This is a genomic window from Ruegeria sp. SCP10, from assembly GCF_040329495.1.
GTDB lineage: Bacteria > Pseudomonadota > Alphaproteobacteria > Rhodobacterales > Rhodobacteraceae > Ruegeria.
Genome location: NZ_JBDZYF010000001.1, coordinates 789,455 through 845,677 on the forward strand (window position 1 = coordinate 789,455; position 56,223 = coordinate 845,677).

The following is a 56,223-nucleotide window of genomic DNA, read 5'->3' on the forward strand; positions in this document are numbered from 1 at the left end:
ACCAGAACGGCGCTGTCCTCATTTTCTGACGGCACGGCCAGCTGCACCAGACACAGTTTCGAGTAATAGGTCCGTTCGCGCAGAAACTCAGTGTCTACTGTGACATAGGGAAAGCCTGCAGCAGCTGAGCAAAACTCGGCCAGCTCTTGCGTCGTCGTCAGGGTTTTCATGCGCCGTACTATTCTTGCTCTTGTTCTTTATGTGACTGCCCGTTTTTCCGCGTCCCGAGCGATAGATGCGACCATAGGACGAATTTTAGGGATCTGTAAATCACTCAGGGGCGATCAGGGCAGCATAAGGGGTGAACTGTTGCCATCCGCGAAACGACGCAGCACTGCGGGGTATAATTTATGCTCCCATACCAGTACCCGTGCAGCCAGATCATCGGGCGTATCGCCCGGCGAAACCTCAACCCGTGCCTGACCAAGGATCGGGCCGTCATCCAAAGCGGCGGTCACCTCATGCACGGTGCAACCATGCTCGGCATCCCCCGCATCAATAGCGCGCGCATGGGTATTCAGGCCCTTGTATTTGGGCAGTAGTGACGGATGGATGTTCAGCATCCGGCCCTGAAAGCGTGATACAAAATCAGCCGTCAGAACCCGCATGAACCCTGCCAGGCACACGATATCTGGCTGCGCCTGTTCCAGTGGTTTCAAAAGCTCGGCCTCAAAGGCGGCACGATCGCCCTTGAAGGGGCGATGATCCACCACAGCGGTTGCGATGCCACGATCCCGGGCCTTCGTTAACCCGCCCGCCTGCGCCTCATTAGACAAGACCAGGCAGGGCCGCGCCGGATGATCGCCGGTCATGCTGTCGACCAGCGACACCATGTTGGACCCGCCCCCGGAGATCAGGATCGCAACGCGCTTGTGGCTCACAGCAGTTTGCCTGAATAGGCCACGCCTTCTGCGTCGGTGACAGTGCCGATGCGCGAGACGTCCTCACCCGCATCTGTCAGCAAAGTTGACAGCGCGTCTGCTTGGTCGACCGCGCAAACCACGATCATGCCAATGCCGCAGTTAAAGGTCTTCAGCATCTCAGCTTCAGAAATCCCGCCGGTTTTGGCCATCCAGTTAAAGACCTGCGGCATATCCCACGCATCCAGATCGATTTGGGCCCCCAAACCTTCGGGCAAAACGCGCGGCAGGTTCTCGGTCAAGCCACCGCCGGTGATATGGGCCAGCGCATGCACGCCCCCTGCCCTGATCGCAGCCAGTGCTGGTTTTACATAAAGGCGTGTCGGCGTCAGCAGTGCCTCACCCAACGCACCTCCACCAAAGGGTGAGTCTGCATCCCAACCCAAACCCGAGATATCAACCAGTTTGCGGACCAGCGAATAGCCGTTGGAATGCACCCCATTCGAGGCCAGCCCCAGCAGAACATCTCCGGCCTGGACACCGTCGGGCAGATCAGCGCCTCGCTCCATCGCGCCGACTGAGAAGCCTGCCAGATCGAAATCACCATCAGGATACATGCCCGGCATCTCGGCAGTTTCGCCACCGATCAGCGCGCAGCCCGACTGCGCGCAACCTTCGGCAATCCCTTCGATGATCCGCGCGGCCGTATCTGTGTCCAGCTTACCGGTTGCGAAATAGTCGAGGAAGAACAAAGGCTCAGCGCCCTGACAGATCAGGTCGTTGACGCACATGGCGACCAGATCGATGCCAACGCCATCGACAACACCGGTATCAATCGCGATCCGCAGCTTGGTACCGACACCGTCAGTCGCGCCTACCAAGATGGGGTCGTCATAGCCCGCTGCCTTCAGATCAAACAGCGCACCAAAGCCGCCCAGACCGCTCATCACACCGAGGCGGTTCGTCCGCTTGGCGGCGGGCTTAATCCGATCGACCAGAGCGTTGCCTGCGTCAATATCCACACCCGCATCGGCATAGGTGATTCCGTTCTTGCCCGCTGTCATGGTAGGTCCCTCAAGAATGCTTTGCGGGCGGGTTAGTCGATTGTGCGTCTTGTTGCAACGGTCAGGCTTGACGCGGGCGTTCACCGTGATACTCAAAGCGCTCAGGCGGGCCTGTAGCTCAATTGGTTAGAGCAGAGCGCTCATAACGCTTTGGTTGCGGGTTCAAGTCCTGCCGGGCCTACCAAAATCTCTGATTGACGCCGACAGTGTTTGTCGCGAGTCGGTGCCCTCAAGACTTTTTTGTTCGCGATGGTCATGCCGGATTTGGAGACGCGCATCGTCTTTACGTTGACCACTCCGGGCGACTCACCTCAACAATCTTGCCTCAGCACTTCGAACAAATGGTCGGGCGGGATGCGCTGGTCCAACACCCTGGGCCAGCTCTGGAAATATCTCAACGAGCTCCTGATATACGGCGCGATCTGCGTTCAAGATATGCTCACCAGCAAAGAAGCTCTCCAGAGGAGCATTCTCGCAATAAATGATCTCATGTTGGTCGAACATGATATGGATGTATGTCACCTCATCACATGGGCGGACATAAATTCGATCGCCGTCGCATAAGTGCTTGGCAGCGCAAAGCGCCTCGGGCATGTGCAGAAACAACTCGCAGCGCCAACCCGAGATCAGAATCCGATGTTGTGGCGAAACCCTAAGGGTTTGCTCGTTTCCAATCGTGTGAGGTGCAAAACAGATCGGAGCATGTTTTCCACGGCCAGGCACGGTTCGTGTACTTATCCAACAGATTGGTCGCGGACCGTGGTCCAACGTCTCTACAAGATCACCAATCGCTAACTCCTCAATCAGACGATCCCCGTCTGGGGTTCGGATCCGTGTTCCTTTGGTGAAACAGGCAATTTCAACATTCTCGATATTAACATAGGTAAAGGAACCACCGCCTGACAGAGTTACGGTGCCACCGGTCGAACCGGGCGAAAACGGAGTAAAGGTCGACCCTGCTGGCAAAATCAGTGTGTCGTTTCCGTTGCCACCGTTTACGAAACTCGTGTTCTGGCCCGCGTAAATGACATCTGCCCCACCGCCGCCGTCCAGATTCCCACTGCCGTCTTCGGCAAAAAGGGTATCACGCCCCCCGCCTCCACTGAGATTGTTGTTACCAGAACCGCCACGCAGGATGTCCTGACCCTGGCCTCCAAAAATGTTGTTGTTGCCGGAACCACCTTGCAGTACGTCGTTGCCGCGCCCGCCACTAATGCTGCCGCCAAGTGTGCCAGTGTCGGTGAACGTATCGTTCCCACGCCCACCACTATAGCCGCCCGCATTCAGGCCAACAGATCCGCTGACATTGTCGTCGTTGTTGTTTCCTGTGTATTCGACAAATTGGCTAAATGATCCGGCGGTGAGGTCAGAATCTGTGTAACTGGTGACGGCACCCGTATTGGTGTTCGTGAAGGTGATCGAATTCCCGGTCATTGTGACCTGGAACTGATTACTCAATCCAGAGACATCGATTGTGCTATCAGGGCCGATATCAAGCGACCCCCAGAACGCAGCGTCATTTATGTCTGCATCAGTTAGAGTTAAAAACACCGGCATCTCGAAACCCGCCTTCCGGCTCGGTGAGTTAAAGACTTGTTATAATAGATTAAACTGTATCGCGCAAAATCAACTCAGAACAGCACTTAACGCAAGTCTGAGCGTCATGCTGCCGTCTCACTTGACAACCGTCTCAATTCCAATCGGCCTCAATGGTCGCGAAATCATCTGAAATCAAGATGGCCTATCCGTTGATCAGCGTCATATACAACATTGTCAAACGCCGACGAAGAACATGTAAGCAGCAGTTTTTATGGGTTTTTCACGTCCTAAAGTGTAATTTGGTTGGAGCAAAAACGATAAGTGTTTCGAGCACACCCACATCCGAGTATCAAGACGCTTCAACCTGATGAGCTGAGGTAAGTATCGTCTGTTGGCCAGGTAAAACTGGGAAACTTGATGACTTGGCATTGATCAAAGCTTTTGATGGACAAACCCTTTGCCGCATGGCACCTGAGGCGCGGCGAAGACAAGAGCGTGCGATGACCGAGAAAACCTTTATCCCCGGCCCCGATCAAAGCAGCGATTTTCGCGCGGCATTGGGCTGTTTCGGGACCGGTGTTACGGTTGTGACCACACATACGGAAAACGGCCCCCGTGCGATCACCGTGAACTCTTTTGCATCCGTATCGCTCGATCCACCTTTGGTGCTGTGGTGTCTGGCCAAAGACTCGTTTCGCTTCAACGCGTTCAATTCCTGCCAGCACTACGCGATCCACGTCATGGCGCAGGAACAACAGGACGCCGCGCTGAAATTCGCCCGCGACGGCACCGATTTCTCACATGCCAAGTGGGAGTTGGACGCATCCGGTCGCCCGCAGCTGGCCGAATGTCTGGCTAGGTTCGACTGCGAGTTGCACACCAAACATGAAGCCGGGGATCACCTGATCCTTGTGGGTCAGGTCGAACAGGTGATGTACCGCACCGGCAAAGGCCTGATCTTTAAACGCGGTCAGTTCGGTGGTTTTGTCGATAACGTCTAGTCGTCAAGCGACCCATGCACGGCCAGCGCCTCTAACTGCGTCTCTTGCGGTGTGATCACCCGAAACGCTTCATGCACGCCGCTTTCCGTCAGCTCGCGTGCGACGGTCAACAGCGTGTTTGGCGCGTGGTCCTCGCAAAGCTCCGACATATGATCGATTTCCGATTGCGCCACGCCGTGTGCCGCTTCGACCGAAGGCGCACCGTAGAACTGCACGAAATGCTCAGCCAGATTCCGAATGATCTGATCTTTTTCTGCCACTTCAATCTGGGTCACCGCAACAAAGGTCACGCGCCCAAAAGTTTCCAGCCCCAACCAGCCATTGGCAAAGGCCTGTCGGGATTTCCCCTCCAGATCGCCTTGCCCCCAATTCGAAAACTCGAACCCGCCCGAGATGCACCATTCCCCGGTCCGCGCAGGGGAATGAAACACGTTCATATCGCTTTCATCGAAGTGTATCGCGCGGGCGAGTTTCATTGGCTTGCCTCCAATAGCTCTGTCAGCGGGCGCAGGTGGGTCTCTTCACCATTCCGGATCAACATGCCAAATCGTTCATCCGTACCTAGGAAGACACCCCCGTCGGTGAGAGGTTCCCCCACTCCGCGCAAAAGGCCCAGCCATTCGCCATGCAACGGCGCGTTGCCGTCCTCTTGCCAGCGGTTGAGCCAGGTCAGCATGTGCCGTGACCAGCTTTCCACCAGTTGAGTTGCAGACACGTCGGCGCAACCTTCGTCGTAAAGCGCGGTGATGTCCGGGGTGTTCCCCGGTGCATCGCTGGTTTGCAGCAGCGCCAGTTCCCATCCGATCACCAGCCAGTCGGGCATCTGATCCGGGTCTGTGGTCGAGGCTGCGACATGAAACTGTCCACATTTCGCACCATTCACGCAGATCAGCCCGTCCCAACCAAGATGCACGGCCACTTCGGGCGGGGCCAACGCGCCCAGCGCATTCTGGAACCCAACGGCGCACAATGGCAGCATCGCCATGGCATCCTGCAATGGCACCTCGGGTGCGAACACGATGGCCACGCGCAGGCGGTCGGCCTGAATGTTGCAAATCACCGTGCCCGCATCACAGCCCAAAGCCGCCATGGCCTGAGCCTTTTCGAACGGGTCCTCGCCCCCCTTCGCGGCGAGACCTGTTAGCAACGGAGGGAAGACCGGATCACTCATGCGTTGCCTTTGGCAATCAGGTCACGGGCAATCTTGCGGAAAGAATCTGCCTGAGCGCTGTCAGGTTTGCTGACGACAATCGGTGCGCCGCCATCTGCAGCCAGACGGATGTCCAGATGCAGCGGGATTTCCCCTAACAGAGGAACGCCCAGACCCTCAGCCTCAGAGGCGACACCGCCATGGCCAAAGATATGTTCCTCGTGCCCGCAGTTCGAACAGATATGCGTCGACATGTTTTCGATCATCCCAAGGATCGGCGTCTTAAGCTGGTTGAACATGTCGATCCCTTTGCGGGCATCGATCAGGGCCACGTCCTGAGGGGTTGAGACAACGATGGCACCATCCACCTGGAATTTCTGACTCAGCGTCAGTTGCACGTCGCCAGTGCCGGGTGGCAGATCGACGATCAGCACATCCAGCGCACCCCATTGCACCTGACTCATCATCTGTTGCAATGCGCCCATCAGCATGGGGCCACGCCAGACAACCGCTTGTCCTTCGTTGGTCATCAGACCCATCGACATCATAGTGACACCGTGATTGCGTAGCGGCAGGATCGTCTTGCCATCTGGGCTGGCCGGGCGACCCGATACGCCCAGCATGCGAGGCTGCGATGGGCCATAGACATCCGCATCCAGCAGACCCACCCGCCGGCCTTCGGCAGCCAGAGCACAGGCGAGGTTGGCGGATACGGTGGATTTACCCACCCCACCCTTGCCCGAGGCCACGGCGATGATCCGATCCACACCGGGTACGGCCTGCGGACCGGTCTGCGATGGTTTGGGCTTGGGCTTCAGATCCGGCGGGGCCTTATCGGAATGTGCGGTCATCATGGCCGAGACCTTGGCGACCCCATCCACCATCTGTGCGGCCTGTTCGGCTGCCGCGCGCACGGGTTCCATACGCTCGGCATGTTTGGGATCGATCTCTATGACAAACCGGACGGTATCGCCTTCGACATTCAGTGCACGGACAACGCCTGCGCTGACAATATCCTGACCAGAGACCGGGTCAGTGATCTTTTTCAGGTTCGCCAGAACCGCGTCACGGACACTCATGCCTTCGTCCCCAAAACCTGCTCCATCGCATGGCTGCATTTCATCGCACCTGTCTCCGTCATTCCTGGTTCATTTGACGCATTTGCCTGTTGGCCGTTAGGTTTGGCCATGCGCTTTGTCCTGTTGTGCCTCAGCCTGACGCTCACCGCCACCCCTTCCGGGTCGCAAGAGGCCATCGGCCTGACCGCCCCGTCCGAGGTAACAGACACCGGCCTGTTGCAACATATTCTTCCACGCTTTTCGCTCAAGACCGGGATACGCGTTATCGCAGACGAAAGCGGTATTATGTCGCTGACGGCGGGCCCAACCGGTGATCCGGTCTTTGCCCGCGACGGTGTGATCTACCATCTGAGCATTCAGGACGACCCCCGGCAGACCCGATTCCGGGATTGGCTGACATCCGATATCGGAAAACGCACGGTCGAAAGCTTTACACCCGATCAGGGCGCCCCCTTTAGTGCCAGTTTTGAGGTCGCCGTTGCCGATACCGCAACCACAACCGATGGTGACGTGACCCTGGGCGAAGAGCTTTCGATGACCCATTGTGGCCGCTGTCACGTGATCGGTCCCAAAAATCGGATGAACGGGTTGGGCTCGACCCCCTCTTTCGCGGTTTTGCGCAGCCTTCCGGATTGGGATGAACGGTTTCAGGCCTTCTTTGCGCTGAACCCTCACCCTGCGTTCACCCAGATAGATGGGCTGACGCCGCCCTTCGATCCGGTGCGCCCATCGCCCATTCATCCGGTTGAGATGACATTGGACGACCTCGACGCCATCTTGGCCTTTGTTTCGATCATCGAAGCGGCGGATCTTGGCAAGCCGCTGCAACATCAATGATCCTTCCGCTTTGAGAAATAATCATCCGTCGTAACCACCCGAGGTTTGGGATTGGACTGGAACGGATTGTCCTCCATCTTGAATTGCGCGCCGACCCGGCAATTGTCACACATCTGGATCATCCGTGCCTGTTCGGACGAGGCAAACATTGGATGCGTGCCCGAAAGCTTCTCCATGATGCGTTCCACCGTCGATTTCACACCGAACAGGGCACCACATTCGACACAGGCAAAAGGTTCTTCTTCGTTCAACACCTGCTGAGACAGGGCCGTGTCGCTCAGATCCAGCTGCGGCACCAGTGTGATCGCATCCTCGGGGCAAATGTTCCGGCATAGGCCGCATTGCAAGCAAGCATCCTGTTGAAAGTTCAGTTGCGGTTTGTCCGGATTGTCGATCAATGCCCCCGAGGGGCACAGCGACACACAGCTAAGACACAAGGTGCAGGCATCCGTATCCACTGCAACCGCACCATACGGGGCGCCCTCTGGCAAGGATAGCGGCTCTTCCATCATTGGGTTCAAAGCTTGTGCTGCCAGCCGCGTGATCTGTCGGCGATTGCCCAAGGGCAATACAGCGTCTTTCAGCGGCGGCGGAACAGCCTGCTCATAAAGCAGATCGCACAACGCGTCCGGGTCGGCCTCATCAATAAGACTCAGACCGGCATCTGTGGCGATGGCCGAAGCCAGCGCGAGTTCCCTATCCAGTGCATCCCGCTCAGTCGTTGACGCAAGCAGGATGTCCACCCGTGCAAACCCGTGGGCCAGACCCGCCAACATCTCGGCATGGCCGAACCCCGAGATGACACTCAGCTCCATCGGGATCACATCGGCGGGCAGGCCACGGCCAAAACGTGCGGCCAACCGGATCATCTCAGCCCCGTGGGCATCATGCACCAGCAAGCGCGGTGCACTGCCACCGGCCCGCCGATAGGTGCGCGCCAGAACATGCATGCGAGACAGGATCGCGGATACCGGCGGATCCTCGTAGGTGATCGCGGTCGAAGGGCACAAGGCGGCGCAGGCCCCGCAACCTGCACAGATCATCGGGTCAATTGCGACATGCTCTCCGGCTGATGTGATCGCACCGGTTGGGCAGATGTCAAGGCAATTGGTGCAGGCGACCTGTTCGGCGCGCGAATGGGCGCAGAGCGTTTCCTCAAGCCGTACATAGAGCGGTTTTTCAAACGTCCCCACCAGTTGCGCCGCGTCAAACGCCAGGCGCGCTACAGCCAACGGATCGCGCGGATCGGCACGCAGATACCCTTCGCGTTTGGCGGGGGCCTGAACCAACGGCGTGCCACCTGCTAAATCAATCAGAATGTCACAGGCGGATCTGGCCCCATCACGCGGATCGGACAAGGCGAAAGCGCCGCGACCCCCAGGCTCCATTTGCTGCAACTGGTCAATCCGCAGCGTAAATCCTCCCAACGCGCCAGTGACCGACCGTACCTGCCCCTGTACCACGTCAAAAGACCGCGTCATGGGATGCCCGCCATCAATTGTCAGAACTGTCACGGCCAGCACGTCGGCCAGACGATCCGCGAGTTCAAACGCAACTTCGGAGGGTCCAATGATGCAGCAGGTCCCTTCGCTAATCACATCCATGCTGGGTGTGATTGGCATCGGGATAATGGCCTCAGCCGCCAGTGCAGCCATTTTAGGGGCCGCATCCTGCGCCTGCTCTGACCAGCCCGCGCGATCCCGGATGTCCACAAATGCGGGCGATTCAACACCCAGATCCTCGGCAAGGTCCCGAAACACTTCCTGCTCTTGCGCACAGGCAATCAGCACCGGGTCTTCGCCTTTCAGAACATCGGCCATCAAACCAAGTTCGCGGGTACACAATCCGGTGTGAATCTTCGAACACTCCAGATCGCAGGCGGATCCGATCCGCTCGGCATCGACGGATTGCGACCCTTCGCAGTCGCATAGAATAAGTTTGGTGGCCATGTCCCTCCCCCGGACAGCTTCCTTATCTTCCCACTTTAGATGGTATCCTGCAGCTTACAATCCACACTTCAAACGTAACCCAATTTGCTACCGGCATTCTGCAAGGCTTGTATTTTCTTATAGAAATACTCGGAATTTCACATGTTAAATTTTTGTCGATCACGCGGATTTGCACATAATACAGGCTTGGCAGATCGGTATTTTGTGTACCATAGTAGACGCAGGGTAAGGCACGGGAGAGCCTTACGGGGAGGAGCCAGTGGCCAAGGCCGCAAGCTGTATCGAAATGCCAGTTGGCGTCATTGTGCGCAAAACGCCCGGGGTCACCCGCTGGGCCAAGTGGAACTGGCGCGCGGTCGCTGCCCTGCCGGGTGCAGGCCCTGCGGATTGGGTTGAACTGCGCCGTGAGGGTGATGCTGTCGAATATCACGCTGCCACCCTGCCATTGACCCTTTGGGTGGATGAGACTGAGGCCTACATGGTCAACCTGTCTGATGGGCAACCGTCAATTTATCTGGTTCTGCGCGATGCATTGGACGGGAAACGCCCGATGGATGCGGTGCTGATCACAGCCTCTCCGTTCGAAGGCCAGGACTATGCGGATACGGGTGAGGAGCTGGTCGAGAAAATCCCGATGTCCGAAGGTTTGATTGCCTGGGTTCGTGATTTTACCTTGGAACATCACCGCGATGAGGTTTTCATCAAACGCCGCCGCGACAAGAAACGGACCGATCTGGTTGAGGATGGCAAAGGCGATGCGCGGATCCGGCAAGATTCAGACGTATACCGCGCGCCGCGGAGGGTCGTGCAATGACCCAGAACCGCGATTTCTGGTCCCGCCGCAAGGCTGCCGTTCAGGCCGAAGCTGAGGCCGAGGCCATCGCCGCCGAAGAACAGGTGATTGCCCTTCAGCAGGCCGAACTGGAAGAAAAAAGCGATGCCGAGATATTGGCCGAGTTTGACCTGCCCGACCCGGATAACTTGCAGGCGGGCGATGATGTATCAGGTTTCATGGCCAAAGCTGTGCCAGACCGTCTGCGCCGCCGCGCTCTGCGACGTCTTTGGCGGTTGAACCCGGTGCTGGCCAATGTGGATGGTCTTGTCGACTACGGCGAGGATTACACCGACGCCGCCTGCGTGATTGAGAACCTGCAAACCGCGTATCAGGTCGGAAAGGGGATGCTGGCTCATGTCGAGGCGTTGGCGGCTGAGACCGAGGAAGATGAAATCGAGGCTGAGATTCAAGAGCCGGAGGATGAGCCTGAGGTCCAGCCAATCATGGCTGCGGAGTCAGCCCCGAAACCTGTCCCAATGGCCGAGCTCGATGCGGAGGACGAGATCACAGAGCTTCCCCCTGCCCCGCGTCGCATGAGATTTGAATTCGAAGGATAACGCATGACCGCAGATAACGCGCAAACACTGGATATCTCAGCCGAGGATCGGCTGCGCGCGGATTTCTACAATTTCCTCGGTCTGCTTCTGGCCGGTCCACCGGATCAATTGCTGCTGGACCAGATGGCTGGGCTAAGCGGAGATGAAACCGATCTGGGACACGCCATTCAGGCGATGTCCCGCGTGGCCAAGGTCACCAAACCCGCCGCCGCCGAGCGCGAGTTCAACGCGCTGTTCATTGGCTTGGGGCGTGGTGAGTTGTTGCCCTATGCCAGCTTCTACCTGACTGGTTTCCTGAACGAAAAACCTTTGGCGCAATTGCGCAATGATATGGCCGTGCGCGGCATCACTCGGGCGCAAAACGTGTTCGAACCTGAAGACAACATCGCCTCATTGATGGAGATGATGGCAGGCATGATCGTTGGACGCTTCGGCACACCTGCCACGCTGGAAGACCAAAAAGCGTTCTGGAACAAACATATCGGCCCCTGGGCCGCGCATTTCTATTCGGATTTGGAAGCCGCTGAAAACTCGGTTCTCTATGCTTCGGTCGGTACTGCCGGTCGGGTTTTCATGGAGATCGAGCGCGAGGCGTTCCGAATGACGGCGGCATAACCCGCTACTCGCCAGCGCCCGAATTGGCGCTAGATCGCAAATGGGAAAGGAGACACCCATGAGCAAGACCAAGGAAGAAGGCGCGACGCGCCGCGACTTCCTGAAACTGGCCGGAACCGCAGCGCCTGCTGCTGTTGCCGCTGCCAGCCTGAGCGGTCAAGCCGAAGCAGCCGAGCTGCCGACGGACGAGACCCGCATGCAGGACACCGCGCATACCCGCGCGTATCTGGAAAGCGCGCGCTTCTAAGCCAATTGAAAGCGCGCTTTCAGCACGACGACTGCGCCCGGCGCACCAGCCGGACGATGTCACCACCCGACTGACGGTTGCGATTGGCCCTGACGTCGGCATCAACAGTACCAAGCCAGCCATGGCTTACATGGCCAGCAAGGGAGGAAAACAATGCTTAGGAAAAAGACCAACGGGGTTGCGAGACGCCCCCAGCGGACAAGTATCCTGTCCCAGGTCGGCGAGAAAACCGTCGATCGCCGCGCATTCTTGCGTGGCTCGGGCCTGACGATCGGCGGCCTTGCCGCGATCAGCGCCACGGGTGGAACCGTGACGCCTGCCAGTGCCCAGACAGCGGCCAATCAGGCCGTTGAAAACATCAAATCCGTATGCACCCACTGCTCGGTCGGCTGTACAATCGTAGCCGAAGTTCAGAACGGTGTCTGGGTCGGGCAGGAACCCGGTTGGGACAGCCCGTTCAACCTGGGTGCGCACTGCGCAAAGGGGGCCTCGGTCCGCGAGCACGCCCACGGCGAACGCCGCCTGAAATATCCGATGAAAAAGGAAGGGGGCGAGTGGAAGCGCATCAGCTGGGAACAGGCGATCGACGAGATCGGCGATGGCATGATGAACATCCGTCAGGAATCCGGGCCGGACAGCGTGTACTGGCTGGGCTCCGCCAAACACAACAACGAACAGGCCTATCTGTTCCGTAAGTTCGCCGCCTACTGGGGCACGAACAACGTAGACCATCAGGCCCGTATCTGCCACTCGACCACAGTTGCGGGTGTTGCGAATACATGGGGCTACGGCGCCATGACCAATTCGTATAACGACATCCACAACTCTCGGGCCATCTTCATCATCGGCGGCAACCCGGCCGAGGCGCACCCCGTCTCGCTGCTGCACGTTTTGCGCGCGAAAGAGCAGAACAACGCCCCGCTGATCGTCTGCGACCCGCGATTCACGCGCACCGCAGCACATGCGGATGAGTATGTGCGGTTCCGTCCCGGCACCGACGTTGCTCTGATCTGGGGTATCCTTTGGCATATCTTCGACAACGGTTGGGAGGACAAAGAGTTCATCCGCACCCGTGTCTGGGGAATGGATCAAATCCGCACCGAGGTTGCCAACTGGAACCCGGAGGAAACCGAGCGTGTGACCGGTGTGCCTGGCTCGCAGCTCAAGCGCGTTGCCCGGACGATGGTCAACAACCGCCCCGGCACCGTGATCTGGTGCATGGGTGGCACCCAGCACACCAACGGCAACAACAACACCCGTGCCTATTGCGTGCTGCAGCTTGCGCTTGGCAACATGGGCACCTCGGGTGGTGGCACCAACATCTTCCGCGGCCATGACAACGTGCAGGGCGCGACGGACCTTGGTGTTCTGTCCCACACCCTGCCCGGCTACTACGGCCTGTCAAAAGGTGCATGGGGTCACTGGGCCCGTGTCTGGGGTGAAAAACCCGAATGGCTCGCTGGCCAGTTCGCCACGATCAAAGACAAGGAAGGCAAGGACAAGCCGCTGCAGAATGAACGCGGCATCCCGGTCTCTCGTTGGATCGACGGTGTTCTGGAAGACCCGGCCAACATGGATCAGGACAATAATGTCCGTGCCATGGTTCTGTGGGGCCACGCGCCCAACTCGCAGACCCGGATGACGGAAATGAAGACGGCGATGGAAAAGCTGGACATGCTGGTCGTGATCGACCCGTATCCCACCGTTTCCGCCGTTCTGCATGACCGCACCGATGGTGTCTATCTGTTGCCCGCCTGTACGCAGTTCGAAACCCGTGGCTCGGTCACGGCGTCGAACCGGTCGTTGCAGTGGCGCGACAAGGTGGTTGATCCGCTGTTCGAAAGCCTGCCGGATGAGGTCATCATGGCCAAGTTCGCCAACAAGTTCGGCTGGGCAGATCGGTTCTTCCGCAACATCGAAATGGAAGACCCGGAAACCCCGAATGTTGAAAGCATCACGCGTGAGTTCAACTCGGGCCTCTGGACCATCGGCTATACCGGTCAGTCGCCAGAGCGCCTGAAAAGCCATATGGCCAACCAGCACACGTTCGACAGAACCACGCTGCAAGCCATTGGTGGGCCAAACGACGGCGAATATTACGGTCTGCCCTGGCCTTGCTGGGGAACGGCCGAGATGGGTCATACGGGGACACCAAACCTCTATGACATGTCCAAGCCAGTGGCCGAAGGTGGCCTGACCTTCCGCGCGCGCTTTGGCGTGGAACGTGATGGTGACAACCTGCTGGCCGAAGGGGTCTATAGCGTTGGATCGGAAATTCAGGATGGCTATCCCGAATTCACGATGCAAATGCTGATGGACCTTGGCTGGGACGGTGATCTGACGGCTGAGGAACGCGCAGCCATCGACGCCGTTGCAGGACCAGAGACCAACTGGAAGACCGACCTGTCTGGCGGTATCCAGCGGGTTGCGATCGAGCATGGCTGTGCGCCCTTCGGGAACGCCAAAGCCCGCGCGGTTGTCTGGACCTTCCCGGATCCGATCCCACTGCATCGCGAGCCGCTTTATACCAACCGGCGTGATCTGGTGGCGGACTACCCAACCTACGAGGACCGTCAGGCCTATCGCCTGCCCACCCTGTATGCTTCGATCCAAAAGAACGATTTTTCAAAGGATTACCCGATAATCCTTACGTCAGGTCGTCTGGTCGAATATGAAGGCGGCGGCGATGAGACACGGTCGAACCCGTGGCTGGCCGAGCTGCAGCAGGACATGTTCGTCGAGATCAATCCACGCGATGCCAACAATCTTGGTATTCGTGATGGATCACAGGTCTGGGTCGAAGGTCCTGAGGGCGGCAAGGTCAAGGTGATGGCGATGCTGACCAACAGGGTCGGTGCCGGTGTGGCCTTCATGCCATTCCACTTTGGTGGCCATTTCCAAGGCGAGGACCAGCGGCACAAATACCCCGCCGGTGCTGACCCCTATGTGCTGGGTGAAAGTACTAACACCGCCCAGACCTATGGCTACGATTCAGTGACCCAGATGCAGGAGACCAAAGCGACTCTCTGCAAGATCTGGGCAGCGTAAGGAGGAGAAGAGAAAATGGCAGCAAGAGCAAAATTTCTCTGCGACGCCGAACGCTGCATCGAGTGCAATGCCTGCGTCACCGCGTGTAAGAACGAGCACGAGGTACCGTGGGGCGTGAACCGCCGCAGGGTGGTGACGATCAATGACGGCGACCCGGGCGAACGCTCGATCTCGGTGGCCTGTATGCATTGCTCAGACGCGCCCTGCATGGCGGTGTGCCCGGTCGACTGCTTCTATCAGAACGAAGAAGGGGTCGTCCTGCATTCCAAGGACCTGTGCATTGGCTGTGGTTATTGCTTCTACGCGTGCCCGTTCGGCGCGCCGCAATACCCACAGGCGGGCAACTTCGGATCGCGCGGCAAGATGGACAAATGTACCTTCTGCGCTGGCGGCCCCGAAGAAACGCACTCGACCGCAGAGTTCGCCAAATATGGTCGCAACCGGATCGCCGAGGGTAAACTGCCCATCTGCGCCGAGATGTGTTCCACCAAAGCCCTGCTCGCCGGTGACGGCGATGTGGTCTCGGCCATCTATCGCGAGCGCGTCGTCGCGCGCGGGTTTGGCTCGGGCGCGTGGGGATGGGGCACCGCCTACGACCAGAAAGACGGTTAAGTCCGCTTTCATGAACCAAACAGGCGACCCGCACCCGTGGGTCGCCTGATCTGGAATTTTGACCGAGGTTCAGATGTTCCGCATACTCATCGCATTGCTTTTGACAATTGGGATGGCTCAAGCCGTCGTCGCACAAACCGACGAGACCGAGGCGCCGGCCACCACAAATGAACGCACCTCGACCGGGGGTGCGTCAACGCTCGAAGATATCCTGGCCCGCCAGCGCGGCGAAAAAGTGGATAACAGTTTTCGATCGGAGAACACCGGCCAGGGCAATGTCGAAGGGCTCTTGGGGCAGTTTGGACCTAGCGGCGTATCCTCGGACAGCGATGTATACCGCGCGCTGCGCTTCGGATCGGCAGATGTTACCGTGTCATCGCGCGGCCCGGCAGACAGTGTTCTAATTCAAGACGGCGGGATGTGGTGGTGGCAATTCCGCACCGGACCATTGCGCGAATACGGGAGCTATATCATCGCCGGAATGCTGGGTCTGATCCTCCTCTTCTTCCTGATCCGCGGCCGCATTCGCATAGATGGTGAAAAAACGGGCCGAACGGTTACGCGTTTCAAAAGCTTCGAACGCTTTGGTCATTGGCTTTTTGCCGGATCCTTTATCATCCTCGGAATTACCGGATTGCTCACCCTCTATGGTCGCGACGTCCTGATCCCGATTTTTGGCAGGGAAGGGTTTGCGGTGATCGCCCAAGGGTGCAAATGGCTGCACAATAACCTGGCCTGGGCCTTTATGCTGGGCCTGATCATCGTCACGGTGAACTGGATTTCACATAACATTCCAAACCGGACCGACCTGAAATGGCTCGCCGCCGGAGGGGGGCTGTTCACCAAGGGCAGCCATCCGCCCGCTAGGAAGTTCAATGCGGGTCAAAAGATCATCTTTTGGGCCTGCATAGTGCTGGGCACCTCAATCAGCCTGTCAGGTCTATCTTTGCTGTTCCCCTTCGAACTGCCCATGTTCGCCAAGACATTCGCCGTTGCCAATTCAACCGGCATTCCGCAGGCTTTGGGCCTGAGCCTGCCCGTCCAGATGTCACCACAGGAAGAGATGCAATACGCGCAGGTCTGGCATGTGATGGTTGCCTATGTGTTCATCGCGATCATCGTGGCGCATATCTACCTTGGCTCCATCGGCATGGAGGGCGCGTTTGACGCCATGGGCACTGGTGAAGTCGAGGAGCAATGGGCCCGCGAACACCATTCACTGTGGTTGGAAGAGGTGCAGGAAAAAGAGGCCAGCAAGGCAGCGGCCTCACCCGCAGAATAAATGCGTTCGCTGGTTCTGGCGTTTGCTCTGATCCCCCTTCCCGCTTGGGCTGATTTCTTCACGCTCAAGGGGCATGGTGGCCCAATCATGGGAATTGCCACCGCATCGGATGGCCGGATCGCAACGGCCAGTTTCGACAACTCGGTCGGGGTGTGGTCAGACCAGACACCCAAATGGCTGGAAGGCCACGAAGCGGCGGTCAACGCGGTCGTCTTCAATGGCACTGCGATCTATTCAGCCGGGGACGATTTCACCCTGCGCCGCTGGCCGGGCGGAGAAGTCGTTGGCCAGCACAAAGGCAAGATCGTCGGCATCGCAGCCTCAAAAACGCATGTGGCCACCGCCAGTTGGGATGGCACCATAGGCGTTTGGCCCGTTGACGGGTCAGACCCAACACTGCTTGGGCCAACCGGCAGCGGGGTAAATGCGGTGGCATTTTCACGCGATGGTACCCAGCTTTATTCTGCCGGGGTCGATGGCAGCCTGCGGAAATGGGATGTCTCGAACGGGCAAGAGGTGCTGCGACTGGTCGAACATGGGTTTGGCTTGAACGAGTTGATCCTGAACGAAGATGACGGCTGGATCGCCTATGGCGCGGTCGATGGCGTGACCCGCATCCGCGATCTTTCAACAGGCGAGGAACGGGATTTCACACTGGATCGTCGCCCGATTCTGGCCCTTGCCCTCAGCCCGGATCGCTCGCTTTTGGCCGTCGGTGACGGCGAAGGCTATATCATGGTGATCGACACGGAAAACTGGCGCATCGCCAGCGATTTCCGCGCTACCCTGCGCGGCCCGGTCTGGGCCTTGGCGTTTTCAACAGATGGGCAGAATATCCATGCCGGTGGCATCGATGAGGCCATGTATAGCTGGCCGGTGTCTGCCCTTGGTGATCAGGAACAAATGGCGACAGCCGAGCCCAGCTTTCTGAAAGATCCCGCTGAAATGAGCAATGGAGAGCGCCAATTTGCCCGCAAATGCTCGATCTGTCACAGCCTTACATCTGATGGGCAACGCCGCGCTGGCCCTACGCTTCACGGTATCTTTGGGCGGCAGGCTGGCACCCTACCGGGTTATTTCTACTCGGAAACGCTGCAAGACTCTGATATCATTTGGAATGACGAGACGATAAACGCTCTTTTCGACGTGGGGCCGGATCACTACATTCCTGGATCAAAGATGCCGATGCAGCGGATCACACAAGCGCAAGACCGGGACGACCTGATTGCTTTCCTGCGCCGTGCAACGGTTGATCGAAACTGAACCGGAGGAGACCATGAAAGCCTTTCTTGCCGCCTTGGCCGCGATGGTCGTTATCACCGTTGCCGCCCCCTACACGCTGGACCAGATGGGTTTCAGCGCGGAAGAAGCCACCTCTGGCGCAGCTGTACGTCTGGATTAAATGCCCGAATATCTGACCACCAAAGAACTGGCCGACCTGCTTCGGATCGGCGAGCGCAAGGCCTACGATCTGGCCTCATCGGGTGAGCTGCCTTGCGTCCGCGCAATGGGCAAGCTGCTGTTTCCCCGGGCCGAGGTCATCGCCTGGCTCAACGCCTCACGGTCGGGCCCGCATGTGGCCGAACCACCCCTGCCCCCGATCGTCGCCGGTAGCCACGATCCCTTGCTGGACTGGGCGCTGCGCGAAAGCGGATCGGGGCTGGCGACCTACTACGACGGTTCATTCGACGGTCTGACCCGGCTTGCCGAGCGCAGTGCGCAGGCCGCCGTATTGCACATCCACGAAGAACACGGGTTCAACACCCAATCCTTACGCGACACGCTGGGCGAGGCGCCTGTTGTGCTGGTTGAGGTCGCGCAGCGCCAACGAGGCCTACTTCTTGCACCCGGGACCTCAGGTATCGCGGGTTTTGCTGATCTCAAGGGCCGACGCGTTATCTTGCGTCAGGACAGTGCAGCCAGTCAGCGCTTGTTCGATGCGCAGCTTGAAGCTCATGGCATGATCCGGGATGATCTGGATGCCCTGCCAAACTGCGCCCGCACCGAAGAAGAGCTGGCGATCACCCTGCATGATGGCAAAGCCGAGGCAGGTTTTGGCCTCGGGGCTTTGGCCGGCCTCTACAACCTTGGATTTTCACCGACCCATTCCGAAAGACTGGATCTGGCGATCTGGCGACGCGCCTATTTTGATGCGCCCATGCAGAAACTGCTGGGCTTTCTGCGATCAGACCCGTTCAAAGCCCGCGCATCTGAGTTTGGCGGCTACGACCTGACCGGTCTTGGACAGGTCCACCACAATGGTGCCAGCGGCTAGGGACTGATCCTATAAAGGACAGTCTAGCCACAAGTCCATTCAGCGCGCGTTGGGAAAGAACACCTGCTGCCCTTGCAAGCGGTATGACTCGATGGCCACCTGCCCGTCTGGCCCTGTCAGCCAATCGACAAACCGCTGCCCTGCCTTGGCGCGCACTTTGGGATGTTTGTCCGGGTTTACGAGAATCACCCCGTATTGGTTGAACAGGCGCGGGTCTGCCTCGACCAGAATTTCAAGATCGCCCCGATTGCCAAATGACAACCATGTTGCCCGATCTGTCAGTGTATAAGCCCCCATGCCACTGGCCACATTCAAAGTCGCTCCCATACCCGAGCCGGTTTCGCGGTACCAGGTTCCGGACGCCCGGCTCGGATCAATGCCGGTATCCGCCCAATGCCCCATCTCGGCCTTATGTGTGCCGCTGTCATCCCCGCGCGAGACAAACACGGCACTCGCCGCTTCGATCGCCTTGAGCGCGGACAGAATGTCTGACCCACCTTTGACGCCAGCAGGGTCCGATTTTGGCCCGACCAGCACAAAGTCATTATACATCAAATCAAACCGCTCAACACCCCAGCCATCGGCCACGAACTTCTCTTCCGCTGGTTTGGAATGCACCAACAATACGTCGCCATCCCCGTTGATCGCGTTGCGAATGGCCTGTCCGGTGCCGACCGCAACAACACGCACATCGATCCCGGATTCAGCCTCGAACCCCGGCAGGATATAGTCCAACAGGCCCGAGTTTTGTGTTGAAGTTGTCGACTGGACAATGATGAACGGCTCCTCTGCAAAACTCGCACCTGCCATCAGGCCAAGCCCCACCACCGCTGCGCGCAATACTGCCCGAACCATCATGATCTCCGATTTGTTGTTAAGTCACCAAGCCGCCCGCCAGATAACAGCGAGAGGCTTCACTTTCTGGGGAATCCAGAACCTGTTTGGCAGGTCCGTGTTCAACCACACGACCGCCTTGCATCATGACAATATCTGCTGCCAACCGCCGCGCCTGCCCAATGTCATGTGTCACCATGACAATTCGCACGCCGCGTGACGACGCCCGCAGGATCATGCGTTCGATTATCTGCGTCGCGTTTGGGTCCAATGCGCTTGTTGGCTCATCCAGAAACAAGGTTTCGGGCGTCGCCGCCAGCGCGCGCAGGATCGCAAGACGCTGCGCCTCACCACCTGACAGAGAACGCGCGGACTGCCGCGCTTTGCCCTCAAGCCCGCCTTCGGCCAACAATTCGACAATCCGCGCCTTGCGCGCTGCGCGTTTCAGGCCCTGACGCTTGAGCACAAAATCCAGATTGGCTGACACCGAACGCCGCAGAAGAACCGGCTGCTGAAACACCATGGCCTGCCTGGCCATGTGATCGGCGTTCAACGCCTCATTATCCTGCAACACTCGCCCCTGATCTGGTGAGATCAGCCCGTGCAAACAACGTAGCAGCAGACTTTTGCCCGCCCCGTTTGGGCCCAACAGCAAAGTTGGTCCGGGCCCATCCAGAACCAGATTGGAAACATCCAGCAAGGCGGAACCATTGCGGCGGATTTGTACATCACGGACCTGCAGGCAATTGGTCATTTCCGATACCAGATCACGCATGGCGCAACCCCTCCTGCTCGGCCCGCAGGCTGGCCGCGCTGACCATGGCATTCACGGCCACCGCAATCCCGATCAGGATCGCCCCCAACGCCAGTGCCAGCGCCAAGTTGCCTTTTGACGTTTCCAGCGCAATCGTCGTCGTCATCACCCGCGTCACGTGGTTGATATTGCCCCCCACGATGATCACGGCCCCAACTTCAGCAATCGCACGGCCAAATCCGGCCAGCAGCGCGGTGACCAAAGCAAGGCGCGCATCCCAGAGCAGAACCGGAACAGACGCCAATCGCGACACACCCAACGAACGGAGCTGTTCCGAGTACTCCTCAGCCAGCATCTCAACCACTTGGCGGGTCAGCGCGGCCACAATTGGCGTGACCAATACGACCTGAGCGATGATCATTGCGGTTGGTGTGTAAAGCAGTTCCAACACGCCCAAGGGCCCTGATCTTGAGAGCATAAGATAGACCAGCAGCCCAACCACCACAGGCGGGAAACCCATCAGCGCGTTCATCAGCACGATCAAAACCCGCCGCCCAGGGAACCGTGCCACCGCCAGAGCCGCCCCAATGGGCATTCCGATCAGCGCGGAAATCAGCACGGCAAACAGGGAAACTTGCAGAGACAAAAGCACAATGGCCCAAAGCTCTGCATCCCCGTTGAGGATAAGACCCATCGCCATCCTGAATTCTGATGCAAATCCTTGCATTTTACCCCATCATCCAATTTATTTCGGATGAAATGCGAAATTCTACAGATGAATACTAACCTGATTTGACACCGAGTACACGCACAATTCCAACAGTCGGCACAAAAAAACGCGGCCCCATTTGGGACCGCGCTAAAACAGCTTCGAGGATGAATTACTTAGTTCAAGGCTGCATCCGTGATCTGGTGTGTCCAGGCTCCTTCGGGCTGTTTGGTGATGACCGGATCAGATCCGCCTGCCAGCAATGTGCCCACAGTCCTCTCAAAATCCGCCGGGTCCAGCGCACCATTCGAACCAGCGGTCAGCTTGGCAATCTCACCCATCATACGCTTCTGATGTTCCTCGGTTTGCGCACCGGTCGCGTCATTGTCCAGAACGATCAGAGCGGCCTCTTCTGGGTTCTCTTCTGCATATTTCCAGCCTTTCATCGAGGCGCGCACGAAACGCTGCATCTTGTCGACAAAAGCTGCGTCGCTCAGGTTCTCTTCCAGCACGTACAGACCGTCTTCCAACGTTGCGACGCCCTGATCTTCGTACTTGAAGGTCACCAGTTCGTTCGGGCTGACGCCCGCATCGATGACCTGCCAGTATTCGTTGTACGTCATGGTGCTGATGCAATCGGCCTGACGCTGCAACAGAGGATCAACGTTGAAGCCCTGTTTCAGGACCTCGACACCGTTCTCGCTTTTGCCGCCGGTATCGATACCCAAGCTGCTCATCCAGCTCATGAACGGGAATTCATTGCCAAAGAACCAAACGCCCAGGGTGCGGTTCTTCAGATCTTCGGGCGAGGCAATCCCGGCATCCTTCCAGCAGGTCAGCATCATGCCCGAGCTTTTGAAAGGCTGGGCAATATTGACCAAAGGCAGACCCTTTTCGCGTGCGGCAAGGGCTGCGGGCATCCATTCGACGGTGACATCAGCCCCACCGCCCGCAATCACCTGCGTTGGCGCAATGTCAGGACCACCCGGCAAGATTGTCACGTCCAGATCTTCTTCCTCGTAGAACCCCTTGTCCTTCGCCACATAGTAGCCCGCGAACTGGGCCTGCGTGACCCATTTCAACTGCAGGTTCACTTCATCTGCAGCCAGTGATGCACTGGCGGCCAGGCTAAAGGCGGCAACCGCCCCGCTGAGTAGCTTTTTCATCTTCATCTTCTCCTAGTTGCTTTGTGTGCCCCGTTTTCGAGGTCTGTTCAGTCTTCTTTTTGTTATCCGCGTTGTGAGGGGTGCCAGAAGGTTACCACCTTTTCGATCCCTGCCACCAATGTATAGAACACCGTACCCGCCATGGCCGCCACTGCAATCTCGGCCCAGACCAGATCGATCGACAGGCTGCCCACCCCAGTCGATATCCGAAAGCCCATGCCGCGCGTGGGCGATCCGAAGTATTCAGCCACAATCGCCCCGATCAGCGCCAGCGTGGTGGCAATCTTGAGCCCGTTGAAAATGAACGGCATCGCCGCAGGCAGGCGCAACTTGATCAGTGTCTGCATATAACTGGCCGCATAGGTGCGCATCAGATCACACTGCATCGCATCTGCCTCGCGCAGGCCCTGTACCGTGTTCACAAGGATCGGAAAGAATACCATCACGACGACCACGGCCGCTTTGGATTGCCAGTCGAACCCGAACCAGCTGACCAGAATGGGCGCAATCCCCACGATGGGCAGAGCCGCGACAAAATTCCCGATGGGCAGCAAACCGCGTGTCAGAAACACCGACCGGTCGATAAGGATTGCTGTGAGGAAAGCTGCGGTACTGCCGATAGCAAATCCGGTAAGTGCCCCCTTGAACACCGTCTGTGTGAAGTCCTGCCACAGAATATCGGTCGAGTTCGCAAAGGTCTGCGCCACCATAGACGGCGGCGGCAGGATCACGGGTGAGACGTTCAGCCCGCGCACCAGACCTTCCCACAAGATCAGCAGTGTGACACCGAACAGCACAGGCACAAAGACCCGCACACCTCTGGAATCGCGATAGATCGACCGCGCCAGCCATGCATTCAGCCACCAGGCACCAGCCCAGAAGATCAGCGCAAAGATCAACCAGCTCATGTGCTCATCCCCATGCGTTTCAGGGTCACGCGCTGCAATACATCCAGCAAGGTCACCAGAATCCCCGCCAGAATGGCCGCTGCGAACAGAGCCGCCCAGATGGCAAGCGGCGTGCCAAACTGATCCCCGATCAATATCCGCGCGCCAAGGCCTGAAATTGCACCTGTTGGAAGTTCTCCGACAATTGTACCGACCAGAGCGGCCGCGATACCCACCTTCAAAGAGGTGAACAGATAGGGCACCGACGACGGCAGACGCAGCTTCAGAAACGCCTGCAGACCGTTCGCATTGTAGGTTCTTAGCAAATCCAATTGCGAAGCGGCTGGCGATCGCAACCCTTTGACCATCCCCACCAGAACCGGGAAGTAACACAGATAGGCCGAGATGATGGCCTTCGGCACCCCGCGCCCTTCGATCCCAAGTTGCGAGCTTAGGACAATGATCATCGGCGCCAAAGCCACAATCGGGACTGTCTGGCTGATAATGGCCCAAGGCATCAGACTCATATCTACGACGCGGGAATAGACGATGGCGACAGCCCCAAGAATGCCGACCGCGGTGCCCAGAACAAAACCCCAAAGCGTTGATTGAAGGGTGATCCATCCGTGGTAAATCAGCGACCGTTTGGACATCGCACGCCCGCGCATCGCCATTTCACCGGTGGTCTTCCAAAGCTCTTGGCCAACTTGGACCGGGGTTGGCAAGCGCGGTCGATCCAACTCATAACCCCGTGCGATATGCGAAGGGTTCTGCGCCATCAAAACCCAGGCCGACACCTGCTGGCGATCCCGTGATAGCTCGGGCGTCACTGTTTCCCCGGCGCGCTCCGCCTGATCCAGCGATACACGGATATTCATCGGCGCCACGGCCAAATACCAAAGCACGACAATCGCCAACAGGACCGTTATCACGGCAAGAGCCTGCTTCATGCGCGCCACTCCATCCGGAACACGGGAACCGTATCCGGGGGCACCGGCGGCTCCTCGGCTGTTACTTCGAACCCCTCACGCCGGTAGAACCTTTGTGCCGCTGTGTTGAGCGTATGCGTGGTCAACCAGAGAAAATCCCGCCCTTCCTTCGCCTTATCAACAAAGTGTTTGCCAATTCCCTGCCCGGTTCGGCTGCAATACAGAGCGCTGATCTTCTGTTCTTTTGGGTCGATCGACATATAGCAATCAACGGGTTCACCAGCGACCCAGATCTCACGCGCGTCAAACGCCTCACCAATCATTCCTGCCAACTGATCCACCGATAATTCTTCGGGCATCCACTCGGTCTGGCTGACCCAGTCGTGAACCACACGGGCGCATGCTTCCACATCTGCGGGCCTTGCGCGCCTGATCTGGACAGTGTCAATCATCATAGGAATGCCCTGCCCGCAGCCCGTCACGTACCCGGTGCGCGACCTCGATGAATTCCGGCGTATCGCGGATGTCCAACGGCCGTTCCTTGGGCAACGGGCTGTCAATCACATCCGTGATCCGCCCGGGTCGAGGGCTCATGACGACGATCTTGGTGCTTAGGTACACGGCCTCGGGGATCGAGTGCGTCACGAACCCGATTGTCTTCTCAGTCCGCGCCCACAGCGCCAGAAGCTGTTCGTTCAGGTGATCCCGCACGATCTCATCCAACGCCCCGAACGGTTCGTCCATCAGCAGGATATCGGCGTCAAAAGCCAAGGCGCGCGCGATACTGGCACGTTGTTGCATCCCACCGGATAGCTGCCACGGAAATTTCCCACCAAACCCTTCCAGATCAACCAGTTCCAGGACCTTCTTAACACGCTCATCCTGTTCTGCGGCCGAGTATCCCATGATCTCAAGCGGCAGTTTGATGTTCTTGGCAATCGTGCGCCACGGGTACAATCCGGCAGCCTGAAACACATATCCATAAGCGCGCTTGCGTCGCGCCTCATCCGGGGTCATGTCGTTCACGGTCAGCGTTCCCCCGGTCGGGGTTTCCAGCGCCGCGATACAGCGCAGGAACGTGGTTTTGCCACAGCCAGACGGGCCAATAAAGCTCACGAAATCACCCTTGTTGATCGTCAGGTTCACATTCTTCAGCGCATGGACAGGCCCGTCGTTGGTCTGGAAGGTGAGGTCGAGGTTTTTGGCTTCAATAACCGTTTCGCCAATTGTCATCTCGTAGTAATCCCCAAATTTTCGATCCAAAACCAGACCAACCCAGCAATAGCACCAGCGATGCTAAACAACAGCAAACCGGGCAAATCGACCGCCAATGGTCGATCAGTCATGTTTTCCGTATTGAGTAACAAATACACTGCTGCTCCCGTAACCGTACCACCAGCCCCAGCTGCTGCCGGGTGAAAAATGCGAAATATCGCCGCGATCATTCGAAGGGCAAATGCCGGAACAGCTGAGAAAATGACAGCCAACGGCAACATTATTCCCGTCTGAATGACAAACCCTAACTGTGCTGGCCATGGCTGTTCAAAGATGCTCATTTGCCAACCCCAAATTATTAGAGACGCGCAGAACACTGCTGCCAAATACCCCAAAACGCCCCGAATGACTGCCACTTAGACCCCCGTTGCCGGGATACCCGTGCGCTCCACCGGGCGTGGTGCTGTAAGCTCTTTCCAAGTGCTCAGCGCTTTGTTCACATGTGTATTGGCCTCACGCGAGACGAACTTTCCGTGCCCTTCTTGCGTCTGGATATCACCATCATGCACAGCAACCGCACCACGGGTCAGCGTGAACCGCGGCAGTCCGCGCACTTCCTTGCCTTCAAACACGTTGTAATCGATCGACGATTGTTGCGTCTCGGCCGAGATCACCTTGGCCTTGTCGGGATCCCAAACCACCAGATCAGCATCAGCACCGACAAGAATCGCGCCTTTTTTAGGATAGCAATTCAATATTTTGGCGATGTTAGTTGAGGTCACGGCCACGAACTCATTCATAGTCAAACGCCCGGTATTCACCCCATGGGTCCAGAGCATCGGCATCCGATCCTCCAACCCGCCAGTGCCATTGGGGATCTTTGTGAAATCCCCCACGCCATAGCGTTTCTGCTCGGTCGTAAAGGCGCAATGGTCCGTTGCGACCACACTCAACGTGCCCGATTGCAGACCGTTCCATAGGCTATCTTGATGCTGCTTGTTCCGGAACGGAGGGCTCATGACCCGCCGCGCCGCATGCTCCCAGTCATGGTGGAAATACTCACTCTCATCCAAGGTTAGGTGCTGGATCAAAGGTTCTCCCCAAACCCGCTTGCCCTGCATCTTGGCGCGCCGAATGGCCTCATGCGCCTCCTCACAGGAGGTATGCACCACGTACAGAGGCACACCGGCCATGTCGGCAATCATGATGGCCCGGTTGGTCGCCTCACCTTCGACCTGCGGCGGACGGGAATAGGCGTGTGCCTCGGGGCCGGTATTGCCCTCAGCCAGTAGCTTCGCACTCAACTCAGCGACCACATCGCCGTTTTCGGCGTGCACCATGGCGGTGCCACCCAACTCGGCCAGGCGTTTGAACGAGGCAAACAACTCGTCATCGTTCACCATCAACGCGCCCTTATAGGCCATGAAATGCTTGAACGTGTTGATGCCACGCGTCTCGATGACAGTCTTGATGTCGTCGAACACCTGCTCCCCCCACCAGGTCACCGCCATGTGGAACGAGTAGTCACAATTCGCCCGCGTCGATTTGTTGTCCCAACGCTTGAGCGCATCCAGCAGGCTCTCGCCCGGATTAGGAAGTGCGAAATCCACCACCATCGTGGTGCCACCAGCCAAAGCCGCGCGCGTGCCACTTTCGAAATCGTCGCTGGAATACGTCCCCATGAACGGCATCTCAAGATGCGTGTGCGGGTCGATCCCACCGGGCATCACGTAGCACCCAGAGGCGTCCAACTCCTTGTCCCCGCGCAGGTCCGGCCCAATCTCGGTGATCACGCCACCCTCAACTTTAACATCCGCCTTATAGGTCAGATCGGCCGTTACGATGGTCCCGTTCTTGATGACAGTACTCATTTCAAACTCCCTGTTGCGGTCTGCGCCGCTTGCTTCATCTGGCTAAAAATATCCCGGGGGAGTCGCGGCCTGCCGCGACCGGGGGCAGCGCCCCCTATTCCACGATCTCCGCCGTCTCAACGACGGCATGCAGCAAAACATCCGCACCGGCAGCCGCCCAATCCTTGCTGATCTCTTCAGCCTCGTTGTGGCTCAGGCCATCCACGCAAGGGCACATCACCATCGCGGTCGGCGCGACCCGATTGATCCAGCAGGCATCGTGACCGGCCCCCGAAATGATATCGGTATGGGAATACCCCAGCCGCTCTGCCGCGTCGCGCACGGCGGCCACACAACCCTCATCGAATTTGACGGGATCGAAACCACCAACCTTTTCGAATTCAATCTGCAGGCCCATTTCGTTCACGATATCCTCAGCCGCCACACGCAGGCGGTTTACCATATCAGTGATTACATTCAGCTCGGGCGAGCGGAAATCGACCGTAAACACCACTTTACCCGGGATCACGTTGCGTGAGTTCGGGTACACATCAATATGCCCCGCTGCCCCAACAGCATGCGGTGCATGCGACCAAGCGATCTCATCCACTTTCTCAAGAATACGCGCCATGGCCAGCCCTGCGTTCTTGCGCATTGGCATCGGGGTCGAACCGGTATGAGCATCTTTGCCGGTCACTGTGATTTGCGTCCAGCTCAAGCCCTGACCGTGGGTGACGACGCCTATATCCTTACCTTCGGCCTCCAGGATCGGGCCCTGTTCGATATGCAGTTCAAAGAAGGCATGCATCTTGCGGGCGCCGACCTCTTCCTCACCGCGCCAGCCGATCCGCTGCAATTCATCGCCGAACTTTTTGCCTTCCGCGTCTTCACGGTCATAGGCCCAATCCTGCGTGTGCATCCCCGCAAACACGCCCGAGGACAGCATGGCCGGCGCGTAACGCGTTCCTTCTTCATTGGTCCAGTTGGTCGCAATGATCGGATGCTTGGTCTTGATGCCCAGATCATTCAACGTGCGAATGATCTCTAGCCCACCCAGCACACCTAGCACTCCGTCATACTTGCCACCTGTCGGCTGGGTATCGAGATGCGAACCTACATAGACTGGCAGAGCCTCTGGGTCGGCTCCCTCGCGCATGGCAAACATGTTGCCCATCTGGTCCAGCCCCATGGAACAGCCCGCTTCCTCGCACCAGCTTTGGAACAGCGCGCGCCCTTCGGCATCTTCATCCGTCAGCGTCTGCCGGTTATTGCCGCCCGCAACACCGGGTCCGATCTTGGCCATCTCCATCAGGCTGTCCCACAACCTGTCGCCATTGATCCTGAGATTCTGCGCCGGAGCTGCCATAGTCACTTTCCCTGTTGCTTGCGATTTGCTCGCTATTGCTGTCTTGATTTGACCATCTGGTCAAACTCACGCTATCACGGGTTTGACATCAGTCAAGAAATTGCGGTGCACCACCAAACTTTTTGGCCTAGTCCATGCGTGCCTGACAAAAAAAGAGACAGCCCGAACAGATGCCCAGCGACCGTGCCCCAACCCGTATTCAGAAAAAGAACCGCGCTGCGATTCTAGAGGCCGCGTTGAACGTGTTTTCGTCACATGGGTTTCGCGGCTCGACTGTTGATCAGATCGCGGCAGAATCCGGACTGAGTAAGCCGAATTTATTGTACTACTTCCCGTCAAAAGAAGCGATCCATACAGAGCTTCTGTCTGGCCTGCTGGAAACCTGGCTGGCGCCGCTGCACGATCTGGACGAAAACGGCGATCCGCTTGAGGAACTGCTGTCCTATATTCGCCGAAAGCTGCAGATGAGTCAGGAGTTACCACGAGAAAGCCGCCTGTTTGCCAACGAGCTGGTTCAGGGCGCACCGCGCATTCACGAGGCTTTGTCGCAAAACCTCAAAGCATTGGTCGATGAGAAAACCACGCTTCTGACCAAATGGATGAATCAAGGCAAAATCGCGCGGGTGCACCCCTATCACCTGATGTTTTCGATCTGGGCCCTGACCCAGCATTACGCGGATTTCGAAGTTCAGGTTCGCGCGATCCTGGGCGACGAAGACCCGTTCGAAGGCGCAGAAACGTTTGTCGACACCCTGTATCGAAAGCTTCTGACACCTTGAACGAAGGGGCCGTATCAACGGCCCCTCAAAGATCTGCGCAAACCTGCTCATTCAGCGGCCTTGGCCATCGGATTATTGGGATGCGTTGTCCAGTTTGCGTAGTCCGGCTGAACCTCGCGCCCTGTACGCGGGTCAACCTCTCCTGCTGCCATCGGCTCCATCGAAATACAGCCCTCGACCGGGCAGACATCGACACAGAGGTTACAAGCCACGCATTCTTCGTCGATCACCTCGAACACCCGGTCCGGTGACATGGCAATTGCCTGATGGCTGGTGTCTTCGCAGGCGGCATAGCAGCGACCGCATTTGATGCACTGGTCCTGATCGATCTTGGCCTTGGCGATGTAGTTCAGGTTCAGATACTGCCAATCGGTTACGTTGGGGACTGCACGACCAACAACTTCCGAGACGTTGGAATAACCCTTCTCGTCCATCCATTTGGACAGACCCGCCGTCAGTTCATCGATGATCTTGAACCCATATGTCATGGCCGCCGTGCAGACCTGCACGTTGCCGCAGCCCAACGATATGAATTCTGCCGCGTCGCGCCATGTGGTAACGCCACCGATACCGGAAATGGGCAAACCATGCGTTTCCGCATCTCGCGCAATTTCCGAGACCATTGACAGCGCAATCGGCTTCACCGCCGGACCGCAATAGCCGCCATGGCTGCCCTTGCCATCAATCGAGGGCTCGGGGCTGAACGTGTCCAGATTGACGCTGGTGATCGAGTTGATCGTATTGATCAGCGACACCGCATCTGCACCGCCATTCTTGGCCGCCGCCGCAGGTTTGCGAATATCGGTAATGTTCGGCGTCAGCTTCACGATAACCGGGCGGTCGTAGTACATCTTGCACCAGCGGGTGACCATTTCGATGTATTCCGGCACTTGCCCAACCGCCGCACCCATGCCCCGCTCGCTCATTCCGTGTGGACAGCCGAAGTTCAGTTCGATCCCATCCGCGCCGGTCTCAGCCACGCGGGGCAGGATGGCTTTCCACGCGCCCTCCTCACACGGCACCATGATCGAGGCGATCAGAGCGCGATCCGGGAAATCGGCTTTCACGCGGGCCATTTCCTCGAGGTTTACCTCGAGTGGTCGGTCGGTGATCAGTTCGATGTTGTTCAGGCCCAGCAACCGCCGGTCTGCACCATAGATCGCCCCATAGCGTGGCCCGTTGACGTTTACGACCGGAGGCCCTTCAGACCCCAGTGTCTTCCAGACCACGCCGCCCCATCCGGCCTCGAAGGCGCGGCGGACGTTGTATTCTTTGTCGGTCGGCGGGGCCGAGGCCAGCCAGAAGGGGTTGGGGCTGGAAATGCCCAGAAAGTCTGTCGTCAGGTCAGCCATGGGTACTCCTTTCCGGCTCCTCAGCCGGTTTTCTTGAAAATCATCTCGGTCGGGCGAATCCGCCCGGCATGCAGGTTTGCGACGTAGTTTTGGAATTTCTCGGGCGCCGTCTCGCCCATCATCAGGTGGATACCTAACGGCGCAGGGCCGCTTTCGGCAATCTTTGCAAAGACTTCCTCGAAGAACTTAATCGCAAACTCGGTGCGATCCGTCTCTGCCTCCAACTCAAGCCCCGCCGCTGCGGCCGCGTCCTTGTAGAGCTCGGGCGCGTCTACAAAGGATGTCTCAGCGACGCTTGACCAGGGCAAAGGGAACGCCAGAGGTTCGTCTGTTTCACCGGCCATCACGTCAAAAAGCGCAAAGCTGCCACCTGTTGCCAAAGCACGCGCAACCTCGGCGAACAGCCCAGCCTTGTCTTCGATGTTCATGCCCACATGCAACATAACTGCCAGATCGAACCCGGCATCCGGCACCGGCATGTCCAAAGCACTGCCGACGTGGAATTCGACCTTGTCGGAATGCCCCACGATCTCGCTGAGTGCCGCTGCCGTTTCGACAAATTCGGGTGTCAGGTCGACCCCTGTCACTGTCGAGTCATATCGATCCACAACGTAACGCGACGTCCCGCCGATCCCGCAGCCCACATCCAGCACCCGCGTCGCATGGGTCAAGGACAATTGGTCAAACAGGTGATCGGTGGCCAGAACGCCGCCCGTGTGGAACTCGTCTCCGGCTTTCAGATCGGCGACCGTGGCCGCATCCGGGTCCACGCCGCTGGCTTTCAGCGCATCGCGCACGCGGTCCGTCAAGGCACCGGTGGTGTAATGTTTGGCAACTGCGTCTTCGATCTGGGACATAACGATACCTCAGCGAATAGGTTGGCTTGAAAGCCTCACCCTATCACAAAACCAGGCTCGCGTGGATGTCCATCGCCGCATCCCGGCCTTCGGCCACGGCGGTCACGGTCAGGTCTTCGCCCCCGGCCGCACAATCTCCACCAGCCCAGACACCGGAGATGGAAGTACGCCCAACACCACTGACAGCGATCTTGTTGCCGTCCAGTTCCAGCCCTTCGGGCGCGCCATCCAGCGTCTGACCAATGGCTTTCAGAACCTGATCCGCGGGCAGCCGAACCGTCTCACCAGTTCCGGTCAACTGACCGTTTTGGCTGGAGGTGTATTCCAGCTCGATCTCAACCGCCGCACCGTTGCCATGCACAGCGACAGGCTGAACATTGGTCATGATCCGCACGCCGTGCGAGGCCGCAAGGTCCTGCTCGTATCGGCTGGCCCCCATCGCGTCGCGCCCACGGCGATAGGCGATCGTGACCTGCTCGGCCCCTAGCAGCTTCGACTTCACCGCCGCATCAATAGCCGTCATTCCGCCGCCGATCACAACGACATTCCGCCCGACCGGCAGATCAGCAAGATCCGACGCTTGCCGCACGTCCGAGATGAAATCGACCGCAGCACGCACACCGCCCTTTTCCACACCCTGTGCCCGCAGCGCATTCACACCGGCCAGGCCAATGGACAGGAAAACGGCATCATAATTTTTAATCAGCCCCTCCAGAGAGAGGCCTTCGCCCAGCAAAGAACCGGTTTCGATAGCGATACCGCCGATTTTCAGCAGCCAGTCGACCTCGGCCTGTGCAAAATCGTTGGTCGATTTATAGGCCGCGATCCCGTATTCGTTCAGACCGCCTGGCTTGGGCTTACCTTCGTGGATCACCACATCATGGCCCAGCATGGCCAGCCGATGGGCGCAAGCGAGACCCGCTGGTCCTGCGCCAACAACGGCCACGGTTTTGCCGGTCGCCGCAGCGCGTTCAAAAGGATGTTCACCAGAGGCCATCACATCATCGGTTGCGAAACGCTGAAGCCGCCCGATCTCAACCGGTTTGCCTTCGGCGGCTTCGCGCACGCAGGCCTCTTCGCACAAGGTTTCGGTCGGACAGACCCGAGCGCACATGCCACCCAGGATATTCTGGTCGAGAATGGTCTTTCCCGCCGATTGCGGCTGACCCGCCTGTATCTGGCGGATGAACAACGGAATATCGATATCCGTCGGACAGGCCGTCACGCATGGCGCGTCGTAACAGAAATAGCAGCGATCTGCGGCCACAGCGGCCTCATGCGGGGCCAAAGGCGGATGCAGATCCGAAAAATTCGATGTCAGTTCATCGCTGGAAAGCCGCCCGGAAACGATTCCGGGTGCCATCTGGCCCTGTGCCATCGCTCTACTCCCTGTAGATATGTTTGTTGTGACCTCAGCTTGCCACAAATCGAAATTTTATCAATTGGTAAAATTTATCAATTGGTCAAAATTTTGAAATTGCACGAGATTTCGTTCGAAGTATCGGCGTTTTCGCGGGGTTTTGACCACAAACCAAGCAGGACTGACACGCTGAAGTGCTGCAACTCGGGTTCGCCTTGGACAACCCGCGCACCACAAACGACTTTTGACGCCCTACACCAGTTGCTGTAAGCCAATCTCAGATGCGTGAGATCAACGCATGTTTAGGACGGGCACAGATGCGGGCAGCTTCGCAAGACTTCAATATTGTCATCATTGGTCAGAACAACCGCCTGCAATATGAGGCGGTCCTGTTCGCTGCCTCGCTGCGCCATTCCGCGCCCGACTTCAAAGGGCGTCTGTTCGTCGCCACACCCAAACCCGGCCCGCGCTGGACCCAGAACCCGGCCATTCAAGACCAGGACGTACTAAAGGCCCTGAAACAGCTTGATGCGGAAATCCTGCCTTTTGACAATCATGTCTTCGGCGAAAGCTATCCCAACGGGAACAAGATTGAGGCGCTTTTGGCCCTGCCCGAAGGCGAACCCTTTGTTTTCTTTGATACGGATACCCTGATCACCGGCGATCTGAGCAGAGTTCCTTTTGATTTTGACCGCCCTGGTGCCTCGCAAAAAGTCGAAGGCACATGGCCCAAGCCCACGCTTTACGGGCCAGGGTTTGAGGGCATCTGGTCTGCGCTTTATCGCCGTTTTGATCTGGATTTCGACGGCTCGATTGATACCGACCAACCGCAGGGACACTGGCGTCGGTATCTGTATGTCAACGCAGGCTATTTCTTTTACAAATGCCCACGTCAATTTGGCGAGCGATTTCTGGAGTATGCGCGCACCATCCGGGATGATCAGATCCCGGAATTGATCGGGCAGAACCTTGACCCTTGGCTGGATCAGGCCGCTCTGCCCCTTGTGATCCACTCTTTCGGCGGAGGGCGCGATGCACTGCCCGACGGATTGCTGGATGGCTCGGTCAGTTGCCATTATCGCCTGTTCCCGCTGCTCTACGCCCGCGAGAGTGATCATGTGATCGACGTTCTGGAAACCGTCGTGGCCCCGAACAAGGTCAAGAAGGTTCTCAAGCAATATGATCCGATCAAAAAGCTTGTGATACAGGGCAAGGGTCAGAAGATCCGGGACCTGTTTGATCGCGACGCCCTGCCCAGCCGCGAACAGGTGATCCGCAACAGGATCAAAGCAAAGGGCCTCTGGATGCGCTGACAGTAGCGTTGTGTGACGGCGGGCAATGTCCTACAGATTTCGCAAGTTCTATTTCGACAGGAGAGTTTACGATGTCCGATGGCCCTACTTATGGTTTCGACACCCTACAGATTCACGCGGGCGCACGCCCTGATCCGGCAACTGGTGCGCGCCAGACTCCGATCTATCAAACTACCGCGTATGTGTTCCGCGATGCGGATCATGCGGCGGCGCTGTTTAACCTGCAGGAAGTGGGCTTCATCTATTCGCGCCTGACCAACCCGACCGTTGCGGTGCTGCAGGAACGTGTGGCGACGCTTGAGGGCGGCGTTGGCGCGGTCTGCTGCTCCTCAGGTCATGCTGCGCAGATCATGGCGCTGTTCCCGCTGATGGGGCCGGGTTGCAACGTGGTGGCCTCGACCCGTCTGTATGGCGGCACGGTCACGCAGTTCAGCCAGACGATCAAACGCTTCGGCTGGTCGGCCAAGTTTGTGGACACCGACGATCTGGAGGCCGTGAAAGCCGCCATCGACGAAAACACCCGCGCGGTGTTCTGCGAATCCATCGCCAACCCCGGCGGCTATGTAACCGACATCCGCTCTCTGGCCGATGTCGCAGACGGTGCAGGCATTCCACTGATCGTCGACAACACCTCGGCCACGCCCTACCTGTGCCGCCCCATCGAACACGGGGCGACTCTGGTCGTGCATTCGACCACCAAGTACCTGACCGGCAACGGCACCGTCACTGGCGGCTGCATCGTGGATTCGGGCAAGTTCGACTGGTCGGCGAATGACAAATTTCCCTCGCTTAGCCAGCCAGAGCAGGCCTATCACGGGTTGAAATTCCATGAGACCTTCGGCCCGCTGGCCTTCACCTTCCACGGCATCGCCATCGGCCTGCGCGATCTGGGCATGACCATGAACCCGCAAGCGGCACATTACACGCTGATGGGGATCGAGACGCTGTCGTTGCGGATGGAGCGCCACGTCGAAAACGCCCAGAAGATCGCCGCCTGGCTCGAGGCTGATGATCGGGTCGATTACGTGACCTATGCGGGCCTGCCCTCGTCGCCCTATCACGACCGGGTTAAGGCGCAGTATCCTCGCGGCGCTGGCGCGTTGTTCACCTTTGCCGTCAAAGGCGGCTATGACGCCTGCATCAAGCTGGTGAACGCATTGGAGATCTTCAGCCACGTCGCCAACCTCGGCGATGCGCGCTCGCTGATCATCCACTCGGCCTCGACCACGCACCGTCAGTTGACGCCCGAGCAGCAAGAGGCCGCAGGCGCGGGTCCCAACGTTGTGCGTGTTTCGATCGGGATCGAGGATGCCGATGACCTGATCGCCGATCTGGATCAGGCGCTCAGCAAAGCTAGCGCATAGATCATGAGCGGGCACGACACTAACGCACTTGGTCAACCCATCGGACGGCCGGTCACGGGCGAGTTCCCTCGCCCCACGCCACCCTATACCCCGATGGAGGGCCAGTATTGCTCGGTCGTGCCGCTGGATGTGAACCGACATGCGCCCGGATTGTTCCGGGCGTTTGCCAATGACGCCGATCACCGGAACTGGACCTACCTACCCTACGGGCCGTTTGGTTCTGAACAGGAGTTTGAAACCTGGGCTCGTGCGAACTGCATGGACGCCGACCCGATGTTTCACACGGTTCTGGATGCCAACGACGTACCCGTTGGCATGGCGTCATACCTCAGGATCGAACCTGCTGCAGGCGTGATTGAGGTCGGGCACATCCACTTCTCGCCACTGCTGCAGCGCAAGCCGCAATCGACCGAGGTTATGTATCTGATGATGCGCCGTGTGTTCGATGAGCTAGGCTATCGCCGCTACGAATGGAAATGCGATGCGCTGAACGCACCGTCTTGTGCGGCGGCCAAACGGCTGGGCTTTACCTTCGAAGGGATATTCCGCCAGGCGACCCATTACAAAAGACGCAACCGGGATACGGCGTGGTTTTCCATTCTCGACAGTGAATGGCCCCGCATTCGGGGCGCATTCGAGGCTTGGTTGTCGCCTGACAATTTCGACGCGACGGGCCAGCAACGACAGCCGCTGATGGCCCGCGCCGACAACTGAGCTTACTCAGAAATCTCGAACTCCATCGAAACGCTGACGGATACCGTGATCTCACCGCCTGCGACGGGCACTCCACCAGTATCGGCGACGCTAAAGGCGCGCATCTCTGCCATGGGCCGGACCCCTCCGGTGCGCTCGGAAATCGACTGAACTGGGCCCAGCGTGACATTGGCCGCTTGGGCCAGTTGCTCAGCCTTTGACGTGGCTTCGCCCACGGCTTTGGCGCGCGCCTGAACCTCAATCGGTTTGGTGTCCTGCAGACCAAAGCTCAGCCCGCCAAAATCATTCGCCCCGTCCTGAATGACCGCATCCATGATCTGCCCAAGCTGGGACAGGTCGCGCACCCGGACAAAAACACGGTTCGAAGCGACAAACCCCGTGATCTCGGGCGGCTCTCCGTTCTGCTGATTGCGATTCGACCAAACCGGTGAGAGCGACAGGTCGCGTGTTTGCACATCCCGGTCCTCGATCCCCATATCTGTCAGGCGGGACAGCACCTGTGCCACTGCATCTGACGTCGCTTTCATCGCAACCGACGCTTCGGCATCCTGATTGGTCACACCCAGCGTGATCGTCGCCATATCGGGTGCAACTTGCACGGTTCCAATCGCGTCAACGGTAATGCGACGTTCTTCCGCATGGGCCATTCCAGCGGCAGTTGCGGCCATCATGGCGGCCAGAAAAGCGAATGTCTTCAAGGTCATCCCTCCAATTTTCTCCTGTTCAACATGGGTTGGCGGGGCTTTGCCATACAAGGGGAGAGTTTGCGTTTTTCTTTCCCTCGGCGGGTTCCTGCTTTACTGTCACTCTGCAGGCGTCTGATCGTTTGCGTTGATGATATAGTTATGGTTCTCCGGGATTATGAAACCCGCCTTTACGCTGTCTTTTTCTGCAACCGGTATTTCGTTGCACCACCTGTCCGAAGGTGAGTGGTACGAGATCGGCACTGTATCGCTGGATACAGATGACCTGAACGGTCAGATACAGGCGCTACGGGATCAGGGTTTTGCACTGGAGAACGACCTGAGTTGCAATGTGGTTATCCCAGCGGATCAAATCCGCTATCTCACGATTCCATCGGAAGATCTGTCTACTGACGAAAACGCGCAAATGGTGCAAGACGCTTTGATCGATGCCACACCATATGAGCGCGATGAACTGAGTTTTGCCTCGATCACCAAAGACGGCCTGGTCTATGGGGCGGCAGTGGCACGTCAGACCTTGAACGAAGCGCATAGCTTTACCATCGAGCATGGATTCGTGCCTGTCGCTTATACCGCTGAGCCGAGTGATGACGAGTTCCCTGGCGTGCCGGTGTTTGACCTGGATGCGAAGCCGCTTGCAGCGACTCCGGTTGCTGCACCAGAGGCTAGCCCTGCCCCCGCAGTACCGGCACCTAAGGCAGACGCAGGTCCGTCAACCCCCAAGGTTCACGCCATAGCGGAAACCGCCGCTCTGGACGCGTTTCGTGCGCCTGCGCCATCGCAGGGTGACTCAGCAAGCAGCGGCGCGAGTCTCAACAAATTTGCCCTGCCTGCGGTCGCAGCGACGGGTTTGTTGGCCCTTGTGATTGGCGCGTGGTCCCTTCTCGGATCGCCGGAAGATGAGACTGTGGCCGAGGGGGACTTGGAGCCTGAAACCACATCCCCTGAGGCTGAAATGGCCGCTGATCTGGCGGTAGACATCCTGCCGGAGGCATCTCAGGCGGAAAGCACTGAACCTGCAATCGAACCGGTGCCTGAAGACGATCAAGTGACAGCTGCCGAGCTTGCGCCCGAGGCGACACCCGAAGACCAACCCGCCTTGTCTGCGGCCGATGCGGCGATCCTTGAGGCGTTGAAGGTAGAACCCACACCGGTCGAGGACGTTGCACAGGAAACCGAGACGGCTCCGCAATCTGAAATCGCCACCGGTGTTGTTGAGACCGCCCCAGCACAGCCCGAAGAACCAGTAGCCGTTGAACCGGACGATCTGTATCTGGCTTCGGTTGGCAAATCCGATTTCTCCAACGATGCGGTGGCCCCGGCACCGTCAGCGAGTTTCGAGACCGATCAGCCCTTTGATCTGCCTGCTCTGGCGCGCGCCTCCTTCCCCGGGTTTGATCTGGATGAGCGCGGGCTTGTTACCCCATCGCCCGAAGGCACACTGAACCCTGATGGCGTGCTGGTCTATCTCGGCCGCCCCTCATCCGTGCCGCCAGCAGTACCGTTACGGTTCGAAGAAGAACCGGTGGTCGAGGAAACGACCTCGCGCTTAGCCGGAATACGGCCCAAACCCCGCCCTGAGAACCTGCAAGATCAATTCGAACGTCAGCAACTGGGCGGCAGATCGCTGCAAGAACTGTCCGTGTTGCGGCCCAAGCAACGCCCCGCTTCGCTACAAGCCAGCCCCGAGGTGGATGACACCCCGACTGCCTTAGCCGTCGTCCTTGTTCCCCGTCCTAAAGCACGCCCTGCAGGGCTGGTTCGGACTGCGGCGGCCGCACCGGGGACCAATCTGGGATCAACCGCCGGGCTGGATCAGAACAGTGGTGGGGCAGAAACCTTCGAGCCCAAAACAGTTGCCCCCAAGATCCCCACGACCGCATCAGTGGCGCGGCAGGCGACTATTGACAACGCGATCAACCTGCGCCGCCTGAACCTGATCGGGGTATACGGCACGCCAGCCAACCGGCGCGCCTTGGTACGCTTGCCCAGCGGACGATACAAGAAACTGAAAGTGGGTGACCGGGTCGACGGCGGCAAGGTCGTCGCAATCAGCGACAGTGAATTGCTATATCAAAAGAAGGGTCGCAATGTGTCCCTTAAGATGCCGCGTGGATGATCGCTGCGCGCTGGTAGCAAAGCCTTGGTCGCTCCGGCAACATCTCTCTACATAAGGGAAACAGGTATGCCGGAGTGACTTGGACTAAGCTTGTGTTCGAAGCGGACTAAGCCGCTGAAATCTCACCGCTTTCGATCTGCTCGCGCTCGATGGACTCGAACAAGGCCTGAAAATTCCCTTCGCCAAACCCATCATCGCCTTTGCGCTGAATGAACTCGAAGAAGATCGGGCCGATCACGGTTTTCGAAAAGATTTGCAGCAAAATCCGCGTCTCACCGCCATCCACTACGCCTTCGCCGTCGATTAGGATGCCGTGTTTCATCATCCGATCCAGCGGCTCGTCATGATCTTTTACGCGGTCCTTTGACATATCATAGTAGGACTGGTTCGGGCCGGGCATGAACTTTAGCCCCTTCTCGGCAATCGCATCGGTCGAGGCATAGATATCTTCGCTGCCCACCGCGATATGCTGGATGCCTTCGCCTTTGTATTTCTTGAGGTACGAAACGATCTGGCCCGTTTCGCCGCGATCTTCGTTGATTGGGATGCGGATACGTCCACAAGGCGAGGTTAACGCGCGGCTATAAAGGCCGGTGAACTTACCCTGAATGTCAAAGAAGCGGATTTCGCGGAAGTTGAACAAGTCGCCATAAAACTTGAACCACTTGTCCATGTTGCCCTTGAACACGTTATGGGTCAGGTGATCGAGGTAGTAGAACCCATCACCGCGTGGTTTGGATTCTTTGATCCATTCGAATTCCTGATTGTAGGGCGATGTGTCGTAATACTGATCAATGAAGTAGATCAGCGACCCGCCAATCCCTTTGATCGCGGGTACATCCATGGTTTTGTCCGCGCCATCATAGGGTTCAGCCCCTTTTGAAACCGCATGCTCATACGCCTGCTGCGCATCGACAACCCGCCAACCCATTGCAGGCGCACAGGGGCCGTGTTCGGCGACAAACTTCGCGGCATAACTCTCAGGAGCGGCATTGAGGATATAGGTCACGTCCCCTTGCTGCCACAGCTCGACCAAGGGTTTTTTCTTGTGACGCGCGACAAGGTCATAGCCCATGGTCGCAAACAGATCCCGCAATTCCTGCGGGTTGGGATGAGCGAACTCGACGAACTCGAACCCGTCGGTTCCCGCCGGGTTCTCTGCGGTGATGATGGATTTCGGGGCGTTATGCGGGAAAGGACCCATGGCGCGTCTCCTTTGAAAACAGGAATTTCTTTGCTGATTCCAAGATATGTCTTAAACAACGCTGTTTCTGCGCATTGTTTTTAGATAAACTATATCCTGACGCGCAAAACACGCGCCATTTTGAAGAAATATGGTGAAATGCCGCAAGCACTGGATCATATCGATATCGGATTGCTGGCCGCGCTCCAGCGCGATGCGCATCTGACAGCCCAACAACTGGGCGAGGTGCTAAACCTGTCTGCAAGTCAGGCCGGTCGCCGCCGCCAAAGGCTGGAGGCGGAAGGTTATATCACCGGCTATACCGCGCGGCTGGACCCCCTGAAACTGGGCCTGCAAGTCCAAGGGTTTGTTCAGGTCCATCTGGGAACGCATGGGCCGGATCAATCGGCCAGCTTTGCCCGTTTGGTGGATGCCCGTCCCGAAATCACCAGCGCCTGGACGATGACCGGAGAGGCAGATTATCTGTTGCATGTCTATTGCGACGATCTATCTGCGCTCAACAGCTTGCTTCATCAGGTGATCCTGCCGCATCCTGCAGTTGCACGGGTTCAAAGCCAGATCGTGATGGACCAATTGAAACGCGACGCCCCCCTGCCGACCTGAGCGGGCAACGAGGACACATATGGACGATTTCCTATACCAGGCTTCTATCTATCTCGCCGCCGCGGTGATCGCCGTTCCGTTATCGGCGCGTCTGGGATTGGGATCGGTTCTGGGATATCTGGCCGCCGGTCTTATCATCGGCCCGGTTCTGGGCCTTGTTGGGGCTGAAACCGAAGACCTGCAGCATGTGGCCGAGTTCGGCGTTGTCATGATGCTCTTCCTGATCGGGCTGGAGCTGGAACCACGCGCCCTTTGGGATATGCGGGACAGGTTGTTGGGACTGGGCGGTTTGCAGGTTCTACTGTCCACCGCAGTGATTGCGGGCGTGGCGATTTATGCCAGCCACCCGTGGACCGTGGCGCTCGCCGTCGGCCTGACCCTCTGCTTGTCTTCAACCGCGATTGTACTGCAAACCCTGTCTGAAAAGGGACTGATGCAAACCAACGGTGGGCGCGCGACCTTTTCAGTCCTGTTGACACAAGACATCGCCGTCATCCCTATTCTGGCGATGTTGCCCTTGCTGGCCCTGCCTGCAATCCCTCATATCGAGGCCGACGGGTCGATTGACCGCAGCGCCGCAGAGCATTTGCATGATGCGCATCACAGCCTGTCCTTGGTTGAGGGATTACCTGGTTGGGCCGTCACATTGGTGACAATCGGAGCCATTGCCTTTGTCATTCTGGCCGGTGTCTACCTCACCCGCCCGCTGTTCCGCTTTATCCACGCCTCGCGCCTGCGCGAGATGTACACGGCATTGGCCCTGATGATCGTGGTTGGCATTTCCTTCCTGATGACACTGGTTGGCCTGTCACCCGCTCTGGGCGCATTTCTGGCGGGTGTTGTTCTGGCCAGCTCGGAGTTCCGACATGAAATGGAAAGCGACCTTGAGCCCTTCAAAGGCCTTTTTCTGGGCCTTTTCTTCATCACGGTCGGGGCTGGGATCGACGTTGGGTATTTCTTCAACGATCCGTTTGACCTTATCGGCCTAGCCCTGCTGGTGATCCTGGCCAAAGGTGTCATCCTCTATATCGTCGGCAAAGCCTTCAAGCTGAAAGGCCGGGATCACTGGCTTTTCACCCTCGGCTTGGCGCAGGCAGGTGAGTTTGGTTTTGTCCTTTTGGCCTTTTCGCGGCAACAGAACGTGATCCCTCAGGACCTGGCACAAAAGCTACTGATGATCATCGCATTGACGATGCTGATTACGCCGCTTTTGTTCATCATCTACGATCTGCTGTCGCGGAAACTTGGTGAGCCAACAACGACGATGGAACCGGATGAGATCGACGAAAAAGGCCCTGTGATCATCGCAGGTATTGGACGGTTCGGTCAGATCGTCAATCGCCTTGTGGTGGCCAGCGGGTTCAAGACCATCGTTCTGGACCATGATATCGAGACGATTCAACTGATGCGTCGGTTTGGCGTCAAAGGCTTTCTGGGCGACCCAACCCGGCCCGAGCTTTTGCGCGCAGCGGGGCTGGATAAGGCGTCAGTTCTGGTTGCGGCAATGGATGATCGAAAGACGGTGACGCGCCTTGTCGGATTTGCCCGCCGCCAGCGCCCGGACCTGCATATTATAGCCCGCGCCCATGACCGGACCCATGTGTACGAGCTGTATCAGGCCGGGGCCAATGACATCGTGCGCGAGATGTTCGACAGTTCACTACGCGCAGGTCGATACGTATTGGAGAATATCGGGCTCAGCGAATACGAAGCCGCGCAGGCCGAGCAGACCTTCTATCATCACGACCGGGCGTCGGTACGCGAACTGGCCGAGCTTTGGGTGCCCGGCATGCCCACGGCAGAGAACAAGAAATACATCGAGCGAGCACAGTCTTTGGAGAAGGATCTAGAGACCGCGCTTCTGGAACTGGCCGAGGAACACGCCAAGAAATCTGCATGATCGCGTGCTGCCCGAACAGGCGATCAGGTCATCCGTCTGCCACGCCCGCCTCGGCAAAGGTGGCCATGCCAGAATGACAGGCCACAGCGCTTTTGAGGATGTTGATGGCCAACGCCCCGCCAGACCCCTCGCCCAGTCGCAGGCCAAGGTTCAGCAACGGCTCTTTGCCCAATTTCGAAAGCATCGCCCCATGCGCGCCCTCGGCACTTTGATGGCCTGCGACCGCATGGTCCAACGCCGTCGAAGACACACGCGCCAGACAGGCAGCTGCGGAGGTGCAGATAAACCCGTCCAGAATGACCGGAATGCGCAGCACGCGGGCGGCGGCAATGGCTCCTGCCATCGCCGCAATCTCGCGCCCGCCTAAACAGCGCAGGACCTCCAGCCCATCGTCGGTGGCATGGCGCGCAACGCCTTCGGATACAACGCGGGTTTTGTTGGCAATGCCAGCATCGTCAACACCGGTGCCGCGCCCGGTCCAATCGGCAGCCTCTCCGCCGAACAATGCGCAGGCGATGGCTGCAGCGGGGGTGGTGTTTCCGATCCCCATCTCTCCGACCACCAGCAGGTCAGCCTGAGCGTCGACCGCGTTCCAACCGGTTTGAAGCGCACCCAGAAGTTCGGTTTCGATCATCGCCGGTCCTTGGGTGAAATCCGCTGTCGGGCGGTCCAACTCCAGCGCATGAACGTCCATCTTCGCCCCGGCCGCCTTGGCCAGTTGATTGATCGCAGCCCCGCCAGTTTCGAAATTCATGACCATCTGCACGGTCACTTCAGGCGGAAAGGCCGACACGCCCTGCGCCGTGACCCCATGATTGCCTGCAAACACAATGACCTGAGGCTGTTCGATCTGAGGACGCGCATCGCCACGCCAGGACGCGTACCAGATCGCCAGATCCTCAAGCCGTCCCAACGCACCCGGAGGTTTGGTCAGCTGGCCATTGCGCGCGGCGGCGCCGTCTGCGGCCGCTGTGTCCGGACCAGGCGCGTTGATCAACGCATCGCGGAACGTGTTCAAATCATTCAGTTCGGGCAGCATCAAAGCCTCATTGCATCAGAGTGGTCCTGCGTGTTTAACCGAAGCTGAGAGACCAACAAGACCCTGAAAGGCGCGAAGGTGCACAAAAACGACACCAATCCAGTTTCTGCGTGGGATATCCCGCTGGCGCTGGTCCTGCTGACGCGCCTGCCCTTGCCCCGTCTGCCGGACCATGTCTTTGCCCGGCAGGCGCGCGCGGTTTGGGCTTTTCCAGTGGTCGGAGTTGTCGTCGGCGGGCTGGCCTGTGCGGTGGGCTGGGTCTTGCTGGCGCTGTCCGTGTCCCCATTCGTTTCCGCTGTTCTGGTCGTTGGGGCCTTGATCATAGCGACCGGCGCAATGCATGAAGACGGTTTGGCCGACACTTTTGACGGTCTTTGGGGCGGATTCACAGCAGAACGCCGGCTGGAAATCATGAAGGACAGCCATATCGGGACATATGGCGTTTTGGCCCTGATCAGCACGCAACTGATCCGCATCTCGGCGATTGCCACGCTTTTGTCCGCCGGTGCGTTTTGGGCGATCCTTGCGACCTGCGTGCTGTCCCGCGCCATGATGCCGCTTCTGATGGCAGCCTTACCCAATGCACGGCAATCGGGCCTGAGCCATTCGGTCGGCACACCAAATGCGATGACCGTCACCCTGTCGTTAGGTCTGGCAATCGTGATCGGCCTGCTGCTGGCTGGAACGCAGTTTTTGTTGCCTGCGATTTGCGCTGCGGTCATTGTTTTTGGCCTTTGCCTTTTGGCCAAGAAGAAGATCGGCGGCCAGACCGGCGACATTCTTGGGGCATCTCAGCAATTGGCCGAGATTACATTCTTGGTCGCAATCAGTGCTCAGCTGTAAACATCAGACCCGCCTGCGCCTTTGGCGAACATGCCCAATCAACAGGTAGAGCGCAGGGACAAGGGTAAGTACCGCTGCTGATCCCCACACCAATCCCGCTTGCTGCAAAAGCACCTGACCGGTTGCGGGGTCGTAGCACCGGCCCAGTTCGTTGAAGCAATCACGCCATTTAAAATATCTGGAATAGTAGGCTGCCCAGAACAGACCGGACAGGGCAAGCAAAGCGCATCCTATTGTCATCCTGATCACGGCCGGTTCCTCAGCCAATGGGCCTTCGGGCAAAGCCCAACCTAGATAGAAAAAGCCGCCCTGACGTCAGAGCGGCTTTGAGAATTTAGCGTAAGTGCATTCAGGCAGCGGCAGCGCGCGAGGTCAGAACCTCATCCACCTGCTTGGCCGCCGACAGCTCACCCGCACCCGATACAGCCGCAACCTCACGGGTCAGGCGCTCCAGTGCGGCTTCGTAGAGCTGACGCTCGGAATAGCTCTGCTCGCGCTGATCGTCTGTGCGGTGCAGGTCACGAACCACTTCGGCGATCGAGATCAGATCGCCCGAGTTGATCTTTTGTTCATATTCCTGCGCCCGGCGCGACCACATGGCGCGTTTTACCTTGGCCTTGCCTTTCAGCGTCTTCATCGCCTGGCTGATCACATCCGGCGAGCTGAGCGAACGCAACCCGGATTCGGTGACCTTGTTGGTCGGCACCCGCAGGGTCATCTTGTCTTTCTCGAATGAGATGACAAACAGCTCAAGCGAATAGCCCGCGACTTCCTGTTCCTCGATCGAGATGATCTGGCCCACGCCATGGGCGGGGTAGACAACATAGTCGTTGGGGCGGAACTCAAGCTTTTTCGACTTTGTCATTCAGTGTATTCCTTGGTTTTGGACCGGTACGCAGACGACAAAACACCACGAGCGGGGACTGTTTCAGCCCCGACAGGCGGCATATTTGTCATAAATTCAGAACTCCAAAGCGAGCATACTTACGGAGTGCATCCCGATCTCAGTCATCATGTAAGGACAGAGTATATCACAAAAATGCGACACCCGAAAGTTTACCTTAGGTAAAATCGCAATATTCGACCTGATTTCAGAGAATTAACACGCTGCATTGAAGAACATTGCCCCAGGTCAAGCGGCGAATCGCTTATCCGCCCTCGCCGGGCGCTTCGGAGAAGTATTTCTCCATCTTACCTTCTTCGCCATCCCGCTCCTCTGCTTCGGGCAGAGGATCCTTCTTGGTCACGATCACGGGCCAAATTTCAGAGAACTTACGGTTAAATTCGACCCATGTTTCCATTCCCGGCTCGGTGTCTGGGCGGATCGCATCGGCGGGGCATTCGGGTTCGCAAACGCCACAATCGATGCATTCGTCGGGATGAATGACCAACGCATTCTCACCTTCGTAAAAACAGTCCACCGGACACACTTCGACACAGTCGGTGTATTTGCAGGCGATGCAGTTTTCGGTGACGACATAAGTCATTGCTGAGTTCCCGTATGATCTTTGGCGATTAGCTAATTCAGACTGGCCTTATCTTCAAGGTCAGATCAGTCATCGAGCCTGCGAGAAAGATCAATCGCTCGCCGATCTTTCTTGGTTGGACGACCTTTTCCCTCGAAACCGGGATTCGTGGGCCGCACCTCCTGTTTCGGGGTCAAATCCGAATACAGCGTTTGTGCCTCTGAGGCTGGACCACGCCTATCACCCAGCGCCTCAACCTTGACGACCCGAACAGTGCGCGCCTGCGGGAAGGTCAGAACATCGCCGGGTCCCACCGCCTGAGCAGGTTTCAGAACCCGGTTTCCGTTCAATCGCACATGGCCGCCGCTGACCTGTTTGGCTGCCAGGCTGCGGGTCTTGAAGAACCGGGCCTGCCAGAGCCATTTGTCGATCCGCAGCTTGGCCTGATCCATGACGGATCAGTTGCCGCCCTTCAAACCCATCAGCGCTGCTGCAAACGGGTTATCGGGGTCGATTGCCTTTTCCTTCTTCGGAGGCCGGGACGAGAAGGACTTTGCGCCCTGCGGCTTGCCACCCTTTCTGCCTTGCGGCTTGCGACCGTCCTGAGGTTTGCCACGCGGCTTGCCTTTGCCCTGCCCCTGCTCGCGGCGCGGGCCGCGGTTTTGCTGGCGCTGGCGACCCCAGGTGAAAGTGTAGAACACCTCGACCTCAGGTTCATCACTTGCGGGTTGTGCTGTCGGAGCCTCGGCTGCTGCCTCGGTGCTTTCGGTGGCCTCGGCTGGCGCCTCGGCGGGTGCGGTGACCACTTCCGGCGCGCCTTCGGTTGCTGGGGTCTCTTCGGCGGCGGCTTGTTCTGCCGCTTCAGTGGTCGGCGCCTCTGCCGGTGCAGCTTTGACCTTTTCTCGCTCACCGCGTTCGGCTTTGTAACCCAGACCCTGCATCAGGTCCGCGAATTGATCCAACGTCATGCCGGTGATCGAGAGCATGTCTGGCTTGGCTTCAAAGCCGCCCCGGCTGTCCTCAGCACGAAGCATGTCGGCGAGACGTTCCAGCATGTCGATCCGGATCGATCGATCGCCCGCATCACGGTAGCCACACATAGTGTCATAGCCCTGCGGTGCATCCTTGGCGACCGGTACGGTGACCAGACCCGGAGGCGGTGCCTCGGGGAATTCCTGCAGGCCACTGGACAGCGCCCAAAGTACCAGGCGCAGGCGCGTGGGTGCGGGTTTCAGCAGCAACGGCATGAAGATGGTGAACTGACCAAAACGAATGCCGTGCTTGCGCAGCGCGCCGCGGGCATCCTGATCCAGATCCTTGACCTCTTGCGCGACCCGCGCGCGGGGCAACACACCCAGCGCCTCAACCATGCGGAAAGCAAAGCCTTTGGCCAGACCGGACAGTTCCTCGTCCCGCGACAGGTTCAGCAGTGGCTCGAACAGTGCGGCCACTTTGCGGTCGATAAAGTGCTGCAGACGGCGCTGCACCTTCTGTTCGACGTCTGGCCCTGCGGCTTCATCCACAAAAACCTCGACCATCGGCTTGAGAGGCTCAGCCCCGGCAACCAGTTTGCCGACAGCGTATTCGCCCCACATCAGGCCGCCCTGATCAGTGAAATCAATTTCGGTATCGGGTGCATTGTAGAAGCGATCGGCACGCAGATGGAATTGCGGCGCGAGGGCTTGCAGAGACGCCGATTTGAGCGCTTTCGCCTCAGCCCCCTGCGCAGCCTTGTCCGGAGAAAACCGGAACCCTTCCAAACGACCAACGAATTCGCCTTCGACGGTCACTTCACCCTTGTCATTTACTTCGGCCAAAAGGGCCTCCTTCTGTTTGAGCCGGCGCAGCAACACGGATGTGCGCCGGTCCACAAATCTTTGAGTCAAACGTTCGTGAAGAGCGTCTGACAGCCTGTCTTCTACAGTGCGCGTTTCGTCCCGCCAATGCGATTCGTCACGCACCCAGCCGTTTCGTTGCGCAACATAGGTCCAGGTGCGAATATACGCCAACCTTTTGGAAAGAGCATCGATATCGCCATCTGTCCGGTCGATACGTCGCACCTGCCGGGCCATGAAATCATCGGGGATAGACCCGCGTTCATGCAGGTGGCCAAAGATCACTTCGAGCAAACCTGCATGTTCGGCGTGGCTGATCCCCCGAAAATCGGGAATACGGCACACATCCCATAGCAAACGGACCGATGGCCCATCGCTAGCACGCGCCACAACCTCGGTCACTTGTGACAGGGACTTTAGGGCATTCAGGTCATCAGCCGGGCGCGCCTTAACCAGGTTTTCGCCCTGCGGACTGACCTCAAGCGCGTCGATCAGCGCCTCAATCGTGCCAAAACGCAGGGCGGCATTTCGCCAATTTAGCTTTTTCATCGGCGTAAACCGGCTGTCCATGATCGCCTGCGCCACGCCTTCATCCAGCGGCGCGGCCTCACCCGTCACGCCGAACGTTCCATCTGACATGCCGCGCCCGGCCCGGCCTGCGATCTGCGCCAGCTCATTCGGCGCGAGCGGGCGCATCCGGCGGCCATCGAATTTGGACAGGGACGAGAACGCCACATGGTTCACATCCAGGTTCAGCCCCATCCCGATGGCATCGGTCGCGACCAGATAATCGACCTCACCATTCTGATAGAGGTCGACCTGTGCATTGCGCGTGCGCGGGCTAAGCGCCCCCATGACCACGGCCGCGCCACCCTTCTGGCGACGCAGCAGTTCGGCAATGGCATAGACATTGTTGACCGAGAAGCCGACGATGGCGCTGCGTGCGGGCATCCGACTGATTTTCTTCGAGCCGGTATAGACCAACTGAGACATCCGCTCGCGCCTAACAAACTGAGCCTCGGGAACCAGCGCAGCGATCGGGCCGCGCATAGTGTCCGAGCCCAGAAAGAGGGTCTCATGGGTTCCACGGGATCGCAGCAACCGATCTGTAAAAACGTGACCGCGTTCCGGATCAGCGCAAAGCTGGATTTCATCGATGGCAACAAAATCAGCCCCCATCCCCTCGGGCATCGCTTCGACCGTACAGACCCAATATTGGGTGCGGGGCGGCACAATCCGTTCTTCACCCGTGACCAGAGCCACAACAGACGGGCCGCGAATTGCGACGATCTTGTCATAGACCTCGCGTGCGAGCAGACGTAGCGGCAGGCCGATGACACCCGTTCGATGCCCCAGCATGCGTTCGATTGCGTAATGGGTTTTGCCTGTATTCGTCGGGCCAAGTACGGCCACTACTCGGGATGACCCGCTCACCTGTGCCCCCTGCCCCAGTGTCTCAGAGAGCTGAGCCTTCGACCTGAGGCTTTAGTCGATTCACCGCATTGGTTACTTCTTCATGATGGGGATGTATAGCCAATGCACGCTGATAAGCATCGAATGCACGCTCGGGCTTGCCCACAACCTCAAAGATCAGGCCCAGACCATAGATAGCATCGTAGTTATTGGGGTTCAGGGTCAGCGCATATTCCAAATCGGCTGCGGCCATGCCGAACCGTTCCTGTCCAAAAAAGGCCGACGCTCGCACATGCCAGCCCTCGGCGAAATCAGGGGCGTGATCGGTAAGGGCAGTCAGATGCTCTATGGCGGTTTCGACATCCCCATCATCCAATGCCTCTCGCCCGCGCTCTAACAGCAAGTCCGCCGAGGCAGAGCCGGATTGCGACCAAAGCGCCTGAAGCTGACGATCCAAACCAATTGCCTGCTGCGGCGTTGATTGCGCCAGTTGCTGTAACAACTGAGTCTCATCCCGAGAATCAGCCTCTTGCGCGGCGCAAGTTCCGGAAATCATGACTAGCAGCGCGATTGCCGCAACGGTACCTTTGAGATTGTTTGTTGCAATGCCCATAACAATGCTCAGTGTAGCGTTGCGACCGGGGATGTCCATTCACGGCGCACAAACAAAATGAGGAGCACGATGAGCGACACTTTGGAAGCAGCCGTATCAGCGCTGAATGAAAAACTGGCGGGTGGCGAATTCGACGCCTCGGCCAAATTCGCGATTGCCGATCTGGGCGCAATCATTCTGGATTCGAACGGTGCGCGGATCAGTGATGACGAAGCAGACGTCACCCTAAGCGCCGATGCCGATACGTTTCAGGAGATTCTCAGCGGCGAATTGAACCCCACGGGCGCGTTCATGTCTGGCAAGCTGAGCGTTGATGGCGACATGGGCGTTGCGATGAAGCTCGCTTCGGTGCTGGCCTGATGGAACTGTCGCCGGCCCCCTTTTTCGAAGATGTGGCCGGCGGTCCTGCCGGTGGTGCGGCTCATTGGTTGCAGACCACGGACGGGCCCCGCATTCGCATGGCCCATTGGCGGCCTCAGGGTGATGCAAGCGGCACGGTGTTTATGTTTCCGGGCCGCACCGAATATATTGAAAAATACGGCAGCACAGCCGCAGAATTTGCCCAACGCGGGTTTGCAATGCTGGCCGTAGACTGGCGCGGTCAGGGCTTGGCAGATCGGTTGCTGGACAACCCTCGCATTGGCCATGTCGACCGTTTCCCGGACTATCAGCATGACGTGCGGGCCGTCATTGATCTGGCCACACAACTTGACCTGCCGAAACCCTGGTATGTGATCGGGCATTCGATGGGTGGGGCCATCGGGTTTCGCGCGGTTGTCGAGCAGGGATGCTTTGCCGCGTGCGCCTTCACCGGCCCGATGTGGGGCATTTTCTTCACCCCTGTCATGAAGCCGCTCAGCCGTTTGACGGCTTATTGGGGCACTGCACTTGGCCTGGGCGAACGGACACCGCCGACAACCTCACTGGAAAGCTATGTGCTGTCGCAGCCTTTCAAAGACAATATGCTGACCCGCGATCCGGCGATGTTCAAGATGATGCAGGATCAGTTGACTGGACATCCCGATCTGTCACTTGGCGCCCCGTCCAACCGGTGGCTGCGCGAGGCGCTATCAGAATGCGCCTGGCTGATGGATCAGCCTGCCCCTGATACACCTTGCCTGACCTTCCTGGGCAGCCACGAACAAATCGTGGACCGCAAGGCGATCCGCGCCCGGATGGCAAACTGGCCGAACGGCACGCTGGTTGAGATCCCCGATGGTGAACACGAAGTGCTGATGGAAGCGCCTGATGTGCGTGGCCCGGTGCTGGATCAGCTGGCGGCTCATTTTCTGTCACACCAATCGTAGAGCGCAACTTGGGCCGAGTTGAGCCCCAATGCGCCAACTGTCCGCTTGTGATCCCGGCGCGGCAGCCCTAGATGTTTGCCAAAGCAGTTTCAAAAGGTGATCTATGCGCAACCTTCCCTTTCCCGTCCGTGATGCAAACGCTGTCGGTGGTACCGACAACCTGGGCAACCTGCCGGAATGGGATCTGAGCGATCTTTATGCCTCAGAAGACGCACCCGAACTGGCACATGATCTAGACTGGCTGGACGGCGAATGCGCCTCTTTCGCGTCAGACTACGAAGGCAAGTTGGCCGATCTGGATGCCGATGGCCTGCTGACCTGCGTATTGCGCAACGAGAAGATCAATGGAATTGCCGGACGGATCATGTCCTTTGCTGGCTTGCGCTATTATCAGCTGACCACCGATGCGGATCGCGCGAAATTCCTGTCGGACATGCAGGAAAAGATCACCATCTTTACCACGCCGCTGGTGTTTTTCACGCTGGAACTCAATCGCATCGACGATGATGTGCTCAAAGCGCATTTCGCGGCCAATGCTGATCTGGCGCGGTACGAGCCCGTCTTCCGTCGCATCCGTGCGATGAAGCCTTATCAACTCTCTGACGAATTGGAAAAATTCCTGCACGATCTAGGCGTTGTTGGCGATGCCTGGGAACGCCTATTCGACGAGACCATCGCGGGTCTGACCTTTGACGTTGACGGCGAAGAGCTTAACATCGAAGGCACCCTGAACCTGCTGACCGAGCAGGACCGCAGCAAACGCGAAGCCGCCGCGCGTGAATTGGCAGCCGTGTTTCAGGACAATGTCAAAACCTTCGCTCGCGTCCACAACACGCAAGCCAAGGAAAAGGAAGTCGTCGACCGCTGGCGCAACATGCCAACCGCGCAGACCGGGCGGCATCTGTCGAACGATGTGGAACCCGAAGTGGTCGAGGCCCTGCGCGAAGCGGTTGTGGCCGCCTACCCCAAGCTGAGCCATCGGTACTATGAACTGAAACGCAAGTGGCTGGGTCTGGACGTCATGCAAGTATGGGACCGCAACGCACCCTTGCCAATGGAAGACACACGTATCGTCGGCTGGGATGAGGCCGAAAAGACGGTGATGGACGCCTACAACGCCTTTGATCCGCGCATGGGAGAGATCGCCTCACCCTTCTTTTCGAAAGGCTGGATTGATGCAGCGGTTAAACCGGGTAAGGCGCCCGGCGCCTTTGCACATCCGACCGTGACTGACGTGCACCCATACGTGATGCTCAACTATCTTGGCAAACCGCGCGACGTGATGACCCTGGCGCACGAGCTGGGCCATGGTGTGCACCAGGTGCTGGCTGCTGATCAGGGTGAAATGCTGTCCTCGACCCCACTGACACTGGCCGAAACTGCTTCGGTCTTCGGCGAAATGCTGACCTTCCGCAAAATGCTGGATCAGGCGGAGACTCCGGAACAGCGCAAGGTTCTGCTGGCCGGCAAGGTCGAAGATATGATCAACACGGTGGTCCGCCAGATCGCGTTTTACGACTTCGAATGCAAATTGCACGCCGCACGCCGCGAAGGTGAGTTGACCCCAGATGACATCAACGCCCTGTGGATGAGCGTTCAGGCCGAAAGCCTTGGCCCCGCATTCGAATTCATGGACGGGTACGAGACCTTCTGGGTTTATATCCCCCATTTTGTCCACTCACCCTTCTACGTCTACGCCTACGCGTTCGGCGACGGCCTCGTGAACGCGCTGTATTCGGTTTACGAAAGCGGTGCCGAGGGGTTTGAAGATAAGTATTTCGACATGCTGCGTGCCGGAGGTTCCAAGCACCACAAGGACCTGCTCGCCCCGTTTGGGCTGGATGCCAGCGACCCGAAATTCTGGGACAAGGGTCTGTCGATGATTTCCGGCTTCATTGATGAGTTGGAGGCGATAGAGGGGTAAGACAGATCAAACCAAGACTAGCTTTGTGCGCTTGGCGGACAAAGCGGTCAAAGTTTAACACAGTTCCGGCGGTATGTTCTGTATCAACATACTATTTCACAGCCGGCAACGAGATGGTGAGAACCCGCAATGTACAAGTTAGTCCTTGTGTTCTTGATGGTTTTTTCTGCTTCATCAACTTCGGCGCAATCTGTCGTGGGTTCATTCGAAAAAGAGGGAATAACTATTTCACTGCTCTTCGATGGTCGCTGGGGTGTCGTTGAAGAGAGTGACGTTGAATGCGGAAATATGCCTCACGTCTACGTTTGTATTGAGCAAGCAAATCAGTTCTCTGAAAGAGCAGAACTCGCGCCAATAGACGTTGACCTAAGAGGACATTCATTTGCGGATGCGGGTGTCTTTGCCGGGCGAACTTGGGGAAAAAAAGAGAACAACCCAATTGAAATTGCACGAGGTTTTGTCAAGGACTTATCTTCAGGATACAAAGTTCCAACCGACCGAGTTAGACTGCTTTCAACTGAATCTGGCACAGTCGAGACCCGCGAGTTCTTCCGTTATGAATTTCTCACTATTCTAGAAAATGGTCCGCTATGGTCTACCATAACTCGAATAAGAGATGGTAGTCGAACTGCAGATGTTGGGACCCATGTATTCGGTGAAATGTGGACGACAAGCCCGGAGATGCTTGATGTTCGAAAGGACTTTCACAACCGACTGATAAAAAACTTGCCATTGGATTGGGTGAATGAGTGAAGAGCAGTAACAGCATACCATCAACCCTGATATCTTGCCGACTAGTTGGCGACCTAAGTGCTCTAAATTGGTATCTAAGGGCACAAACTAGCCAACCTTACCTCACCTCAACTGACTGTCCTTCGACCCACGTCGATTGATGCCCGCCCGCGCCTTGAATGCCCCATCCCGTTCTTTCTGGCAATCCAAGCACAATTTCACACCAGGCAAGGCAGCGCGGCGTTTCTCGGGGATCGGTTCCTCGCATTCCGCGCAATGAGTCAAGCTTTCCCCCACGGGTCGCTTTTGCGCCTGCATCCGGGCCAGCTCGTCCGATATAGACGCCTCGATCTGTTCGCTTACCGCGCCGTCGCGTGCCCAGCCGCCTGCCATGGGTACTCTCCCTTATCCAAGGCGGTCAGGATAACCAAGCCGGCCGGTAAGGCAAGTTACAGGGCCACCGCCCCTTCAAACACCTGATCAATCATCCGTTGCGTCCCGCGAGAGAATTCCAGCGGGCATGGGTAGTCGGCACCATCGCGCACAGACCGGCAAAACGCTTCGATCTGCAGCTTGTAGTGATCATCGCCCGGAAAGCGCGTGACGCGCATCTCTAACCCGGGGCGGTGCAGTTCCACCCGCGCCTCGCCAAAGACCCGCGCGTTGAACGGGGCGGTCAGGCGGATCACGCCGCCTTCGCCGTGAAACACCATCTCCTGATGCGGGTGCATCCGGATCGAGACATAGGCTGAATACGTGAAGTCTGGGAACTGCGCGCGGATTTCAGTGAAGATGTCGATGTCGTTTTGCCAGCGGATGGCGGATTGAACGCTGTCGGGTTCCTGCCCCGTTGCAAAACGCGCCGAGCCAATCACATAGACGCCAATGTCCCGCAGGCCGCCGCCGCCCGTTTCCGCCTTGTTGCGGATGTTTCCAGTATCCGCGCGGTTGTCAAAGCTGAACGCGCCGGTCACATGCACCAGTTTGCCGATGGCTCCATCGGCTATCAGCTTACGCACCAACTGCCACTGCGGATGATGAACGATCATGTAAGCCTCAGCCGCCAACAGACCGGTCTGGTCGCGTTTGTCGATCAAGGCGTCGAACTCTGCGGCGCGCATGGTCATCGGTTTTTCACACAGAACATGCTTGCCTGCGTCCAGTGCCTTCAAGCTCCATTCCACATGCATGTGATTTGGCAAAGGGATGTAGACCGCATCAATCTGAGGGTCCGCCAGGATTGCATCGTAGCTATCATAGGTATTCAGGTCAGGGCAGAACGCCTGAAACGGGTCGGCCTTCGCCGGGTTCGAGGTCGCAAGCCCATAAAGCTGTGCGCCGTCCGCTGCGTGGATCGCAGGAGCCAGATACTGTTGCGCGAATTTCGAGGCGCCAAGAACGCCCCATCGAACCGGTTTCTGCATTTTCCCCTTCCGTTAGCGCAACCATTGCGGATTTCTATGTAGCGGGAGATGACAGTGTTGTCATGCCGCTTTCCATCCGATCAGCCAAAAGAAAACCGGCTCAACGGGATAGAGCCGGCTCGATCTACATTCAATGTACTTTTAGTTCGTACTGAGCATGCCCTTTTCGCGGGCCAGTTCGCGCATCTTTTTCTGCAGCTTCTCAAAAGCCCGCACTTCGATCTGGCGAATGCGTTCGCGGCTGACATTGTACTGCGTGCTCAATTCTTCCAGCGTGACGGCCTGATCCATCAGACGGCGCTGTGTCAGGATGTCTTTTTCGCGATCATTCAGCACCTCCAGCGCAGCTGCCAGCAGCTCTCGCCGTGCGTGCAACTCATCTCGGGCCTCATAGTCGCCTGCTTGGTCCGCATCTTCGTCCTCAAGCCAGTCCTGCCACTGCATGGTGCCTTCGCCTTCGGAGCCGACCGTCGCGTTCAGCGAGGCATCGCCGCCGGACATGCGGCGGTTCATGCTGATCACTTCTTCTTCGGTAACGCCCAGATCTTCGGCGATCTGTTTGACGTTTTCCGGCCGCAGGTCTCCTTCCTCAAGCGCACCGATACGTGCCTTGGCCTTGCGCAGATTAAAGAACAGCTTTTTCTGCGCCGAGGTGGTGCCCAGTTTGACCATAGACCATGACCGCAGAACGTATTCCT

Annotated in this window: 57 protein-coding genes and 1 tRNA gene (2 of these 58 only partly in view); 25 read left to right on the top strand and 33 right to left on the bottom strand. The window is 58.0% G+C overall.

The annotated features are described in order from the left end of the window. The 3 genes from rnd to purM all read right to left on the bottom strand — a co-directional run. A protein-coding gene (gene rnd / locus ABLN87_RS04005; RefSeq protein ID WP_353007772.1) for a ribonuclease D crosses the window boundary here: on the bottom strand, nt 1-170 show its beginning. 988 nt of this gene lie to the left of the window's left edge; 170 of the gene's 1,158 nt are visible here — the first part of the coding sequence; it begins with the start codon at nt 168-170; the stop codon falls past the left edge of the window. A gap of 114 nt (nt 171-284) precedes the next feature. Next, nucleotides 285-881, bottom strand: coding sequence for a phosphoribosylglycinamide formyltransferase (gene purN, locus ABLN87_RS04010; RefSeq protein WP_353007774.1), 597 nt, complete (start codon nt 879-881; stop codon nt 285-287). Next, entirely contained in the window at nt 878-1,924 is a 1,047-nt protein-coding gene (gene purM / locus ABLN87_RS04015; protein ID WP_353007776.1) for a phosphoribosylformylglycinamidine cyclo-ligase, read from the bottom strand. The genes purN and purM overlap by 4 nt, the downstream gene beginning before the upstream one ends. A 107-nt stretch (nt 1,925-2,031) precedes the next feature. Between purM and ABLN87_RS04020 the strand changes: the two genes are divergently transcribed. Continuing rightward, nucleotides 2,032-2,108, top strand: a tRNA-Ile gene (locus tag ABLN87_RS04020). 122 nt (nt 2,109-2,230) lie between these two features. Here the strand turns inward: ABLN87_RS04020 and ABLN87_RS04025 are convergent. Beyond that, entirely contained in the window at nt 2,231-3,481 is a 1,251-nt protein-coding gene (locus ABLN87_RS04025; RefSeq protein ID WP_353007778.1) for a Hint domain-containing protein, read from the bottom strand. A gap of 482 nt (nt 3,482-3,963) precedes the next feature. Here ABLN87_RS04025 and ABLN87_RS04030 point away from each other — a divergent pair, with 482 nt between their 5' ends. Beyond that, nucleotides 3,964-4,464, top strand: a complete 501-nt coding sequence (locus ABLN87_RS04030; RefSeq protein ID WP_353007779.1) for a flavin reductase family protein — start codon at nt 3,964-3,966, stop codon at nt 4,462-4,464. On the opposite strand, the gene ABLN87_RS04035 is transcribed toward ABLN87_RS04030, so the two are convergent. Genes ABLN87_RS04035 through ABLN87_RS04045 form a run of 3 tightly spaced genes read right to left on the bottom strand, consistent with a single transcriptional unit; the run spans nt 4,461 to nt 6,693 of the window. Next, nucleotides 4,461-4,940, bottom strand: a complete 480-nt coding sequence (locus ABLN87_RS04035; RefSeq protein WP_353007780.1) for a DUF6505 family protein — start codon at nt 4,938-4,940, stop codon at nt 4,461-4,463. The two genes, ABLN87_RS04030 and ABLN87_RS04035, sit on opposite strands and share 4 nt — an antisense overlap. After that, the gene (locus ABLN87_RS04040; RefSeq protein WP_353007782.1) at nt 4,937-5,635 is read right to left on the bottom strand and encodes a biotin/lipoate--protein ligase family protein; all 699 of its coding nucleotides are present in this window, start codon (nt 5,633-5,635) and stop codon (nt 4,937-4,939) included. Before ABLN87_RS04040 ends, ABLN87_RS04035 begins: the two co-directional genes overlap by 4 nt. Then, nucleotides 5,632-6,693, bottom strand: coding sequence for an Mrp/NBP35 family ATP-binding protein (locus ABLN87_RS04045; protein WP_353007783.1), 1,062 nt, complete (start codon nt 6,691-6,693; stop codon nt 5,632-5,634). The genes ABLN87_RS04040 and ABLN87_RS04045 overlap by 4 nt, the downstream gene beginning before the upstream one ends. A 108-nt stretch (nt 6,694-6,801) precedes the next feature. Here ABLN87_RS04045 and ABLN87_RS04050 point away from each other — a divergent pair, with 108 nt between their 5' ends. Beyond that, nucleotides 6,802-7,530 carry a hypothetical protein gene (locus ABLN87_RS04050; protein WP_353007785.1) on the top strand — a complete coding sequence of 243 codons (729 nt, stop codon included), beginning with the start codon at nt 6,802-6,804 and terminating at the stop codon, nt 7,528-7,530. Here the strand turns inward: ABLN87_RS04050 and ABLN87_RS04055 are convergent. Next, nucleotides 7,524-9,479, bottom strand: coding sequence for a 4Fe-4S binding protein (locus ABLN87_RS04055; RefSeq protein ID WP_353007786.1), 1,956 nt, complete (start codon nt 9,477-9,479; stop codon nt 7,524-7,526). The genes ABLN87_RS04050 and ABLN87_RS04055 overlap by 7 nt on opposite strands. Before the next feature lie 259 nt (nt 9,480-9,738). Here ABLN87_RS04055 and ABLN87_RS04060 point away from each other — a divergent pair, with 259 nt between their 5' ends. From ABLN87_RS04060 to ABLN87_RS04105, 10 genes are all read left to right on the top strand, one after another. Beyond that, nucleotides 9,739-10,293, top strand: coding sequence for a DUF3305 domain-containing protein (locus tag ABLN87_RS04060; RefSeq protein ID WP_353007787.1), 555 nt, complete (start codon nt 9,739-9,741; stop codon nt 10,291-10,293). After that, nucleotides 10,290-10,871: a DUF3306 domain-containing protein gene (locus ABLN87_RS04065; protein ID WP_353007789.1), complete on the top strand. Its 582-nt coding sequence runs from the start codon at nt 10,290-10,292 to the stop codon at nt 10,869-10,871. The genes ABLN87_RS04060 and ABLN87_RS04065 overlap by 4 nt, the downstream gene beginning before the upstream one ends. 3 nt (nt 10,872-10,874) lie before the next feature. Next, nucleotides 10,875-11,486: a TorD/DmsD family molecular chaperone gene (locus tag ABLN87_RS04070; protein WP_353007790.1), complete on the top strand. Its 612-nt coding sequence runs from the start codon at nt 10,875-10,877 to the stop codon at nt 11,484-11,486. 58 nt (nt 11,487-11,544) lie between these two features. After that, on the top strand, nt 11,545-11,733 hold the full coding sequence (locus tag ABLN87_RS04075) for a ubiquinol-cytochrome c reductase iron-sulfur subunit N-terminal domain-containing protein (RefSeq protein ID WP_170376587.1): 189 nt from the start codon (nt 11,545-11,547) through the stop codon (nt 11,731-11,733). Between the two features lie 153 nt (nt 11,734-11,886). Continuing rightward, complete coding sequence (locus ABLN87_RS04080; RefSeq protein ID WP_353007792.1) at nt 11,887-14,781, top strand: formate dehydrogenase subunit alpha; 2,895 nt, start codon at nt 11,887-11,889, stop codon at nt 14,779-14,781. Between the two features lie 15 nt (nt 14,782-14,796). Further along, entirely contained in the window at nt 14,797-15,393 is a 597-nt protein-coding gene (gene fdh3B / locus ABLN87_RS04085) for a formate dehydrogenase FDH3 subunit beta (RefSeq protein WP_039530246.1), read from the top strand. 73 nt (nt 15,394-15,466) lie between these two features. After that, complete coding sequence (locus ABLN87_RS04090) at nt 15,467-16,675, top strand: formate dehydrogenase subunit gamma (RefSeq protein ID WP_353007793.1); 1,209 nt, start codon at nt 15,467-15,469, stop codon at nt 16,673-16,675. Then, nucleotides 16,676-17,938, top strand: coding sequence for a c-type cytochrome (locus ABLN87_RS04095; protein WP_353007794.1), 1,263 nt, complete (start codon nt 16,676-16,678; stop codon nt 17,936-17,938). It begins immediately after the preceding gene. A 13-nt stretch (nt 17,939-17,951) separates the two neighbouring features. Next, the gene (locus ABLN87_RS04100) at nt 17,952-18,077 is read left to right on the top strand and encodes a hypothetical protein (protein WP_353007795.1); all 126 of its coding nucleotides are present in this window, start codon (nt 17,952-17,954) and stop codon (nt 18,075-18,077) included. Next, nucleotides 18,078-18,950, top strand: coding sequence for a helix-turn-helix transcriptional regulator (locus ABLN87_RS04105; RefSeq protein WP_353007796.1), 873 nt, complete (start codon nt 18,078-18,080; stop codon nt 18,948-18,950). Nucleotides 18,951-18,989: 39 nt separating this feature from the next. On the opposite strand, the gene ABLN87_RS04110 is transcribed toward ABLN87_RS04105, so the two are convergent. The 11 genes from ABLN87_RS04110 to ABLN87_RS04160 form a co-directional block, all read right to left on the bottom strand. Further along, nucleotides 18,990-19,805 carry a substrate-binding domain-containing protein gene (locus tag ABLN87_RS04110; protein WP_353007797.1) on the bottom strand — a complete coding sequence of 272 codons (816 nt, stop codon included), beginning with the start codon at nt 19,803-19,805 and terminating at the stop codon, nt 18,990-18,992. A gap of 19 nt (nt 19,806-19,824) precedes the next feature. Beyond that, complete coding sequence (locus ABLN87_RS04115) at nt 19,825-20,559, bottom strand: ATP-binding cassette domain-containing protein (protein WP_353007798.1); 735 nt, start codon at nt 20,557-20,559, stop codon at nt 19,825-19,827. Continuing rightward, a complete protein-coding gene (locus ABLN87_RS04120) occupies nt 20,552-21,265 on the bottom strand; it encodes an ABC transporter permease (protein WP_353007800.1) in 714 nt (237 codons plus the stop codon). Before ABLN87_RS04120 ends, ABLN87_RS04115 begins: the two co-directional genes overlap by 8 nt. 158 nt (nt 21,266-21,423) lie before the next feature. Then, entirely contained in the window at nt 21,424-22,413 is a 990-nt protein-coding gene (locus ABLN87_RS04125; RefSeq protein ID WP_353007802.1) for an ABC transporter substrate-binding protein, read from the bottom strand. Between the two features lie 62 nt (nt 22,414-22,475). After that, nucleotides 22,476-23,321, bottom strand: coding sequence for an ABC transporter permease (locus ABLN87_RS04130; protein WP_353007804.1), 846 nt, complete (start codon nt 23,319-23,321; stop codon nt 22,476-22,478). Further along, on the bottom strand, nt 23,318-24,250 hold the full coding sequence (locus ABLN87_RS04135) for an ABC transporter permease (RefSeq protein WP_353007806.1): 933 nt from the start codon (nt 24,248-24,250) through the stop codon (nt 23,318-23,320). The genes ABLN87_RS04130 and ABLN87_RS04135 overlap by 4 nt, the downstream gene beginning before the upstream one ends. Beyond that, nucleotides 24,247-24,684: a GNAT family N-acetyltransferase gene (locus ABLN87_RS04140; protein WP_353007807.1), complete on the bottom strand. Its 438-nt coding sequence runs from the start codon at nt 24,682-24,684 to the stop codon at nt 24,247-24,249. Before ABLN87_RS04140 ends, ABLN87_RS04135 begins: the two co-directional genes overlap by 4 nt. Next, a complete protein-coding gene (locus tag ABLN87_RS04145; RefSeq protein WP_353007808.1) occupies nt 24,674-25,462 on the bottom strand; it encodes an ABC transporter ATP-binding protein in 789 nt (262 codons plus the stop codon). Before ABLN87_RS04145 ends, ABLN87_RS04140 begins: the two co-directional genes overlap by 11 nt. Continuing rightward, nucleotides 25,459-25,785, bottom strand: a complete 327-nt coding sequence (locus tag ABLN87_RS04150) for a hypothetical protein (RefSeq protein ID WP_353007809.1) — start codon at nt 25,783-25,785, stop codon at nt 25,459-25,461. Before ABLN87_RS04150 ends, ABLN87_RS04145 begins: the two co-directional genes overlap by 4 nt. Before the next feature lie 75 nt (nt 25,786-25,860). Further along, nucleotides 25,861-27,315, bottom strand: a complete 1,455-nt coding sequence (gene hydA / locus ABLN87_RS04155; RefSeq protein WP_353007810.1) for a dihydropyrimidinase — start codon at nt 27,313-27,315, stop codon at nt 25,861-25,863. A gap of 94 nt (nt 27,316-27,409) precedes the next feature. Next, nucleotides 27,410-28,660, bottom strand: a complete 1,251-nt coding sequence (locus tag ABLN87_RS04160) for a Zn-dependent hydrolase (protein WP_353007811.1) — start codon at nt 28,658-28,660, stop codon at nt 27,410-27,412. Nucleotides 28,661-28,830: 170 nt separating this feature from the next. On the opposite strand from ABLN87_RS04160, the gene ABLN87_RS04165 reads away from it, so the two are divergent. Then, on the top strand, nt 28,831-29,439 hold the full coding sequence (locus ABLN87_RS04165; RefSeq protein ID WP_353007812.1) for a TetR family transcriptional regulator C-terminal domain-containing protein: 609 nt from the start codon (nt 28,831-28,833) through the stop codon (nt 29,437-29,439). 47 nt (nt 29,440-29,486) lie between these two features. Here ABLN87_RS04165 and preA read toward each other — a convergent pair whose 3' ends face one another. From preA to ABLN87_RS04180, 3 genes are read right to left on the bottom strand one after another with little or no spacing between them, the layout of a single operon-like run. Further along, the gene (gene preA, locus ABLN87_RS04170; RefSeq protein ID WP_353007813.1) at nt 29,487-30,791 is read right to left on the bottom strand and encodes an NAD-dependent dihydropyrimidine dehydrogenase subunit PreA; all 1,305 of its coding nucleotides are present in this window, start codon (nt 30,789-30,791) and stop codon (nt 29,487-29,489) included. A 20-nt stretch (nt 30,792-30,811) separates the two neighbouring features. Beyond that, nucleotides 30,812-31,648: a class I SAM-dependent methyltransferase gene (locus ABLN87_RS04175; protein WP_353007815.1), complete on the bottom strand. Its 837-nt coding sequence runs from the start codon at nt 31,646-31,648 to the stop codon at nt 30,812-30,814. Between the two features lie 43 nt (nt 31,649-31,691). Next, entirely contained in the window at nt 31,692-33,026 is a 1,335-nt protein-coding gene (locus tag ABLN87_RS04180; RefSeq protein ID WP_353007816.1) for an NAD(P)-dependent oxidoreductase, read from the bottom strand. Nucleotides 33,027-33,325: 299 nt separating this feature from the next. Here ABLN87_RS04180 and ABLN87_RS04185 point away from each other — a divergent pair, with 299 nt between their 5' ends. From ABLN87_RS04185 to ABLN87_RS04195, 3 genes are all read left to right on the top strand, one after another. Beyond that, nucleotides 33,326-34,321 (top strand): hypothetical protein, encoded by a 996-nt coding sequence (locus ABLN87_RS04185; RefSeq protein WP_353007817.1) that lies wholly within the window; start codon nt 33,326-33,328, stop codon nt 34,319-34,321. 71 nt (nt 34,322-34,392) lie between these two features. Then, nucleotides 34,393-35,685, top strand: a complete 1,293-nt coding sequence (locus tag ABLN87_RS04190) for an O-acetylhomoserine aminocarboxypropyltransferase/cysteine synthase family protein (RefSeq protein WP_353007819.1) — start codon at nt 34,393-34,395, stop codon at nt 35,683-35,685. A 3-nt stretch (nt 35,686-35,688) separates the two neighbouring features. Continuing rightward, complete coding sequence (locus ABLN87_RS04195; RefSeq protein ID WP_353007821.1) at nt 35,689-36,399, top strand: GNAT family N-acetyltransferase; 711 nt, start codon at nt 35,689-35,691, stop codon at nt 36,397-36,399. Nucleotides 36,400-36,401: 2 nt separating this feature from the next. Here ABLN87_RS04195 and ABLN87_RS04200 read toward each other — a convergent pair whose 3' ends face one another. Further along, a complete protein-coding gene (locus ABLN87_RS04200; RefSeq protein WP_353007822.1) occupies nt 36,402-37,103 on the bottom strand; it encodes an SIMPL domain-containing protein in 702 nt (233 codons plus the stop codon). 157 nt (nt 37,104-37,260) lie between these two features. Here ABLN87_RS04200 and ABLN87_RS04205 point away from each other — a divergent pair, with 157 nt between their 5' ends. Continuing rightward, nucleotides 37,261-39,222, top strand: a complete 1,962-nt coding sequence (locus ABLN87_RS04205) for a hypothetical protein (RefSeq protein WP_353007823.1) — start codon at nt 37,261-37,263, stop codon at nt 39,220-39,222. Nucleotides 39,223-39,328: 106 nt separating this feature from the next. Here ABLN87_RS04205 and hppD read toward each other — a convergent pair whose 3' ends face one another. Beyond that, nucleotides 39,329-40,426, bottom strand: a complete 1,098-nt coding sequence (gene hppD / locus ABLN87_RS04210) for a 4-hydroxyphenylpyruvate dioxygenase (protein ID WP_353007825.1) — start codon at nt 40,424-40,426, stop codon at nt 39,329-39,331. Nucleotides 40,427-40,564: 138 nt separating this feature from the next. Here hppD and ABLN87_RS04215 point away from each other — a divergent pair, with 138 nt between their 5' ends. Both ABLN87_RS04215 and ABLN87_RS04220 read left to right on the top strand, forming a co-directional pair. After that, nucleotides 40,565-41,029: an Lrp/AsnC family transcriptional regulator gene (locus ABLN87_RS04215; RefSeq protein WP_353007826.1), complete on the top strand. Its 465-nt coding sequence runs from the start codon at nt 40,565-40,567 to the stop codon at nt 41,027-41,029. 19 nt (nt 41,030-41,048) lie between these two features. After that, nucleotides 41,049-42,929, top strand: a complete 1,881-nt coding sequence (locus ABLN87_RS04220; RefSeq protein WP_353007828.1) for a cation:proton antiporter — start codon at nt 41,049-41,051, stop codon at nt 42,927-42,929. Nucleotides 42,930-42,957: 28 nt separating this feature from the next. On the opposite strand, the gene cobT is transcribed toward ABLN87_RS04220, so the two are convergent. Next, on the bottom strand, nt 42,958-43,968 hold the full coding sequence (cobT, locus tag ABLN87_RS04225) for a nicotinate-nucleotide--dimethylbenzimidazole phosphoribosyltransferase (RefSeq protein WP_353007830.1): 1,011 nt from the start codon (nt 43,966-43,968) through the stop codon (nt 42,958-42,960). A 78-nt stretch (nt 43,969-44,046) separates the two neighbouring features. Here cobT and cobS point away from each other — a divergent pair, with 78 nt between their 5' ends. Then, nucleotides 44,047-44,811, top strand: a complete 765-nt coding sequence (gene cobS / locus ABLN87_RS04230; RefSeq protein ID WP_353007832.1) for an adenosylcobinamide-GDP ribazoletransferase — start codon at nt 44,047-44,049, stop codon at nt 44,809-44,811. A 349-nt stretch (nt 44,812-45,160) separates the two neighbouring features. Here the strand turns inward: cobS and ABLN87_RS04235 are convergent, their stop codons facing one another. The 5 genes from ABLN87_RS04235 to ABLN87_RS04255 form a co-directional block, all read right to left on the bottom strand. Further along, nucleotides 45,161-45,676 (bottom strand): CarD family transcriptional regulator, encoded by a 516-nt coding sequence (locus tag ABLN87_RS04235; RefSeq protein WP_170532727.1) that lies wholly within the window; start codon nt 45,674-45,676, stop codon nt 45,161-45,163. A 283-nt stretch (nt 45,677-45,959) separates the two neighbouring features. Next, nucleotides 45,960-46,298, bottom strand: coding sequence for a ferredoxin FdxA (gene fdxA / locus ABLN87_RS04240; RefSeq protein WP_353007833.1), 339 nt, complete (start codon nt 46,296-46,298; stop codon nt 45,960-45,962). Nucleotides 46,299-46,363: 65 nt separating this feature from the next. Next, on the bottom strand, nt 46,364-46,729 hold the full coding sequence (locus tag ABLN87_RS04245; RefSeq protein ID WP_353007834.1) for an RNA-binding S4 domain-containing protein: 366 nt from the start codon (nt 46,727-46,729) through the stop codon (nt 46,364-46,366). Nucleotides 46,730-46,735: 6 nt separating this feature from the next. Then, on the bottom strand, nt 46,736-49,546 hold the full coding sequence (locus ABLN87_RS04250) for a helicase-related protein (protein WP_353007835.1): 2,811 nt from the start codon (nt 49,544-49,546) through the stop codon (nt 46,736-46,738). Nucleotides 49,547-49,568: 22 nt separating this feature from the next. Further along, on the bottom strand, nt 49,569-50,138 hold the full coding sequence (locus ABLN87_RS04255) for a tetratricopeptide repeat protein (protein WP_417750375.1): 570 nt from the start codon (nt 50,136-50,138) through the stop codon (nt 49,569-49,571). Between the two features lie 69 nt (nt 50,139-50,207). Here ABLN87_RS04255 and ABLN87_RS04260 point away from each other — a divergent pair, with 69 nt between their 5' ends. The 4 genes from ABLN87_RS04260 to ABLN87_RS04275 all read left to right on the top strand — a co-directional run bounded on the left by ABLN87_RS04260 (nt 50,208) and on the right by ABLN87_RS04275 (nt 54,122). Further along, the gene (locus tag ABLN87_RS04260; protein WP_353007837.1) at nt 50,208-50,498 is read left to right on the top strand and encodes an SCP2 sterol-binding domain-containing protein; all 291 of its coding nucleotides are present in this window, start codon (nt 50,208-50,210) and stop codon (nt 50,496-50,498) included. After that, the gene (locus tag ABLN87_RS04265) at nt 50,498-51,445 is read left to right on the top strand and encodes an alpha/beta hydrolase (protein WP_353007838.1); all 948 of its coding nucleotides are present in this window, start codon (nt 50,498-50,500) and stop codon (nt 51,443-51,445) included. Before ABLN87_RS04260 ends, ABLN87_RS04265 begins: the two co-directional genes overlap by 1 nt. 103 nt (nt 51,446-51,548) lie before the next feature. Further along, the gene (locus tag ABLN87_RS04270) at nt 51,549-53,369 is read left to right on the top strand and encodes a M3 family oligoendopeptidase (protein ID WP_353007840.1); all 1,821 of its coding nucleotides are present in this window, start codon (nt 51,549-51,551) and stop codon (nt 53,367-53,369) included. Nucleotides 53,370-53,498: 129 nt separating this feature from the next. Beyond that, entirely contained in the window at nt 53,499-54,122 is a 624-nt protein-coding gene (locus ABLN87_RS04275) for a hypothetical protein (protein WP_353007841.1), read from the top strand. A gap of 102 nt (nt 54,123-54,224) precedes the next feature. On the opposite strand, the gene ABLN87_RS04280 is transcribed toward ABLN87_RS04275, so the two are convergent. From ABLN87_RS04280 to rpoH, 3 genes are all read right to left on the bottom strand, one after another. Then, nucleotides 54,225-54,494: a DksA/TraR family C4-type zinc finger protein gene (locus ABLN87_RS04280; protein ID WP_353007842.1), complete on the bottom strand. Its 270-nt coding sequence runs from the start codon at nt 54,492-54,494 to the stop codon at nt 54,225-54,227. 56 nt (nt 54,495-54,550) lie between these two features. Continuing rightward, on the bottom strand, nt 54,551-55,525 hold the full coding sequence (locus ABLN87_RS04285) for a Gfo/Idh/MocA family protein (RefSeq protein WP_353007843.1): 975 nt from the start codon (nt 55,523-55,525) through the stop codon (nt 54,551-54,553). Between the two features lie 141 nt (nt 55,526-55,666). Next, nucleotides 55,667-56,223: the 3' portion of an RNA polymerase sigma factor RpoH gene (gene rpoH / locus ABLN87_RS04290; RefSeq protein ID WP_353007844.1), read on the bottom strand. It continues 340 nt past the right edge of the window; the window shows 557 of its 897 coding nt (coding positions 341-897); the start codon falls outside the window, past its right edge; its stop codon occupies nt 55,667-55,669.

Coding starts and splice junctions, on each gene's coding strand:
- ABLN87_RS04140 (WP_353007807.1), bottom strand. CDS start 24,684: ATGATGATTGACACTGTCCAGATCAGGCGCGCAAGGCCCGCAGATGTG.
- ABLN87_RS04205 (WP_353007823.1), top strand. CDS start 37,261: ATGAAACCCGCCTTTACGCTGTCTTTTTCTGCAACCGGTATTTCGTTG.
- ABLN87_RS04090 (WP_353007793.1), top strand. CDS start 15,467: ATGTTCCGCATACTCATCGCATTGCTTTTGACAATTGGGATGGCTCAA.
- ABLN87_RS04055 (WP_353007786.1), bottom strand. CDS start 9,479: ATGGCCACCAAACTTATTCTATGCGACTGCGAAGGGTCGCAATCCGTC.
- ABLN87_RS04165 (WP_353007812.1), top strand. CDS start 28,831: ATGCCCAGCGACCGTGCCCCAACCCGTATTCAGAAAAAGAACCGCGCT.
- ABLN87_RS04095 (WP_353007794.1), top strand. CDS start 16,676: ATGCGTTCGCTGGTTCTGGCGTTTGCTCTGATCCCCCTTCCCGCTTGG.
- ABLN87_RS04190 (WP_353007819.1), top strand. CDS start 34,393: ATGTCCGATGGCCCTACTTATGGTTTCGACACCCTACAGATTCACGCG.
- ABLN87_RS04260 (WP_353007837.1), top strand. CDS start 50,208: ATGAGCGACACTTTGGAAGCAGCCGTATCAGCGCTGAATGAAAAACTG.
- ABLN87_RS04220 (WP_353007828.1), top strand. CDS start 41,049: ATGGACGATTTCCTATACCAGGCTTCTATCTATCTCGCCGCCGCGGTG.
- ABLN87_RS04200 (WP_353007822.1), bottom strand. CDS start 37,103: ATGACCTTGAAGACATTCGCTTTTCTGGCCGCCATGATGGCCGCAACT.
- ABLN87_RS04125 (WP_353007802.1), bottom strand. CDS start 22,413: ATGAAAAAGCTACTCAGCGGGGCGGTTGCCGCCTTTAGCCTGGCCGCC.
- fdh3B (WP_039530246.1), top strand. CDS start 14,797: ATGGCAGCAAGAGCAAAATTTCTCTGCGACGCCGAACGCTGCATCGAG.
- ABLN87_RS04120 (WP_353007800.1), bottom strand. CDS start 21,265: ATGCAAGGATTTGCATCAGAATTCAGGATGGCGATGGGTCTTATCCTC.
- ABLN87_RS04255 (WP_417750375.1), bottom strand. CDS start 50,138: ATGGGCATTGCAACAAACAATCTCAAAGGTACCGTTGCGGCAATCGCG.
- ABLN87_RS04130 (WP_353007804.1), bottom strand. CDS start 23,321: ATGAGCTGGTTGATCTTTGCGCTGATCTTCTGGGCTGGTGCCTGGTGG.
- ABLN87_RS04245 (WP_353007834.1), bottom strand. CDS start 46,729: ATGGATCAGGCCAAGCTGCGGATCGACAAATGGCTCTGGCAGGCCCGG.
- ABLN87_RS04105 (WP_353007796.1), top strand. CDS start 18,078: ATGCCCGAATATCTGACCACCAAAGAACTGGCCGACCTGCTTCGGATC.
- ABLN87_RS04035 (WP_353007780.1), bottom strand. CDS start 4,940: ATGAAACTCGCCCGCGCGATACACTTCGATGAAAGCGATATGAACGTG.
- ABLN87_RS04135 (WP_353007806.1), bottom strand. CDS start 24,250: ATGAAGCAGGCTCTTGCCGTGATAACGGTCCTGTTGGCGATTGTCGTG.
- ABLN87_RS04270 (WP_353007840.1), top strand. CDS start 51,549: ATGCGCAACCTTCCCTTTCCCGTCCGTGATGCAAACGCTGTCGGTGGT.
- ABLN87_RS04110 (WP_353007797.1), bottom strand. CDS start 19,805: ATGGTTCGGGCAGTATTGCGCGCAGCGGTGGTGGGGCTTGGCCTGATG.
- ABLN87_RS04115 (WP_353007798.1), bottom strand. CDS start 20,559: ATGCGTGATCTGGTATCGGAAATGACCAATTGCCTGCAGGTCCGTGAT.
- ABLN87_RS04080 (WP_353007792.1), top strand. CDS start 11,887: ATGCTTAGGAAAAAGACCAACGGGGTTGCGAGACGCCCCCAGCGGACA.
- ABLN87_RS04180 (WP_353007816.1), bottom strand. CDS start 33,026: ATGGCACAGGGCCAGATGGCACCCGGAATCGTTTCCGGGCGGCTTTCC.
- ABLN87_RS04160 (WP_353007811.1), bottom strand. CDS start 28,660: ATGGCAGCTCCGGCGCAGAATCTCAGGATCAATGGCGACAGGTTGTGG.
- ABLN87_RS04235 (WP_170532727.1), bottom strand. CDS start 45,676: ATGACAAAGTCGAAAAAGCTTGAGTTCCGCCCCAACGACTATGTTGTC.
- ABLN87_RS04070 (WP_353007790.1), top strand. CDS start 10,875: ATGACCGCAGATAACGCGCAAACACTGGATATCTCAGCCGAGGATCGG.
- fdxA (WP_353007833.1), bottom strand. CDS start 46,298: ATGACTTATGTCGTCACCGAAAACTGCATCGCCTGCAAATACACCGAC.
- ABLN87_RS04175 (WP_353007815.1), bottom strand. CDS start 31,648: ATGTCCCAGATCGAAGACGCAGTTGCCAAACATTACACCACCGGTGCC.
- ABLN87_RS04045 (WP_353007783.1), bottom strand. CDS start 6,693: ATGAGTGTCCGTGACGCGGTTCTGGCGAACCTGAAAAAGATCACTGAC.
- ABLN87_RS04275 (WP_353007841.1), top strand. CDS start 53,499: ATGTACAAGTTAGTCCTTGTGTTCTTGATGGTTTTTTCTGCTTCATCA.
- hppD (WP_353007825.1), bottom strand. CDS start 40,426: ATGGGTCCTTTCCCGCATAACGCCCCGAAATCCATCATCACCGCAGAG.
- ABLN87_RS04285 (WP_353007843.1), bottom strand. CDS start 55,525: ATGCAGAAACCGGTTCGATGGGGCGTTCTTGGCGCCTCGAAATTCGCG.
- ABLN87_RS04215 (WP_353007826.1), top strand. CDS start 40,565: ATGCCGCAAGCACTGGATCATATCGATATCGGATTGCTGGCCGCGCTC.
- purM (WP_353007776.1), bottom strand. CDS start 1,924: ATGACAGCGGGCAAGAACGGAATCACCTATGCCGATGCGGGTGTGGAT.
- ABLN87_RS04185 (WP_353007817.1), top strand. CDS start 33,326: ATGCGGGCAGCTTCGCAAGACTTCAATATTGTCATCATTGGTCAGAAC.
- cobT (WP_353007830.1), bottom strand. CDS start 43,968: ATGCTGCCCGAACTGAATGATTTGAACACGTTCCGCGATGCGTTGATC.
- ABLN87_RS04150 (WP_353007809.1), bottom strand. CDS start 25,785: ATGAGCATCTTTGAACAGCCATGGCCAGCACAGTTAGGGTTTGTCATT.
- preA (WP_353007813.1), bottom strand. CDS start 30,791: ATGGCTGACCTGACGACAGACTTTCTGGGCATTTCCAGCCCCAACCCC.
- ABLN87_RS04075 (WP_170376587.1), top strand. CDS start 11,545: ATGAGCAAGACCAAGGAAGAAGGCGCGACGCGCCGCGACTTCCTGAAA.
- ABLN87_RS04145 (WP_353007808.1), bottom strand. CDS start 25,462: ATGACAATTGGCGAAACGGTTATTGAAGCCAAAAACCTCGACCTCACC.
- ABLN87_RS04025 (WP_353007778.1), bottom strand. CDS start 3,481: ATGCCGGTGTTTTTAACTCTAACTGATGCAGACATAAATGACGCTGCG.
- ABLN87_RS04050 (WP_353007785.1), top strand. CDS start 6,802: ATGCGCTTTGTCCTGTTGTGCCTCAGCCTGACGCTCACCGCCACCCCT.
- ABLN87_RS04195 (WP_353007821.1), top strand. CDS start 35,689: ATGAGCGGGCACGACACTAACGCACTTGGTCAACCCATCGGACGGCCG.
- ABLN87_RS04265 (WP_353007838.1), top strand. CDS start 50,498: ATGGAACTGTCGCCGGCCCCCTTTTTCGAAGATGTGGCCGGCGGTCCT.
- ABLN87_RS04280 (WP_353007842.1), bottom strand. CDS start 54,494: ATGGCAGGCGGCTGGGCACGCGACGGCGCGGTAAGCGAACAGATCGAG.
- ABLN87_RS04065 (WP_353007789.1), top strand. CDS start 10,290: ATGACCCAGAACCGCGATTTCTGGTCCCGCCGCAAGGCTGCCGTTCAG.
- ABLN87_RS04100 (WP_353007795.1), top strand. CDS start 17,952: ATGAAAGCCTTTCTTGCCGCCTTGGCCGCGATGGTCGTTATCACCGTT.
- ABLN87_RS04040 (WP_353007782.1), bottom strand. CDS start 5,635: ATGAGTGATCCGGTCTTCCCTCCGTTGCTAACAGGTCTCGCCGCGAAG.
- ABLN87_RS04030 (WP_353007779.1), top strand. CDS start 3,964: ATGACCGAGAAAACCTTTATCCCCGGCCCCGATCAAAGCAGCGATTTT.
- hydA (WP_353007810.1), bottom strand. CDS start 27,315: ATGAGTACTGTCATCAAGAACGGGACCATCGTAACGGCCGATCTGACC.